This is a genomic window from Herbaspirillum sp. alder98 (genome assembly GCF_020179755.1).
GTDB lineage: Bacteria > Pseudomonadota > Gammaproteobacteria > Burkholderiales > Burkholderiaceae_D > Herbaspirillum.
Window position 1 is genome coordinate 115343 of sequence record NZ_JAIUCY010000002.1, and the last position, 57671, is coordinate 173013.

A 57671-nucleotide genomic window follows, 5' to 3' on the forward strand; every position below is an offset into this window, starting at 1 on the left:
CCCTGATAGTCCATCTTGGCGGTGCCGGCGCAGGTGGTGCCTTCACCGGCCTTGCAGTCGTTCTGGCCGGCCATCGAGACGCCATAGCACTTCTCGACGGCGGTCTTGTTCATGGGTTGCTTGTCTTGCGCCATGGCCACGCCGGAGGCGAGGGTAGCGAGGGTCAGGGCGGCGGTGGCGACGAGGCGGTGGTTCATGGTGTGCTCCTTGAAATGGAATGGAAGTGGAAGATGACACTGATCGGCGCCAACTCGGATGCTGCGGTGAGGCTGCCGATCTGTTCGTTAATTCGCCGGGGGACGCTGGCCGGTTACAGCGCCTGCCACATTTTTTCGGAAATATTTTTCGTGCTGGCTGTAACCGAAGCGGCGTCATGAACGAATACACAGGAGAGCGCGCCGATGCGCAGCCCGCCCGCAGGGGCTCACCGGGGATGTGAATGAAAACGATGGAATTGGTCAACATGCTCGCCGCCGGCACGGGCGAGCCCGCCGGCCCCGGCCAGCGCACACTGGTGCGCAACGCCGCCGCGCGCATGGCGGTGGCGCTGGCCCTGGGCCTGATGGGGGCGGCCCTGCTGCTGGCCATTCTCTATGGCGTGCGCAGTGACCTGCGCTCGCTGCTGCAGCAGCCGCTGTTCTGGATGAAGGTGTCGTTCCCGCTGGCGGCCCTGCTGGCCGGACAGCTGGCCGCATCCCGCCTGGCGCTGCCCGGCGTGCGTATCGGCCTCGGACCGGCTGTGGCCCTGCTGCTGCCGCCGGCCCTGCTATGGCTGGCCGGCGGCAGCTGGCTGGCGCTGGCGCCACCCTCGCAGCGCCTGGACCTGCTATTGGGCAGCAGCTGGGAAGTGTGCTCGGCCAACGTGGCCTTGCTGTCCTTGCCGACGCTGGCCACCATGCTGTGGTTCCTGCGCGGGCTGGCCCCGACCCGGCTGCGCGCGGCCGGCGCGGTGGCCGGACTGGTGGCGGGCGCGCAGGGCGTGCTAGTCTATTCACTTTATTGCGTGGAGATGGCGCCGCCGTTCTGGGGCGTCTGGTATGTACTGGGGGTGGCGCTGCCGACGGCGGCCGGCGCCTTGTGCGGCCCGTGGCTGCTTCGTTGGTGATCCGGCGCCATGCCCATGACTGAAAGTCCTTTCCTGTTGGCCACTGATGCGCCAGCCCTGAGCGACGCCCTGGCGGGCCTGCCCGGCAAGCCGTCGCACCCTGCCGAGGAGCGCCTGCGCATGCTGCTGCTGGCCGGTCTCGATGGGGATGCCGTGGCCTATCGCAACTTCCTGGCTGAACTGAGCGGGCGCCTGCGTGCCTTCCTGCGCAAGCGCCTGCTTAATCTGCAGGACGACGTCGAAGACGTGGTCCAGGAAACCCTGCTGGCCATCCACAACGCCCGCCATACCTATCGCCCCGATCAGCCGCTGACCGCCTGGGTGCACGCCATTGCGCGCTACAAGCTGATGGACTTCCTGCGCGCCCGGTCGCGCCGCGAAGCCTTCAACGATCCGCTGGACGAAGAGCACGACCTGCTGGCCACCTGTGACGATGAACCGGCGCAGGCCCGGCGCGATGTCGGAGCGCTGCTGGAGGAGTTGCCCGACAAGCAGCGCCTGCCGATCCTGCACGTCAAGCTGGAAGGTCTGTCGGTGGCCGAGACGGCGCAGCTGACGGGGATGTCGGAATCGGCCGTGAAAGTGGGCATCCATCGTGGCCTCAAGGCCCTGGCCCTGAAGATCCGGGAGAAATTGCAAGCATGAAGACTGAAGACCTTATTTCCATGATGGCCAGCGGCGTGGCGCCGGTGGAACGTCGCCTGCCGCGCAGGCAGATGGCCCTGGCCCTGGCGCTGGGCGGCCTGGGTTCGCTGCTGCTGATGCTGAAGATCTACGGGCTGCGGCCCGACCTGGCCGTGATGCTGGGGGTGCCGCTGTTCTGGATCAAGCTGGCTTTTCCCATCACGCTGGCCGTGGGGACCATGCTGGTGCTGCGGCGCCTGGTGCGTCCCGGCCTGCGCGTGGGGGCCCGGTGGGCCGGCATCGGTTTGCCCACCCTGGCGGTGTGGGTCGGCGGTGCGCTGGTGCTGGCCAGTGCGCCGGTGGCCCAGCGCCTGCCGCTGCTCATGGGCATCAGCTGGCGCAGTTGTCCCCTCAATATCGCGCTGCTGTCCATCCCGCTGTTCATCGGCATCTTCTGGGTCGTGCGCAACATGGCGCCGACCCGGCTGCGCCTGACCGGCACGGTGGCCGGGCTGCTGGCCGGTGCCACCGCGACCATGGTGTATTGCCTGCATTGCCCGGAAATGGCGGTTCCCTTCTGGGGCATCTGGTATTTCCTCGGCATCCTCATTCCGGCCGCGGCGGGCTCGCTGCTGGGGCCGCGCCTGCTGCGCTGGTAATGCCGGGAAAGCATGCATGAGCGTCATTGCACCGGCAGGCAGGATGCGCCGTGTGCGCTGAACCCTTGGGCTGGACCAGGTTTGCGAAACTGCTCCAGTCAGATTTGTTGGAGCAATTTCGAGCCATTCATTGCGGGTCCTGGTTTTCAGTTCAGTTACCCAGGATGAACGCCTGAGCGTTCGGATAATTCACCTCCAGCTGCTTGCTCGTGCCGCTTGCTTGCTTGAAGAGCAGTGTGAAGGTATGCGTGCCAGGGCCGACTTCAAACACCGTGGTGCCATCAAGTGCTTGACGGTCCCATTGGTAGTGCAGGGCGGATGCGACCTCGGGTGAGCCGACATTGATGCGTTTGATGATGCGCGGTTCCTGTCCATCCATGGAAATCATGGCGCGAACGGAGCAAGGACATCCCTCGGATGATTCCGCTGTGATGGCGCTGGAGAACTGGACGAGCACCTTCGAGTCCTTCGAGGTCGTCAGCGTCAACTTGGTAATCTCGGCAGTGTCCGCGCCCCGTACGAACTTCGTCACATGGGTGTTGGTATTGTTCGAGTAATCGAAGGTCTTGTTTTCGGCTTGCGCAGCCGTTGAGGCTGTCAAGGTGAGCAGGGTGAGCAGGGTGGAACGAAGAACCGCGTTAAATTTAGTCATTGAAGTCTCATCATGATTTTTAGGGCTACAGCGGTAGCCGGCGAGAGGGGCTGGTCTCGCCCATCCCAACGGATGAGCGAGTAACGCAGAACTTCTGCAGTTATACGTAGAAGCGCTGGGGACGGAATTCTTGCAGCTGGCGTGTCTCGACGCCGTCCAGCACCTCGATGGCCAGCAGCTGGCCAATTGCCGGCGCCGACGTCATGCCGCTGTGCATCGCTGCGACGTGAACGTTGCGGTACTTGCGACCGCGACCCATGATTGGATATTCGTCCTTTGGCATCACGCGGTAGCCGAGCGTCATGTAGTCAAGCTCGATTCCCTTCGTTTCAGGTAAATACTGGGTGACCACTTCCAGCAATCTGGCGCCAAGCTCCGGCGTGGCATGAGCGCTCCCGGTATCGCCGAAGTTCGAGCCGGTGACGATACGACCATCCGGGTTCTGCTTGATATCAGCACCCGCAGGCATCAGGACCTGGTGGACCAGCGGCGGCATGGGCTTGCTGTGGGCCAGAATGCCTTTCGATGTGCGCAGTGGGACCGGGATGCCAGCTTGGGCACCGAGGCGCGTGGTGTCGTTGCCCGCTGCAATGACGATATGGTCGGCGGTGAATGCTCCCTTGTCGGTTGTTACGCCCACCGCCAGGTCATTCTTGAAATCGATATGTTGGACGTCGGCCTTCTGCAGCTTCACGCCGGCCTTGATGGCAGCCTGCACGATGGCGAGTGTTGCAGCGACTGGATCGAGCGTGCCGTCGATGGTGGAATACCAGCCAGCGCCAAAGTCGCCGGTATTCACCCCGGGGACGAGTTGTTGAAGGTCGTCCTTCGAAATGTTCTCAATCGGGTAACCCCATGGTTGATGAACCGCAGTGGTGTAGTTCAGTTTGTCGATTTGCTTCTGGTCGAAGCCGCACCAGGAGATGCCGCCACCCCACTGGATTTGCAGCGACGGACCAATCTCTACCTGTAACCGTCGCCAGCCAAGGATGCCCTCGTAGTTCAGGGCGTAATAGGAGTAGGGCGTTTTATTGTTGGCGTTAATCCACGCAAATGAGTTCTTGGTGGTGCCGCTGGCCGGGGCTTCCTTCTCGATGAGGGTGACATCGGCGCCGCGCTTTGCCAGGTGATAGGCGATGGAAGCACCCATCACACCACTACCGACGACAATGACCTTGTCCCTGGTGCGGGCAGCATGGCTGATGCCCGGCACCATGCCGATGAGCGGAACTGCGAAAAAGGGGAGGAATTCACGACGTTTCATGTTCGTATCCTGGTTGATTTGGCGAATTTTGGATGTGCGTCGCCCTGCCACTGGCTTGGCGACGCCACAACTCCTGGAGTGAGCTACTGGGGGATTACTGCTGTTTCAGCGCTTCTTTGATGTCGGAAATCATGTCGTAGTCAGCGCCGACCCATTTGCGGGTGAGGCGGTCAATCGTGCCGTCAGCAATCATGTCGTTGACGGCCTTGCTCACTGCGGCCTTCAGTGCCGGCTGACCTTTAACCATGCCGGCTGCGGACAGCTGGAAGGTCAGCGGCTTGCCCACTTCTTTGATGGGAAGCTTGTTGACGTTGGCGTACTTCATGCCGCCGAAGTGGGAGCTGATGACCGCATCGACACGGCCATTGCCGAGGTCGTTGAACAGGAATCCGCCGTTGTCGTAGGTACGGATCTCTGAATCTTTCAGGTTCGCACGGGACCAGGTTTCATTGCTGGAGCCGGTGGTGACACCGACCTTTTTGCCCTTGAGGTCAGGACGGTCTTTGATATCGGCATTGGACTTGAGCACGAAGATACGGAATTCTTCGACGCCATAGGGGGCCGAGAAGTCGATTTGCTTCTCACGTTCGACCGTGGGGGTCAGGTCATTCATGACCAGGTCGTACTTGCCCACTTTCAAACCGTCCACGAAATTCTTGAAGCTGTCTGCCACAAAGACAACCTTGGCAATGCCGATCCGTCGGGCGACTTCCTTCGCTACTTCAACGTCGTAACCGGCAGGTTGCAGGTTGTCGTCCAGCAGGCTCCATGGCGGGCTGCTTTGCGTGTTGGCGATACGAATCACGCCGGTGGCGCGAGCATTCGCAAGAATGTCTGCCGGAATGATTTGTGCTCCGGCAGAATGGCTTAAACAGCAAAGTGCTGCAGCGCCCAAGATACAGCGGACAAAGTGATTGAATTTCATTGGCTCCCTCGTTTCACAGAATAATTGGAAAGTGAATCTATTCTGCAAGCTGGGGAGCCCGGCCACAATCAGAGTGGCTTTCTTACTTGATAAGTGAGGCTTATAGAAATTGGCTGTGATTTATAGGATATGCCGCAATGCCGCACCAATCAGATGCATATTTCAAACTGCTTAAAAATCCTGAAAGCCTTGCCCGCAATGCAGTTCATGGCAACCGATGTTTTATGCCTTGTTTGACTACGCTATAAGTGCCCTTGTTTTGGGCGCAACGCACAAAATGGTGCGCGGCATCATGGTGGTGATTTCTATCGTGTTTTTTGGTACAGGATCTGGCGCAGCGAACTCATGTCTGATTCCATTTGAATCCGCATGACACGCAGCAGCTCCTTGGCGTTTTCCGAGAGGGGAATGCCGGGGCGGAACACCAGCAATCCAGTGAAATTTACTTCATGTTCCATTCGTTTCAGTCTTAACCCTCGGGTCACATAATCCAGCGCAAGAATGGGATGGGCCATTCCCATTCCTACGCCGCGCAGGGCGAATTCGCAAACGGAATTTGAATAGGGGGTCTCAAGAATGGGCCGCAGAATCTTTCCCTCCAGCACTAGCGTTTGCTCAAGCCGGCGGCGACTGGCGTCCTCCGGATTGAGTGCGATAAAGGCGTGTTCTACAAGGTCCTTGGACGTAATGGTCGGCTTGTCTGCGAGAGGGTGCTGATCGTTCATCACGATGACACCCGGTACGCTCATGAACTGCGAGTGTTCAAGGCCAGATACAGAGAGCTCGTCAGCCATAAGGCCGAAATCAAGCTGACCAGAGCTCACTTGTTGGTGGACTTCACGCGAACTCATTATCTGGAATGACATCTGGATGCGCTTGGTTTCCAGCCCAAAAGCGGCAATTGCCCGGGGCATAAAGCCTGTTCCCAGCGCCGGAAATGAAGCGATTGCCAAGCGTCCAAGGCCGAACGAGCGCAGGCTGCGAATGCGGTGCTCGATCATTTCAAAACCAGCAAAGCAGCGGTCGACTTCCACAATGAGCGCTAACGCCTCCTGCGTAGGCACAAGCCTGCCCCTCGTCCGCTCGAACAGACGCAGCTCAGAAGAGGTTTCCAGTTTGCGGATAGATTGGCTTATCGCCGGCTGGGAGACGTTCAGCAGGGTGGCAGCTTTGCTCGTGGTTCCGGCCCGCATGACGGCCCGGAAAACCTGAATGTCGCGCATGTCCATATATAACTTGTACTTATAGAGTTAGTGCTGCTTGCTGTTGATGGGCTCATTGGGCAGACGGATACTTGAATCCGTCGCCTTTTTAACATTATCAAAATATTCGTATGAGCACGAACAAAGAACAGCAAGCTTTCGGTAGTTTATCCCCGGCGGTGATGCGCGCCTCCACGGTCGTCTTCGATTCCCTTGAGGATTTCGTACAACGCAAGAAACGCCAGCCCGATGGTTTCAGCTACGGTGTGACAGGTACACCGACAGCCCGCCTGCTCGAGCGACGAATCGCCGAACTCGAGGATGGTCAACACTGCGTTATTGCACCCTCTGGTGCGGCAGCATTGATGACTACGGTCATGGGCTTTGTCCGCGGCGGCGACCATATGCTGGTCTCCGCATCCTGCTACGGGACCCTCAAGACGTTCGCGGAAAAGTGGCTGGCGCGTATGAACGTGGAAGTCGAGCTCTATAAACCGGCGATTGGCGCCGAGATTGAAGCGCTCATCAAGCCGAACACTAAAATGATCTGCATGGAGTCCCCGGGGACGGTGACGATGGAAATGCAGGACATTCCCGCCATTGCCCGTGTGGCAAAGAAGCATGGTGTCCTGACGATGCTCGACAACACCTGGGCCAGCCCGCTTGGCTTCAAGCCGTTGCAGCATGGCGTGGATTTCAGCATCGAAGCAGCAACCAAGTTCTTCAGCGGCCATTCCGACGTCCTCATGGGCAGCATCACCATGAACAACCATGAGCACTATGACGTCCTGCGTGAAACCCAGAGCATCCTGGGGCAACAAGTCAGTCCTGAAGATTGCTTCCTGGTACTGCGCGGCATGGAAACCCTGGCGTTGCGCGTGAATGCGCAGGGCGAGTCCACGCTGGCGGTGGCGCGTTACCTGGAAAAACATCCGCTTGTCGAGCGCGTCATGTATCCACCGCTGGAATCCGACCCCGGTCACGCAATCTGGAAGCGGGATTTCAACACCAACGGTTGCCTGTTTTCCCTGGTGTTGAAGCCAGGCCCGGAACGTGCATTCCATGCTTTCTTCGATGCGCTGAAGCACTTCGTCATCGGCGCCAGCTGGGGCGGCGTGCACAGCCTGGCGGCCTACTATCCGGCTGCACTGCAGGCCAACCGTCCTTACCCGGCTACGGACCAACCTGTCGTTCGCCTGTCCATCGGTCTTGAGGGGGCTGAAGCGCTCCAGATGGACCTGGAGCAAGCGCTGGCGGCTTACGGGAACGCGCTATCGTCGAAGTAACTGATTGGATGAGATGCTGTGGTCAGCAACGGCTGACTGCAGCTTGAGGGGGATGAAATGTTTGAACTGTTTATGCGGGCGCTACCGTTATTGCAGACGGCGGTGCTGATCACCTTGGGGCTCGGTCTAGGCTCATTTATCCTGGGCTCCATGTTGGGCATGTTGATTGCATTGGCCCGAATCTCCAACGTCAAGCCGTTGAAGTGGCTGGCGTTTGCTTACGTATCGATTTTTCGCGGTACGCCATTGTTGATTCAGATATTGCTTATCTACTTTGGCCTGCCCAACTACGGCATTACCATGGGGCCTATTCCGGCAGCCATGCTGGCCTTGACCCTGTTCGCCGCAGCGTATCTCAGCGAGAACTTTCGCTCTGGCATCTCGGCCGTGGATAAAGGGCAATGGGAGGCCGCATGGTCGATGGGCATGAGCTATCCCAAGACGCTGGGCCGAGTCATCTTGCCGCAGGCGCTTCGCATCGCCATTCCTCCGGTAGGAAGTCGCCTCATCGCCTTGATGAAGGACACATCCCTGGCATCGACGGTCACCGTCGTCGAGCTGACACGCGTTGCCGACCAGATTGGCGCCACCACCTTCCGCTACATGGAGATGTTCCTCATCGTCGGTTTTATCTACTGGCTTATCAACCAAATCCTGACCATTCTGCAGACCTGGCTGGAAGCAAAACTGTCGAGGCGTTACCAATGAACAATTTGTCGCAATGTACCGTACGGGTGAGCGGCCTTGCCAAGGCTTTTGGCCAGAATCAGGTCCTCAAGAAAGTCAGTCTGGAGGTGTCCAAAGGCGAGGTGGTTGTCATCATGGGCCCATCGGGTTCGGGGAAGACTACCTTCATTCGCTCCCTGAACCTGCTGGAGATGCCGGACCATGGAAGTATCGAGATCTGTGGCGTTGAACTGGCCGAGCCCGCATCGATGAAAGCATCCGAGCTGCGCAGGAAGACTCAGCAGATTCGGCTGAAAACAGCCATGGTTTTCCAGTCGTTCAATCTATTTCCTCACATGACGGCTCTGGAAAACGTCATTGAAGGTCTCATCTCGGTCAAAGGTATTTCAAAGGTCGTAGCGCGCGAGCGGGGCATGACGCTATTGGGCAAGGTCGGTCTGCTGGAAAAGGCGGACGCCTATCCCGCCAAGCTGTCGGGAGGCCAGAAGCAACGTGTGGCAATCGCTCGTGCGCTGGCGATGGAACCCGAGGTGATTCTGTTCGACGAACCAACTTCGGCGCTTGATCCCGAGTTGCGCGATGATGTCCTGGGCGTCATGCGCAGCCTGGCTCAGGATGGAATGACCATGCTGGTCGTTACACACGAAACAAAGTTTGCAAGAGACGTCGCAGACCGAATCGTCTTCATGGAAGGCGGGCACGTCCTGGAGGACACGTCACCCGAGAAGTTTTTTGGCGCCGGTGCAAGTGAGCGCTGCAAGCAATTCCTGGGACGTCTTGATGAGTAACTCGTTGTAAATTTTATACCTCTCTAGTAGTACCTTCTGGTTGGCGTCTCGTTACTTCGGTAGCGGGACGTTTTTTTTCATGCCAGAGAAGTCAGGCGACGATGAGGAGTGAGCAGCTATGAAGCTACCCGCATAAAAAAAGCCGTCACGAACGTATCGTGACGGCTCTATATCAGGTTAGGAGACTTGCTCTCTATCGTTAATCCGCCGCTGGCGACAGTCTGCGCCGGAGTAGGAAGGCGATGGCCAGGAGCAGGAATGCACTCAGGTAAGCCGGTGCTGTCATGCGAGCGCGCGAGCTGTCACTGGCGCTTTGGGGCGAATAGGTCACCGAGGGGAGTGAGAGAAATTCCTTCCGCGTCAATGCTTCGAAACGCATGATCTTTGGAACAAACATCGCTCTCCACGCATCTTCATATTGATTCACCCGTGATACGTAGCCCTGATAGTCGCTCGCACTAATGCCGGCCAGGCTTTCTGCTCTGCCCAGTAGCGCGATGTTAGGTAACAACCAATACCATTTGGACATCCAGTTCCACTGATTGGTGCGAGCGATGTCGAATTGATAGGCAAGCGGTCTGTATTGATTGTCCTGCGAAAGATAGCGGGGCACTGTCGAGACCGGCCATTCGGTTGCAGGCTCCGGTAGGGAATGCTCCTTGTACCATTGCGTCAGCAACTCTTCGGCATGGTCTTCCGCGTCTTGCTGGATTGCGCGCATTTCCACCAGTGTCGCCAAACGGGACGGCATTGGATTTTCAGCTTTGGCCAGCTCGCCAACCATCGTCGGTATGATAAAGATTCCGATAATCCAGGTACCTAACATGGCCACCATGGTGGCACTCGACGAGCGGGTCAACAGTATCAGTAGCGCAGCGACCGCGCCCCAGAAAAGCGCATAGCCGAAAACGTCTGGTAGCCAGGTGGTGAGAACAGACAGCTTGCCGCCGGTATCTATGCTGAGCGCCAACGCAGCCGCAATCGCCTCAATCGCGGTGAGGGTAAGAATACGAATGAGGAGCGCGGCCGCGAGAATGCGCCATTCGTTATCCACTTGAGAGACGACAAAGCGCCAGATACCCTGTTCTCGCTCCTCATTGACCAAGCCGAAACTCAAGGAAAACAGCGCGAGAGGCAAGAGAATTGCGACCAGGACGCCATGGTCCAGTGCGCCTAGTGACGCAAGATAGGGATTGGAAAGGCCCCCGTCCCGTCGTCCATCGACATGTCGGGATTCAATGCCCACCCTGGTGTCACTGGTGAGCGAGTCGAAGCGACTGCTGCCCAGTACAAGGCCTTCTCCGAGTGCCAGTTTTACGTTGGCGCCAGCCTGTCGATTGATATTGAATGGTTGGATCTTGATGGGCTTGTCGTCAGCAATAAGCCCGCCAGTGATTCGCTCAACGAGCGCCGTATGTGCTGATTTTTGAGTATTTTCCTCGGTGCGACGTGCCTTTGCATCAAAACTCGCCATCACGCCGCTCAACAGCAAGATGACGGCCGTTACCAGAACGATGACCATATTGCCCCGGTCATGGCGGAAGCGCCGCCATTCACTTGAGATAAGTCTCATCATGGCTTCAACCTCCTGGCGGCGTACATCAGAAACAGGGTCGCAGCGACCAGCCAGGCAGCGACGGTAGAAAAATCGATCAGCAAGTTTTGGATGCTTTGAGCGAGACTCGGGGGAATGTATTTCATCTTTGGTACTGATTGCCAGACGTTGTTGCCGGCATACTTGGCGTCAAAAGAGGTGATGCCCTGGGAGTTCGCGATATCCCATTGGTCGATAAGGGTGTTCACTTCCCTGCGATATTTCTCTGCCGCGCTCTCGAAGTGGTGTTGGGTGTCCAAATCAGTGCCCGCCATTGCCATCGCGATGTTCTTGATTGCGACTGCGGGACTGAAGCCAGAACCCAGGAGTGCCAGCGACTTTTGCTGCCTATATTTCTCCCACAGGGCAGCGAAGTGAACGTCTTGAACGCGTTCCCCATATCCATCGCGCTCGAGACGTCGTAGGGCATTGACGCCAAGGGGAAGGTCGTCGAGTGACTTGACGTCGTACTTCTTCAGAAGCGACGCGTCGAATCGCTTCATGCGTTCGGTCTGGTTGCCATCTCCTGGAAGTCCCTCGTCCGTGTCAGTCTTGATGTCACTCCAGAATTCTTCGGCAGACGGAGTTTGTACGAGTTGAGCCGCAATAGAAGTGCCGACGCGCGGCATCGTCATCACCATGACGAGCCAGAACAGCAGCATGAAGATAAGGGAGGTGCGGCTGCGCTTGAACAGGGCTGATGCACCGACACACAGGGAGCCGAAAATCCATAGATAGGCAAAGTAGCTGACTGCGGTGATGCCGAGACGCGGCCACATACCTGCATGGTTTCCGGGTAAGCAGGAGAGCAAGACGCCGACCACGATCCCAACGGGAAGGAGAACCATCCAGATGGCGAATTGGGAAGCCAGGAGCTTCGCTAGCAACAGACGACCGGATGAAACACCAAGGGCATGCATCATGCGCAACGTGCCTTGTTCCCGCTCTAAGCTGACGCTATTGAAAGTGATGGCAATGAGCATCAGCGGCAGCAGTGCGTACAGCAAAAGCATCGGCGAGAGCTGAGCGAACCTTGACGCTATGGTTTCATCCGCAGCAGGCGAGAATCGAGTGACGTTGCGGATGTGCGGTTCGATATACAGCGCCTGGCCGGACACCGCGGTCAAACCAGGTTCAAGAATGGAAATAGGGTTGTCGGGGCGCAGAACGTACTGCCCAAAATGGGCGCCTCGGTGGGGATTCTTGTCGCCCTGGAATTCCCATTGTTTTCTAAGCGCTTGATCAATGGCCTGGCGTTCCTGTTCGTTAGCGCTGTATTTCTGCGTCGCTACAAACAGAAGTGATGCGGACAGCAACAGGATAATCAGTGCAAGAACGCGAAACCTCCCGTCCTTGATGATGGACGACATTTCCTTCTTCAACATGGCGGTCATCATAGCGCTGACTGGGAGAATTGAAGGTACTTCCGGGCCAATTGATCGGCACTGACCTCAGCCATCCTGAATTCATCCACCAGATAGCCATTCTGCATGATGCCCACCTGGTCAGCCACCTGACGCGCATTTTGCAGGTCATGCGTGGCCATCAATATCGCCATGCCTTTTTCTGCCGCATGGCCGATCTGCTCGGCAAAGTCATTGGCCGCAGCGAGATCCAGGCCCGACGTCGGCTCGTCGAGAAGCATGACCTTCGCGTGCTTTGCATAGGCAATAGCAAGCCCCACCTTCTGTCGCATGCCTTTGGAGTACATTCCGGCCCGGCGCGTATGGTGTTTTTGGTCCAGGCCCGCATCGGACAACATATCGTGAGCCTGGGCGTCCGACAGGCGGATGTTCGCCAGCGTGCAGAAGTACTGGAAATTCTGAATACCCGTGAGGTACGGATACAGCGCCACGTTCTCGGGGAGGTAAGCGATCAATGAGCGCAAGGAGCCGCCTTCGCTGAGTTGCACGCCGTCGATATGGATCTGTCCGGCTACAGGCTTGATGAAGCCGAGCAGCGTATTGATGGTGGTCGTCTTGCCGGCGCCGTTGCCGCCCATCAGGGCGTACACGCTGCCAGAATTGATTTCCAGGTTCAACTGGTGCAAGACAGTTTTCTTGTCTCGCTGGACGACAAGATCTTTAATTGAAATCATCAGGTTGATACTCCGAATCAGAAGAAATAGCGCAAGGTCGCGCCAAATTGGTGTTTGGGCATAGGGGAGAGCAGCAAGCCAGCGGTCGTGCCGTAGGCGATGTCGCTACCAAATTCATGTGGTTGCAAAATGTAGAAGAGGCTGGCCTGCCATTGGCGGTAGTCGTAGGTTGCCTTCAAGTCGTAGCGTGTGTAGACGGGCATATCCTTGCTGGTCGACGGCGTGCCGCTGTAGAAGGGATTGCCGTCGGTGACGTATACGTCGATGTTGGTGGTCAGCTTGCCCGGACCCATTGGCGTCTTGTATTGGCCACCCGCCTTATAGGTATGTCGCGGTACAGACAACATCGCGCCGGTGCCGGGAGTGGGGTTGTTGATCCTGGCGGTGATAATGCGGCCGTAGTTCAGATAGACGCTAGCGGCGTCATTGAATTGATAGCGCGTCTCGAGCTCGAAACCCTTGCGTGTCGTGTCGCCGACCGACTGATAGACATCGGGGGCGGTGTTGACGATTTCGTCTTCATTCAACGTGTAGTACACCGCGCCACCGAGCGTCCAGTTATTGCCTGGTGTCGACGTAAATCCTGTGTCGTAGGATTTGACCTTTGTGGGCTTGATGCTGTTGCTGATGACCCCGCCAGTGCCGTTCAGCGGCCCAAGCGAGCCACTGGAACTGATCTGCTCAGCGGCGGGCGAGCGGAAGCCTTGCGCCACGTTCGCGAATAGCTCGAATGCTGGTGACACTGTCCAGACTGCGCCGTATTTCGGGGTGAAGACAGAGCCGGTGTAGTCGGTCGATGCTGCCGGCAACTTGCGGTTGTCGATGGAATAGTCGAACCGGTCATAGCGCAGCCCGCCGGTCACCTTGAGCGAAGGCACGATCTTGTACTGGCCCTGGGCGAACAGGCCAACCGTCAGGAGCTGCAGTCCCTGGTTGTTGATGTAGTTAGACGTTGGCAGGTTGTATTGATACTGCTGGCGGAATGCATCGCCTTCGTCATAGCGCATGTCGGCGCCAAAGATTACAGCCGATTTTTCGGTCAATGAAAGATTCTGCGCCAGGCGGCCGCCGAAGATGCGACGGTCGTCTTTGCCGACCGTGTGCTGCGTTGTGCTCGTGGTGATGGCGCGTGTCCGCTTGAAATCTTCCGCATAGGCCGTTGCGTACCATCCTTCTTCCGATGCGGCTGGCACGCGGTTGAACACCAGGGAGGTTCTTTCGGCGTTGCCGAAGCCTGGCAAGTTGTACTGGACGGATTTCGGGTCTAGTCCTGCCTGAAGTGATGGCAGCAGAAGATAGCCGGCGGCGGTGAAATCGGATTCGTAATGACTGGCGCGTACGCTGTAGATGCCGTCCCCAACCTTTTTGGAGAGTTTCCAAAAAAGATTGTTTCTACGATTGTGGGCGCGGGCACGGAAGCTGTCTGATTGATACAGGTCGCCGACGAAGTAAGACTTGATGTCGTTGTATTCACCAGAGAGCGCCAGGGAAAGGCGACGGCCATTGTAGCTCTCTGCCGTCACGCCAATGCTGGAGGGCTGGTCATGACCACCCGTGCGGGTCCGGATATCCACGGCGCCGGCGCGATTCTGGTCGCCATACAGCGCCGAAATGGGGCCCTTGATGACGTCGATACGTTCAATCATGTCGGGCGTGAGCCATTCCAGGAATACGGGGCCATGGCCGGCACCACCCTGGCTGGAAGGAATGTTCTGCGGCACGCCGTCGACATACACGGCGGTATCCGCACCGTGCGTGCCTTGCGTCGCGAATCCCCGCATGCGGAATCCATTGCCGGTGTCGCCCTGGTCGATGTTGTTTGCGACCACGCCAGGCACGCGGCGGAAAACATTAGACATGTCACGACCGACGTTCAGCGTTTCCAGATCATCGTGCGAAATGGTCGTCACCGCCGAAGGAAGAGCTTTATTGTCTACGCTGACATCCGAACGCCGCTTTACCGTTGATTCCGTTTGACCAGTTACCTCGACAGTTGGCAGTGCATTGTTTGTGTCGCCCTCGCGCAGAGGGTCATTGACGTCTGCCTCGGCAAATGCGTTGCCTGAGGCGATTGCCAGACTGACCAATGCAAGTTTCGTCATCTTGAATGCGCTGGGACGTGAAGAAGGGCGTTGTGATTCGGTTGGGCTCATTGTGGGCCGCCGGTATGGCCGGCGTAAGGAGGGGAGAGAGTGCCGAATTATATGCAACTCAGTTGCAATAAGCAACTGAGTTGCATTAATCTCGATCGCTTTTCTCTTCCGTCCTTTCGCGTCATCGCTGGCATTGACGTGCGGCTTGGAACCAACCCAGGGCAGTTAGAAGTTGAAGGAAGCGGACAACGTCAACGCGCGAGCGGAACCGACCAGCAGGTAGCCGCTGGGATTGGCTTCCCAATGGTGTCGATTGAACAGGTTGGTCACATTCGCACGGATCGTGACGGGGTTCTTTGATGCCTTGAAGACGTAGCGTGCGCCGAGGTCGAAGCGCGTCCAGCTAGGCACTGATTGCGTGTTCGCTGCGTCAAGATAGGTCTGTCCCGTGTAGACGGCCCTGGCAGTCGAGGTCAGGCCGGCAATCTGCGGTACATCCCATTCGCCAGCCAGGTTTGCCTGCATATCCGGGACGCCGACAGCGCGCTTTCCGTTGTTGATGCCGCCTGCGGTCTGGGTCAGCTTGGCGTTCAGGAACGTGATCCCACCAAGCAGCCGTACGCCACTGGCGACCTCGCCGAATCCAGATACCTCCAGGCCACGGTGACGCTGTTCGCCATCCAGGCTGTAGATCCGAGTGGTCGGATTCGTTATGCCGACCGGACTTGAAATCTGGAAGATGCTGGCACTGGCACCGAAGGTACCGTAGTCAAGCTTCGCACCCATCTCGACCTGTTTGGTCTTGAATGGTGCGAACACGTCAGCAGTATTGATGGCGTTTGCTGGCGGCTGTGGCCCTTGGGTCAACGCCTCGATATAGCTTGCATAGAGCGAGAGCGTTTGAGTCGGGCGCAGGACAACGCCGACCATCGGCGTCGTAGCGCTGCTGTCATACCGGCGAGTGATTGCGGCGGTCGTTGGGGCATAGGTCTGCGATTCAACGTTCTGACGTCGAAGTCCTGCCGTCAATTGCACCAGGCCATCGGCGAAGGAGAGTGTGTCTGCCAAGGCATAGCTCTGCAGCGTCACTTCGCTTGCAGGACCTTCGCCGTAGGTGGTTGCGGCCAACGGGGTGGTTTGCTGCGGCAGTGTCACGGGATTGTAGATGTTGGTCAGATACGTGGCATAAGCGGTCTGACCCAGGCGGTACGCCTGATGCATCCGGTTGGCGCTGACCGATACTTCGTGGCGAACCGCACCGGTGGTCAACTTCGCGCGCAAACCGACCTCGCCGGTGTAGGTCTCGTAACTGCCGAACTGCGCCGTGGAGACAGTGCTGACCGTGCCGGTATTGGTGGTAATGGTCCCACCTGGTGATTCTCGCTTGTTGAAATTGAACTTGTTGCCACCGAGGGTCGCGTACGCGGTGACATCATCCGTCAGGTCATACTCGACTTTGCCGAAGCCCGTGGTGCTCTGCGTATCGGAGAAGTCGTAGACCTGGCTGACGTTGATGTTGGCGTTCGGGACCGACGGGACTCTGACGCCCGCAGCCACGTTGTAGCCACGCTCCGGGGCTCTCATCCAGTCATCCTGATAGATCAGGTCGCCTTCGATGCGAAGATGGCGGCTCTTGTAGTCGGCGCCGATGGAAAGAGAATTCGTTCGCATGGACTGGTTATCGTATGGGGTGTCACCATCGCGCACAGCCGCATTGATACGGACCCCAAACTGATTGTCATCCCCGAAACGGCGTCCCAGGTCGGCATGTATGCCTTTTCGTGATTTTGACGAATATTCCAGGGTGCCTTCGGTCAGCGGCTCATCCCCGGCACGTTTGGTCATGATGTTCACGGCGCCGCCCACGCTTCCACCCGGTGCAATGCCGTTGAGCAAGGCGCTTGGCCCTCTCAGTAAGTCGATACGCTCCACAGAATCCGAGCCGATCCGGTAGTTGGGAAGCAGGCCGTAGAGGCCGTTCAGTGCCACATCGCTGTTGGGGACCCGGAAGCCACGAATGGTGTAGGCGTCATAGCGGTTGCTGCTGCCGATGGCAGCGCGTACCGATGGGTCAAGTCCTGTCAGGATATCTGCGACGCTGGTCGCCTGCTGGTCCTGGATCAGTTTGGAGGTGAAGCTGACTGCGCTGAATGGAATGTCCAGGAAACTCTTGTTGCCCAGCAGGCCGAGTGAGCTGGTCTTGGCAACCTGGCCGCCGGCAAACGTGGGCGGCGCCGCGTCTGCATTTGACGAGACCGTAATCGCTGGAAGAGGCAGGGATGAATCTGTCGCCTGAGCGCTCTGGGCAGGCCTCAGTGCGTAGCCACCGTCAGGTTGAGGAATTGCTACGATGCCACTGCCACTCAATAACATCTGCAGCGCTTCGCCGGCCACGTAATTGCCCGACACCCCTGGTGTTTGAATGCGCTGCATGGCGGCGGTGTCATACGCGACGTTGACACCTGAGGTCCGTGCGAATTGTTCCAGAGCCGCCAGCATGGGGCCGGGCTGGATGCGAAAGCTTTTTATGGCACTGGTCTGCTGAGATGGCGCCTGGGCGTGAGCAGAGAGCTGTCCAAGCGCCATTGCCAGTGCCATGCTCAGGGCGCTGTAGTTGAGGAAGCGAAGAGATTTTGACGGCTTTCCTGCGGCCGTTCTGCAGTTGCGAGGTTTCAACGAGGTGACTGGGCGCATGACCTGATTCCTAAAGAGGTTTTTTATGTTGCTTCCTCTGTAGGACGAGCGAGATTTGAAAACACCTCAAAAAAACATAAAGAAATTGACTCTTGTGTTCAACCTGGCTGCTTACGGCTTACCTGGACCCAGTATCTCGTCATGAAGCGCAGGTCGACCGGCTGGGTAGTCGAAAGGAATCTCAGGGTTTTGTCGGTGTCCGCGATGTGATAAAGCCCGGAGACTCGCAGGTCTGATACGGATTCGTCACACGTCACCAGGCCACGCCGGTATCGCGCAATTTCCGCCACCAGGTCGGCCATGCGTGCGTTATCGGCGACAATCAAGCCGTCTTTCCAGTCATCGATGCCGATTCCTGATGGCGCAGCAAGCTCCCCTCTATCGCTATAGAGCCACCATGTCTGCCCGGGCAATACCGGGATGATCTGCGGGTTGGATGCTGGCGTCAGTTCAATGGCGCCTTCTTGCAGGCTGATACGTGCTCGACTATCTTCACGGCGAACCGTGAAGCGAGTGCCCAGCGCCTGTAGCCGGCCCACATGGGTATGGACCCAGAACGAGCGTTTTACGCCGGCGCGGCCGGTGAACTCAGCGTCTGCGCCAGTCACTACCAGGATCTCGCCGCGGTGTAGCGTAATTTCCCGGCGCGCTTCGCCGAAATGAATACTGATTGCGCTATCCGTATTGAGGGTAATGACGGTTCCATCCTCAAGCTGCAGCGAACGAATCTCTCCCACGCCAGTAGATTCAGAGGCGATAAGTCTTTGCCAAGGTGCTTCCTTGCTGACCAACCAGGCTGTGGGGCCCGCCACGGCGGCGAGCAGCAACAATTTCAGGGTTGCGCGGCGTTTCTTGTCGTTGCCGGAGCGAACCCGGTCGACACTATCCAGCACGCCTTTGGCCACTCCCGGTGGAAGATTCCGGAAGTTCTCCTGGACGCTGGATACGCGACGCCAGGCTGCAGCATTGGAGGGGTGCGCCTTGAGCCAGTGCTGGAAGGCTTGTTTTGTCGCGGCATCCGGTTTGTTGAACTGAACCTTGACGGCCCAATCTACCGCCTCGACTAGCCGCTTGTCTGCTTGGGGCAGTGCGTTTGCCATCTAATTTGTCGTTGTCAGCGCACAGCATTGCAGCAGTGCTGAAGCAATATAACGCTCCACCGTAGCGCGTGACACACCCATGTGTTCTGCAATCTGAGGGCAGGTCAGGCCATCGAGCTGCGCTAGCAAGAAGGCAGTTCGGATCTTGGGCTTGAGCGAATCAAGCATTCGGTCAATCTGGATAAGTGCTTCCAGGACTAGAAGACGGGATTCTGGAGAGGGCGCCGTTGCTTCAGGCATTGCGGCCAGAGTGTCGAGCCAGGCCCGCTCCAGCTCTCGCCGGCGCCAATGTTCTACGACGAGATTCTTGGCTACGGTGCTCAGATATGCACGCGGCTCCCGGTATTGCTGCATCGCCGGGCGGTTCAGCAGCCGGACGAATACGTCATGCGCCACATCTGCCGCTTCGAATCCATCGCCCAGCATCTTGCAGAGCCAGCGATGCAGCCAGCTGTGATGTTCTTTGTAGAGCGCTTGAATGGATTGCTCTGTGGCGGCGGAGTGGGCCATGGTGGGTTGCAGTTAGGAAATGCCAGATCAAAATATTCGAAATGAGAATTATTATATAGTAGGCGATAGCCCAAGCGAAACAAGCGGATAGCTTCTCTTCGATGAGGTATGGCAGCCTGTTGGCCCTATCGTCGAATTTCTCTTCAGCAGCCAGATAGACCTCTTCGACCTTGTGCGTCTTCAAGCAAAAGGGCGGCCCCCGGCGCCCTTGATTATTGGTGCATCAACATTGTCGCCGACCCACAACAGGTTTTTCCCGATGGGTATCGAGACCGCACCAAGCTCTTCCATTTGTGAAGAAAGTCCACGGCGGCACCCGCCAGGGCACGCATTAGAAGAGGTTGAGTCCGGCCAGGAAAAATGGAAACCATCCACGTCCCTGTCCATTGATCAGCTGCTGCACGGCGGGATACGTTGACCTTTAATCATGACGCACATTTTTAGTTTGAAACTTGCTTGACGCCAAGTAAAGCAGAATGCTCTAATGAAAAAACAATAAAAAAAAACTGCAGCCGCTGATGAAACGTCCATAAGTTTCAAGACAAGAAGATTCTGGGAGGAGGCGGTGAAATGTCAGGGTGCAATCCCTGTCTTTTGCATGTCGGTTTAGCTATTCTTGTTTGTATCAGCGTCAGTTCGCACTTGATCAGGCGTTGGGGAAGTTGTTTGCGTCAGGAAGCTTGAGCTTCGGGGAGAAGCAGCATTCCTGGATTCGTTTTTACCCTCGCCTTGACCATGTTGTCACACCATCGAACACCCATGTTTCAACGTTCCACCAGTAACTTTGTACGACGGACTGCGCCGCTTGGATTCACCTTGCTGGAGCTGCTGGTCGTTATCGTCATCATCGGCTTGCTGGCCGCGTATGTCGGGCCGAAATATTTCTCGCAGCTGGGCAAGTCGAAGACCACCATTGCCAAGACCCAGATCAACGCATTCGAGCGTGCGCTGGATGCCTATCGGCTGGATGTTGGGCGTTATCCGACTGGGGAAGAGGGGTTGTCGGCATTGCTGGTCAAGCCGGCGGCGGTCGGCCAGTGGAATGGGCCCTATCTGGGCAAGGAGATTCCGCCCGATCCCTGGGGTAATCCCTATGTCTATCGTTCGCCCGGCAGCAAGCGGGAGATCGAGATTATTTCTTATGGTGCTGATGGACGGGCCGGTGGGGATGGCGAGGCGGCCGACATCAGCAATTGAGTTCATCGCATAAATTTTCACTCCACGGAATTTTCCCATGTGGTTCAAGGTTCGAGCCTTGTCGTCGGACGACATGATCACGCACGTGACATTGGCTGCGATCGACGAAATGGACGCCCGGCGGCAGGCCGAGGCGCAGGGGCTGCGTGCGCTGTCGATCGTCAGCACGCGCCAGGGGCTGCCGGGACGTCGTTCGACCTCAGGTTTTTCCGTCCTGCTGTTCAGTCAGGAACTGCTGGCGCTGTTACGCGCCGGCCTGAGCATCGTCGAGACGCTCGAGGCGCTGCACGAGAAGGAAGAAAATGCGGGCGCACGCGCCGTGTTGGGGCGTCTGTTGCTGGCCCTGCGGGAGGGCAAGCGGTTCTCGGTCGCCCTGGGCGAGCAACCGGCAGTGTTTTCGGCACTCTATGCCGGCATCGTGCAGGCCGCCGAAGGAACTAGCAGCCTGCCGCAGTCGCTGGCGCGTTTTGTCGATTACCAGCAGCGCATCGATGGCATCCGTACCAAGATCGTCAGCGCCATGATCTATCCGCTGATCCTGTTGCTGGTGGGTGGGGGCGTCACCTTGTTCCTGGTCGGCTATGTCGTGCCGCAGTTCGCCGAGGTCTATCAAGGCGCCGGGCGCAATTTGCCCTGGCTGTCGCAGTTATTGCTGGATGCCGGACGCATGATGACGCGTCATGCGCAACTGGTCTGGGTGGGTATCCTGTTGGCGCTCCTGGTCACCGGTGTCGCAATTTACCAGGCCATCGCCAGCGGCTGGCTCATCAAATGGGCCGGACGATTGCCGGGGTTTGGCCAGCGTCTGCATGTGTATGCCTTGTCCCGCCTCTATCTGACACTGGGGATGTTGCTGGAGGGAGGCATTCCGGTGGTGACGGCGCTGCAGACCACGCGCAGTGTGGTCAACGTCACCTTGCAGAAGGACCTCGACCTGGCGATCGAGGCCATACAGTCGGGTATGCCGATGTCGACGGCGCTCAGTGAACGGCGCCTGACCACACCGGTTTCGCTGCGCATGCTGCGTGCCGGTGAGCGTTCTGGGGAGTTGGGGCAGATGCTGACGCAGGCTGCAGCATTCTACGATGGGGAGATCGCACGCTGGATCGACCGCTTTACCAAGGTGTTCGAACCAGCCTTGATGACCGCTATCGGGATCATCGTCGGCGCCATTGTCGTTTTACTTTACATACCGATCTTTGATCTGGCGGGGAGCCTCTCATGAATGCACGTGTCGATTTTTTTCCGGTGATTGATCCCGGCATGCTGGCGCGAGCGCGCGCGGTCGCGGCACAATCAGGCAAAACCATCTTGAACGAGCTGGAGGTGGCCAGCGGCCTGGATCCGCGCGCGCTGATCGCGGCCGTCGGCCTGTTGTTGCAGTTGCCGGTGGTGGAAATGGCCGCCATGTCGAAGATGCAGCCAGCCTTCGACATCCTGCCGTTGTCCAAGGCGATGCAGAAGCGCTGCCTGGTGCTGCGTTCGGCGCAGCCAGGCCTGGTCGGCATCGTTGGCGACCCGTTCGACATGGATGTGCAGCGATGGCTGCATTCGCGTGGCTGCACCAGCCTGTCGCTGGCGCTGGAGAAGGATATCCAGGCCTATTTGTCGCGGCAGGAAGAGTCGGTACGCGCCGTCGACCAGCTCGGCGCGCCCGGTGCGGACGCCCGCCGCGAACAGAAGACGACCACCGTTTTGTCGTATACCACCGTGTCGGGCGCGGCCAGTCCGGCGGTGCAGCTGGTCAATTCGACCCTCTATGACGCGCTCCGGGCGGGCGCTTCCGATATCCACCTGGAGAGCACCGCGACCGGTATGGACGTCAAATACCGGATCGATGGCGTGCTCGATCATGTCACCACCGCGCAGGGCGTGGAAGAAGCGCAGCGTGCCATCTCGCGCCTGAAGGTGATGGCAGAGCTTGATATCGCCGAGCGGCGCGTGCCTCAGGATGGCAGCTTCCGGGTCGAGTCCGGTGGACGCGATATCGATGTGCGGGTGTCGATCATGCCCAGCATCCACGGCGAAGACGCGGTGATCCGGATCCTCGACAAGCAATCGATGACCGATGACGCCGGCGCCCTGACACTGGATTCGCTGGGCTTCGATGACGCTTCCCTGGCGACGGTGCGCATGCTGGCGCACGAGCCTTACGGCATGTTGCTGGTGACTGGCCCGACCGGTTCCGGCAAGACCACTACGCTGTATGCGGCGTTGACGGAAATGCACAACGGCCAGGACAAGATCATCACCATCGAGGATCCGGTGGAATATCAATTGCCCGGCATCCTGCAGATTCCCGTCAAGGAAAAAAAGGGCCTCACCTTCGCCAAAGGCCTGCGATCGATCCTGCGCCATGACCCCGACAAGATCATGGTGGGCGAGATCCGGGACCGGGAAACAGCCGAAATTGCAGTGCAGTCCGCGCTGACCGGCCACCTGGTGCTGACCACCGTGCATGCCAACAGCGTGTTTGACGTCTTCGGCCGGTTCTCGCACATGGGCATCGATCTTTACGCGTTCCTGTCGGCCCTGAACGGAATCTGGGCACAGCGCTTGGTGCGCCTGAACTGCCCGCATTGTTCTACACCTTATCAACCGGCCGAGCTGTCGCTGGCGCGGGTCAACCTGAGGCTGGCCGATGTGGCCGGGTACCGCTTCATGCGAGGCGCCGGATGTGGCGAGTGTCGTGGAACCGGCTACAAGGGGCGCCGCGCCATCGCCGAGATACTGGTATTGAATGATGCCATTCGCGAGATGATCATCGAAAAGAAGCCGATTCGCCAAGTCAAGGAAGCGGCTCGCCTCAATGGGACGCGCACCCTGCGCGAAGCAGCGCTGGAACTGGTGAAGTCGGGTGAGACTACACTCGATGAAATCAAGCGCGTGACCTTGCATACCTGACTGGACCATGTCTGCCTTGCGCATCGGCCTATCGAAGAGCGGCGTGACCGTGCTGCAGGTCAGCCGTTGGCGCAAGCCGCGAGTGCAAGTGCTGAAGGAGGCGGAACTGGTCGGGCCGATCGATACGGCAGAGCAATTGAAGCTCGCCCTGGATGCAGTGCTGGCAGGCATCGATGTGCGTTCCCGCTGGGTTAGCATCGTGTTGGCCGATGAATGGGCGCATTATTTCAGCGTGGCCTCGCCAGCGAACGTGACGCGCCTGGAAGATTGCAAGGCTGTGGCCGATTTGCGATTCAGGCGGCTCTACGACCTGGACCCGGCGCAGTGGAAGATCGAAGCGACCTGGAGCGCCAGTCATAATTTCCTGGCCTGCGCGCTGCCACGCTGGCTCATCGAGACGCTCTTGGCATGTGGCCGGCAGCACGGATTTCATCTGACAGGCATCGTTCCCCAGTTCGTCGGCGCCTGGAATCAATGGCATAAGCGCATTGCTGCCGATAGCTGGTTCGGTCTCGTGCATCAGAACCGGATCACGTTATGCGCGCTTCAGGGAAAACGGCCGGTCGATGTGGACACGCTGTTTGCATCGGCGCACGACGCGCAGAATTCCTCCTGGCTGGAAGAGCAGTTGACGCGCAATGCGCTGGTGCAGGGAAGGGAGATGCCGACGCGATTGTACTTATGTGGCATCCTGCAACCAACGTGGGCGAGTGCATCTGGCGAAGCGTTTCAGATGATCCCCTTGAAGGAACCTGAACTCCATGGTGTCGCATCGTCACATGGGGTCTTGCTGGCCATGCAGGGACACCGATGAGCCGTCTTCATATCGAATTTGCCGCCCGTGACTGGCGCTATGCCCTGGCAGATACGCGCTGGCCGAGTTGGCTCATGGCCATTGCCGGCTTGTCATTGTGCGTGTTTCTCGCGCTGCATATACAGTCGAAGTGGAAAACGGTTCAGGCCGGGCAGCAGCGGTTGCTGAGCTTGCAGCAAAGCCTGGCACGGCAACAGGAGCGTCAGTTGCCGTCTCGGCGTGAAGATATCCCGGCTGAACGCGCCAATGCGGTCAACCAGGCGGTTTCCCAGCTCAACCTGCCGTGGCGCGACGTGCTCGATGCACTCGAGCTGGCGACCCCCGGGTCGATTGCCCTGCTGTCGATGGAGCCGGATGCCGTCAAGCGAACCTTGAAGTGCGTGGCCGAAGCCAGGGATGGCGAGGCAATGCTGGCTTATCTGGAGCAATTGAAGCGAGCGGAATTCTTTGATTCGGTCGTCTTGCTGCGCCACGAACTGGTGGAGAAAGATCCCGGCAAGCCGATCCGCTTTCAGTTCGACGCACATTGGCCGATGGCGAAACCGTGAACACGCTGATTCATTACTGCAGTCGATGGTTCTTGCGAACAAGATTGGTCGCTTTGCACCTGGGTGCGGTGAACGTGGCGGCAGCCGTGTGCTGGGGAATTGCCCTGGCCGCATGGCTGTGGGGTGTGCCCTATTGGCAGGAACGACTCAGGCTGCAGCAGAGTGCCATTTTCGATACACGACAAGCCCTGCAGGCGCCCATGTATCCGCTATCGGCGACGCCACGCATGAGCGAGCGCGATCGGCTCAAGGCTTTTTACGACGGCCTGGGCGATATCCACTATGTAGAGCAACAGGTCAAGACGATTTTCTCGCTGGCGTCGACCAGCGGCGTGGCGCTGGCGCAGGCGGATTATCGGATGACGGAAGAAAAGGCCGGCGGTTTCAGTGCCTATCGCATCAGGTTTCCGGTAAAGGGTTCGTACAAGGCGGTGCGCCAGTTCTGCATGCAGGTGCTGATGGCCATTCCCTTTGCTTCACTCGACGAATTGCAATTCAAGCGTGCCGCGGTCTCCAGCGAGGTGATCGAGGTCAACCTGCAATTGACCCTTTATCTCAACAATGAAGGCAGCGCGCCGCGCGGCGCTGGGGCAGGGCTGCCGGGCAAGGATGGTGGATCATGAAACCGCTGCATCTGGTCCTGGCAGCGGGCCTGCTGGTATCGGCCGGGCTGGCCTTCTTTGGCGACAAGACCGAGCAGGAAACGGTGGTGGACGTGCCCGCCCGCATCAACGCAGGGGGCGCTAACCGGCCGCCGGTTACGCCGCCCAGCAATCAACCGGCAAGGGCTGGCGCCAGCGATGGGGCTCGTGGCGTGATCCTGGCGGTGAAGCCACGCGCCGAGTTGATCGGCGAACAGGCCAGCGCCACCAGCGGCGACCTGTTTGCGCGCCAGAGCTGGGCAGTGCCGGTGGCAACAGCGGTCAATGCGGCATCCGTGCCGGCGGTCGATGCCTCTGCTGCAACACTGACGTATGTAGGAAAGAAACAGGAAGATGGCATTTGGGAGGTCTATCTGGCACAGCAGGATCAACTCTTTATCGTCAGGGACAAGACGGTCATCGACGGCAAGTACCGGGTGGAGTCCATCGTGCCGCCAAGGCTGGTACTGACTTATCTTCCTTCGTCGCGAAAGCAGACAGTAATGATCGGGGACGCTCAATGAGCTCATCGCTTAGGGTCGTTTCACCTCTTGCGGCAGGCCGCTCGGTACTTGGTCGGCGCGCACGCCTGGTGTGCACCGTGGTGCTGATCGCGCTGACACTACAGGCTTGCACCACCGGGAGGACGGCCTATTCCTACGGTCGCGAACTGATCGCCCAGGACAATGTGGAAGGTGGCCTGGCGCAATTGCAGCAGGCCATGATGCAGGAGCCTGAAAACCTCGAGTACCAGAAGACCTACCTGCAGGCGCGTGAGCGCGCCATCTACAACTTGCTGCAGCAGGGCGACAGGCAGGCCGTGGCCGGTAACGCCGAGGAGGCCAGGGTGCTTTACCAGCGTGTCGTCAATATCGACCGGACCAACGTGCGCGCGCGCGACGCGCTGCAACTGCTTGAGCGCAATCAGAAACACCGGACATTGCTGGCCGAGGGGCAGGCAGCCCTGGCCCGCAACGACCTCAACACCGCCAAAGAGCGGCTATCGATCCTGGCGCGGGAAAATCCCGATGGCGAGAACACGCAGCTCTTGCGTCGGGCAGTGGCCGATCGTACCGAAGCGCTCAAGGGTCAGGACACGTTGTCGATCGCCTATCGCAAGCCGATCACGATCGAATTCAAGGATGCTGCCCTGAGACAGATATTCGACGTGATCTCGCGCAGTGCGGGGTTGAATTTCATCTTCGACAAAGAAGTCCAGCTTGACCAGCGCACGTCGATCTTCCTGAGAAACAGCACGATCGAAGCGGCCATGCAATATGTGTTCCTGACCAACCAGCTGGAGTCGCGCACGCTCGATGCCAATACCCTGCTGATCTACCCCAATACCGCCGCCAAGGCAAAGGATTACCAGGAACTTGTGATCAAGAGCATTTTCCTCGGTAACGCCGAGGCCAAGGTGGTTGCCAACACCTTGAAGACGATCCTGAAGTCGCGCGATATCGTCGTCGATGACAAGCTCAACATGATCATCCTGCGCGACACGCCGGAGGTCATCAGGCTGGCCGAACGCCTGGCGGCCCTGCACGACGTGCCAGAGCCGGAGGTGATGCTGGAGGTGGCGGTACTGGAAGTGTCGCGCAGCCGCCTGCTTGAGCTGGGCGTGCGCTGGCCGGGCAGTGTCGGTCTGACGCCGCTGTCGTCGACCGCCGGCGGCACGCTGACCTTGAACGACCTGCGCCGCCTGAGCGGATCGACCATCGGTGTCGGCGTAGACGCCACCACGATCAACGCGCGCCAGGACGACATCGATACCAATCTGCTGGCCAATCCCCGTATCCGTGCCCGCAATCATGAAAAGGCCAAGATACTGATCGGGCAACGGCTGCCCAACATCACCAGCACCGCGACCTCTACTGGTTTCATTTCCGAATCCATCAACTATGTCGATGTCGGTTTGAAGCTGGACGTCGAGCCCACCATCTACCTGGATAACGACGTGGCTATCAAGGTTGCGTTGGAGGTCAGCAGCGTCAACGGCCAGGTCAAGACGCAATCCGGCACGACTGCCTATGAAATCGGCACCCGCACGGCCAGTACGGTGCTGCGCCTGAAAGATGGCGAGAACCAGATCCTGGCGGGACTGATCAATGACGAAGACCGCAACACGGCCAACAAGATACCGCTGCTGGGCGAAATTCCCATCTTGGGGAAGCTGTTCGGCAGCCAGTCCAATAACAAGGTCAAGACCGAGATCGTGCTGTCGATCACGCCCCACCTGATACGCAATATCCAGCGCCCCGATGCGGCCAATTCGGAATTTAAGTCAGGTACCGACAACAGTTTCCGCACGCGCGCCGAGTCCTCGGCACCTGCGGCAGCGAATGTTGCGGTCGCGGGCCGGGCGCCTGGCGGGAATCCGGTGCTGCAAGACAGCAGCCGGGCGGCCCCCGCCGAAAGAAATGATGCCGCGCGTATCCACTGGCGGGCGCCTGACAGCGTGAAGGCAGGAGATACCTTTGTCGCGCAGTTGATGGTGGAGTCCGGCCAGTCCATCAACGAGATGGCGATGTCCATCGGCTTCGACAGCAAGGCGCTGCAGGTGCTGAGTGTGACAGAGGGAGATTTTCTCAAGCAGGGTGGTGCTGCGACCGGCTTCAGCAGCGAGGTGGATCCGAACGGCACGATTGGCGTGAGCACTGCCCGGGCCAGCAAGATGGATGGCGCCACGTTCGCCGCGCCGGCGGTGCTGGTCAGTTTTCGCGCGTTGGCGGCCACCGACCTGACGCAACTCAAGCTGCTGTCGTTCAATGCCATGGGCGCGGGCGGCCAGTCCGTCAGTGATGCCACGACGTCCGCACTGTCGATCAAGATTACGCCATGAGAGCGCAGCAGAAAGGCTTCACGCTCATCGAGCTGATGATTACGCTAGCCATCGTCGGATTGCTGTCGAGCATGGTCGTGCCGCTGTCGCAGGTAGTGATGCAAAGGGTACGCGAGCGCGAGCTGAAAGATGCGCTGTGGAGCATCCGGCATGGAATCGATGCCTACAAGCGGGCCAGCGACGAGGGACGCGTTGCCAAGTCGCTGGGCGACAGCGGATATCCCAGGGACCTCGAGGTGCTGGTCGAGGGCGCGGTGGATCAGCGCGACCCGCAGGGCCGCAAGATTTATTTTTTGCGGCGAATTCCCCGCGACCCGATGTATTTGTCCAATGACGGGCCGGACGCGGCTACCTGGAAGAAAAGAAGCTATGCCAGCGAGGCGACCGATCCGCAAGAAGGAGACGACGTCTACGATATCTATTCAGGTTCTGAAAAAGCGGGCCTCAACGGCATCGCCTATCGTCTATGGTAACCGTGCACAAGACTGATCGCTGCGTCCGCCGCGGCTTTACGCTGATCGAATTGCTGGTGGTGATGGCCATCGTCGCGATGCTGGCGACGCTGGCGCTGCCGCGCTATTTTCATGGCGTCGATGTGGCCAAGGAAACCATCCTGATCCAGAACCTGCGACTGACGCGCGAGACGATCGACAAGTTCTACAGTGACAACGCGCGTTATCCGGCATCGCTGGAGGAATTGGTCGAGAAGAAATATCTCAAGGCCCTGCCGGTCGATCCGCTCACCAACAGCAGCGCCAGCTGGGTCATTACGCGCCCTGAAGATCCTGCCCAGGGCGGCGTCTACGACCTGCATAGCGGGGCGCCTGGCGCGCGCCAGGATGGCACGCCGTTTTCCCAGCTCTGAGGTCGCCGCCTGCCATGTCCCGACATCGATCCTTGCCTGCCAGCGGCGGCTTTACCTACATCGGGGTCATGATCCTGATCGCCGTGATCGGCCTGGCATCGACGGCAACGCTGGCCGTCGGCAAGATCCATCAGCGCCGCGCTGCCGAAGAAGAACTGCTGAACATCGGCATGGAATTTCGCAATGCATTGATTGCCTATGCCAATGCCACGCCGTTCGGCTATTCCCGAAGTCCATCCTCACTGAAGGACCTGTTGAAGGACCCGCGGTTTCCCACGCCGCATCGCTATCTGCGCAAGTTCTATATCGACCCGATGACGGGCACGGCAGAGTGGGGCACCGTTCTTACTATCGATGGCAGGGGTATTCTGGGCGTGCATAGCCTGTCCGATGCCAAGCCGATCAAGATCGGAAATTTCCCTGACGCCCTGGCAGACTTCGAGAACAAGACCTCTTATCAGGATTGGCGATTCAGCGTGCCTGCTCAATTGGTATTGGATCCTGGTCTGTAAGCATCGCCGGCTTGGGTCCGGCGATTATCGCGGTTCGTCGAAGGGGCCATGCAAATGAACTCCTGGCTAGCCTCATTGCGACCTTGGGGCGCATGTCACAGCTAAAAACCGAGCCGCTCAGTAGCATAAAGAACTCACTTATCCGGTGGCTACAACATTCGTCTCAGGTCAGGGGTACCTACGGGCATACCCAATTCAGCCTGCTTCAGAACCGCAACAATTTTTTTTGTTGAGAAACGTTTTTTTTCATGGCAAACCTCCTTTGCTATAAGGCCTAGTTTGCCGAAAACTCACTTTCGGGGTGGTCTGGATTTACCGATGCGGATCACCGATCTCAAGAAAATCAAGATATTTATGACATTTTGGTTAAATTCCTGCGGTTCGGGAGGGTTGAATTCGTCTATATAGACGAAGGTCCATTTTTCTAACTTCGGTGTTTTATTTTTGTAATTTTTCTAGGATGCAGCTAGGCCTATGCCCGTCAGACAATGCTATGCGAAAGAGCATTTCGTGAATTCGGCGGGTGGTATGAGATGTCACCAGATTGTTGAGGGGGAGTTTGTGCGTCGATTATCTAAATGCATGTCACTGCATTGTTTTTTGCCTTTAATCAAAGGGGCGTTCTTCATCTCGATTCAAGTCGGAGTGCTGGCGCAATCGTCTGCCGCAGAGCTAAAAGTTCCCAGAAAGGTAGAAAAGGTCATGAATCAACAAGAATCTGTACTTTCCGCTGAACAGTTAGAGCAGAACCTAAAGGCGTCTCCTCGGCCTCGTAATTTAATTGAGCGCCTGGAAAATCTGAAATTGGCATGGGAGCATCACTGGCTGTTACATCGAGATTTTTACTCATCTCAAGGCTTGCCTAGTTTCTTGGGGATGCGCATCGAGAGCGTTGAAACGTCAGCCGAAGATGGCCGGACATCTTTTTTTATTTCTCTAAATGCATCAGGTGACGGCATTCCTATCCATGAGTCGAGCACGTCGCGGTCATCTCGTATTTTTGGATGGATTAATGGCAGTTTCAACATCGAAGACGGGAAAAAACGGGGGTGGATTAACTTAAAAGATATCGCTTCCAGTTTTTCGTTTGAAGACGTGGAAAAAGTATTTGGAAAGCACTGGACAAAAGTCCCGGTCGGATCCGCACCAAACTGGTTGCCCCCAGCTGCGGCGTCGCGCGACGGAAATTTGGATGTAACTTTTGATTTTAATGATTTCAACGAAGTGCATAGAAGGATCGTCGTTCAAACAAATCCTGACGGTACCGTTCGTTACTTTCGTATAGAAATAGAGCGCTGAAATGACAACTAATTCCGTATCGCTTTCTAATGACGCGCTGAGAAAACTGAATGCACAATTCGGGATTCTTTCTGGTGGGGAAATTGCCTTACATGCGCCCATATCAGCTGCTGCCGCATCTCCTTATTTTGCGGGGATGTTAGATACGTTTCTTGTTAAAGGACAGTTTTCTTTCGAGCGAAATCCATCAATTGGAACAGCCTTTAACGGTAGATCGATCTGTAATGACCCAGCCACACCTGCTCACTTTATGCGGCTAATGCAGACAATCGACTCACTGCCTAACTGGCTACAAATTACCGACGCAGGTCAGACGGATATGCTTATGTCAGTCAGATTGCTTTTTCAAAGATTGAAAGCCCGACAGATCCATCAACGAGTCAGGAGTTGGCAGTCCTCCTTAATTGGCCCGACAATTCCAGCCATAGCCGAAAAAATGGAGTGATTTAGTAATGTCTCTTTATCTTCTATGCGGCCTAATCTCGGTCGGGAATATTTAAAATACTAAGAGAGTGCCCTAGAACGAAGGACTATTAGAAATAGTTTATTTAAATGACTATTTCTACAATAAGGCGATTTATGTTCAAAAGTAAGAACTTTCTTAAGGAGGCTGTATTCATGGCACTAATAATTGCAAGTGACTTTGCAGAGGGGCGTGAATTTCCCCCTGAAATGACTGGACATGAAGTCGCGAACGAATTGAGAGTTAGTGCCACCGAAAGTAGATCAGCAGAGGTGGATGAATTCTTGTCTACCATAGAAAGTCCAAGTTCATTCTATGAATTATTACGGAACATGCGGTCGGCCATGGATCGAAATCTCCTCGTCGATCCTTCCTTCTATAGTCGATCAGTGCTGAATGCATCCTTCGGAGAGGTTGTGCAATTGGACTTGTATGACGATAATTTTTTTCGAGATTTTTATGGCGATAGCGAACTTATGCAAATAAAGATCCGAGGGAATTTAGATGTCGTACTCATGGGGGATATTGGTTTCCGATTTGATGTCAGCAATGGGAACCCGGAGTGGGCACGAGCTAAATTTGGAGACGCGCCTTTTTCTCTAAAAAAAAGAGCGCCCGGAAAATTGCATGGCGAGTTTGTTGTCCCTGCCCTTGATAGCAAAGGCGCTATTCCAATTGATGAAATCAGGTCGATTTTTTCGGCGGGAGCCGAAGAGAGTTCCACATATTTCAATGCGATCGAATGGTCTCACGAGGCGAAAAGTCACGCGATGAAAAATACACCCGCGGGTGTGCCTCCTTTTATTGGTTATGCTGCACCAACGAAGCATCCTTTAGGAAACAAGAAATTTGTATTCTCCTTCCGAGATAGGGAGGTTCCGACCTCAGTTACTTGTACCACCATGCCAGATGGATCGTTGATTTCGATTGTCATTGTTCAAGGTGAGAAATAAAGATGGCTGAGAATATTTTGACACCGGACGCGGCCGGTCTTATTTTTCGTAGCTTTGAAGAACCTAAACAAAGTGCTTTACTTATTTCTTATGCAGCGATATCGCCATTATTCTCGTCGCTGTTAAACGAGTTCGTTAGACAGAATGGATCAATCATTATCGGAGAGCCTGGTAAGGGAACAGCTGCTAGACGTGGGGAGAATGGTTTCCCAGTGATTACCATAGATTCTTCGTGGCTCTTGCCGACCAGTTCTGAGCAAAGACCTCCTACAGTTTTTGCAACAACCTTGGCTCATGAATTAGCACATGCGGTGTATGCCAACGGTCTCGGTGCAGGTACGAGGAATCCCGATGAGGCAAAAAATATATCTCGTACAGCTGAGGGAATCGCGCTTACAAATGAGTATATCGTTGCCTTACAACTAAATAGTCCGATGCATTCTGATCGAGGCTCAAATTCGACGAACGGCCCTCTTGCTCCGATTCTTAAAGATTCCCTCCTTGCAAGTCAGATCGATACATCGACGGCTAAATTTTCAGATCTGGCGTCAATTGTTACGCGCGCATCCGACGTGGTCGTGAGGGCAGGAGGTTGGAATAGTACAAATAAACCGTCCGGGTTAAAGTCTCTTAACTATGATGAATATGCCGAAGCTTGGACGATTATTGCGACGTGCACTTCAATTGATCCTAAGAAAATCGATTGGGAAAATGCTACGCGCTCAGCTTTTAACTATACCGTCGTTTCTGATAACCAATGTATGGTTAATAGTCTCTCCGATATCCCTTTGCTACCAGACATGTCGTCGGGGAGACCTGGAAGCATGCGGATCAACGGTACATTGTCCACAGATGGAGCATCAGACTCGATAACGGTATCAGTATTTAATAATTCTGTTTCTGCTGAAGCTACTGTGGCGATTGATGTGATAACGAACCTGGATGGTTCAGTTATTGCAAAATCGCAGAATGGCGAATCTACCATCTCTATTGCACATGGCGGATTAAATTATTACAACGTCGACGATAACGGAAATATTGTCGTTACTGGTGATTGGGGCGGCGCTCTTAGTCATGAAGACTTGACTTTCGTATTCCATGGGGGTGGCGTTATAAGTGCTGTCCTCTACGGGAATTCATTCTTGTCCCTGCCATCAGACGCCCGAATCGTAGTGAATGAGGATGGAATGTCTACTACCTTGCATCAAGGGAGTTTGACTAACAATATTCTGTATTCTGATGGAAAGTTGACACTTGGATTTAGTAATGGAGACGGGACATTTAAGGTCGGCTATCTATCAAATCTGATTAATGATAGCGACACAATAAGCTGGGCTCAGAACGGGAAAATTTTCTCGGGTGGAGATCTTGGAAACTTTATTCTGGATGCATTCGGGCAGGCGTCTGTTGCACTAACCAATTTTGAATCCCAAAAGGTGAGTGGCAGCGATTCCTCCCTGATGGCATCACCAGCAGCTGGCGTCGCGGACGCAATTGCCAACGCCGCATCATCCCGCTATCTTGCTGCACGCCTGGCCCTTGACGCGGTGTCTGATCGCTGGGCTCCTGCATTCCTGAACGGACAGATTACGGCAGGCATGCTGCTCAGCAACAGCTTGTCGGCTGCCATCTGGCAGGCGGCTTCGGTTATCGCTCAGGCCCAATGGCAAGCACGGCAGGCGCAGCCTTCTGTCTTCACCGTCAAAGTGTTGGGTCTCGGAGGCATTGGAAATCCTTCCTATCCCCTCGTTCTCGACCTCACCGGCGCCGGCATCAAGTTGGTGGACCCGTCGCAAAGCAGTGCGACGTTTGACCTCGATGCCAACGGCACGCGCGAGGCGGCCGGTTGGGTGGGCGCCGGAAACGGGATCCTGGTGTTCGACAAGAACGGCAATGGCCGTGTGGACGACGCCAGTGAATGGTTCGGGCAATCTTTTTCGGCGAGTGGCGCTACGCCACCCGCTAACCAGAGCGGTTTCGCAGCGCTGGCAACCCTGGTGCAGGCGGGGGCGACAACTTTCTCGCGCGAGACGGCAGCAATCGACCCCGCCACCGGGAAAAGTTACTTCGACCTGGTCCAGGTATGGGTAGACGCGAACCAGGATGGTGTGACCGATAAAGGCGAGTTGCGCAGCCTGGCCGAGCTGGGCATTGCTTCCATCGATCTGACTGGCACGGTCGATGGCCGCCAGGTGGCCGGCGGAGAGATTGCACTGACCGCGGGATATACCAAGTCGGATGGTACGCGTGGAACGATCGCCGATGTAGGCCTGACCGCTGCCGGAGAGGCGGCGCCGGCAGTCGGGCAGTGGGTGCCTTCAACTGCCGCCTTGCTGTTTGCCGAATATGCTTCGAAAGGCTATGCGGCACTGAGCAAAGGGCAGGCGCAGGGGGCTGCGAATGCACTGGCAGCCAACGCTGTGAATACCGCTGGCGTGATCGGTGCCTTGCAGTCGCGGATGGCCACCCAGCGTTATCTGTCCTGGCAGGGGTATCCGAACATCCTCTTCAAGGTCCGCGACAATAGTCTTATTACTTTCTATGTCGGCGAAGATTCAAGCAAGCAGCTAGGCAGCCGGGCCGGCATCGATGTGCTGGCCTTGCTGCAGGACGGCGGAAGTCTGCAATCTAACGGCGTGGCCACCGCAACGGCGGTGGCTCGCGGCGCCGACGCGATCGTGCAGGCGTATTCAGCGGCGCAGGTCGCCAATGCGACCGGCACGGCCGACGCGCGTAATCGGGCCGATAGCCTGGCCACTACGGCTGCGATGACCTGGGGGCAGGCGATTGCCGCTTACCTGACTGCGGCGGCAACATCAACGCAGTTCACCCAGCGCACTGAAACCGCGCGCATCGAACTCAATGCATTGGTGCCGGTGGCCTATACCTATACTAATAGTTTGCCGGGCGGCTACAGTTATTTCTCTCCGGGCGATGCCAGTTTCGCCGCCGAAGCTTTTGATGGCTTTGCTACTGTTCTGCAATTGCAGAGCAATGTAAAAATTGCGTTGGACGGAGTTTTATCCGCCATCGCGCAATCCGCAGGTTACGGCACCGTCTACGTCGGCCATGCCGGCGAGACGGTGGTCGTTGGAAATGGCTTCAATCTGCTGCTGGCCGGCGGCGGCAGCGAGACCTTCTCCTTGGGTTCCAACGTAGACCACGTGGCGCTTAGCGCCGCCAGCAGCGCAGTCACCGTCAACGGCTTCCAGACGGGCGCCAGCGGCGACCAGATCCAGTTGCTGGGCATTGGCGACAAGGTCAGCGTGCGCGCTATCGCCGGCGGTATCCAGCTGCTGCTTGGCGACGGCCAGCGCTATGTCAACCTGAACGGTGTCAGCGCCAGCAACCTGAGCCTGTTCTCAAACCTGGTCGGTGTGTCGGAGATCTCGTTCGCAGAGTTCAACCAGTCCGGCACCCGCAGCATCGAAGGCCAGCGTCTGTACGACGGTCAGGTGCATATCCGTAAAATCGTCGCATCCAACTACGGCGATACGCTCATCGGTGACAGCGAAGCCTCCACGTTGGTCGGTGGACGTGGCGACGATACGTTCATCGTCAACGGCCGTGGCTATCAGATCGATGGCGGCATTGGCGAGGATCGCGTTTCTTATGACCGCCTCGCCCAGGGCGTGACAGTCAACCTGCAGGCGGGCAACGACAGCCTGGGCAGTTCGCTGTTCCAGATCGAGCAGATCCTGGGCTCCGGCTATCGGGACTACCTGACGGGCGACACACGTAACAACGTCTTCGACGGCGGCCAGGGTTACGACACCATTGCCGGCGGCGGTGGTAACGATGTCTATCTGTTCGGTCGCGGCGACGGTGTTGATACCATCATCAACGGCGTCGACGGCAATGCAGGCGCCAGCTCGGTGCTACGCCTGAAGGCCGGCATCAGCGGTGACCAGTTGTGGTTCAGCCGTGACGGCAATGACCTGGTGGTGCAGGTTCTCGGCGTCAATGATCGCGTGGTGGTGTCGGGATGGTATGCACTGGCCTATCGCAAGCTGGGTGCCATCGAACTGGCTGGCGGAGCGCGACTGAGCGTGGCGGCGGTCGAAAGCCTGGTAACTTCGCTTGCAGCCTACCAGGCCGCGCATGCCGATTTCGATCCGCGTACGGCCCAGGCGCTGCCGGCCGGCGTGTCGGTGGCGAGTTCGTTCTTGTCTGGGCTCGATGTGCCGCAAGTGTCCCAGGCGACCAATGTCAGCCTGGAAGTCCAGCGGGCCTATGCTGCCGGCCGTGCAAACCAGGGGGCGGCTACGGCCAACAACGTCGTCGCATCGATGAATGGCGCCGGTTCTGTGCTGACCAGTTACAACAGCAATGCGCGCTACTGGCGTGGGCAGGTGTCGCCGATAGGTATTCCTGGTGGATATCATCTGTATAGCTATCAAAGCAATCTGACGAGCGACACGATGATAGCTGTTACTGCCAAGAATTTTAACGATCCTAGCCCGTTTACTGGCAGGGGCGCCGACGTTGTCAGTTGGCGTGAACTGGGTGCACTGGAGACCGATCGCCTGTACTTCAACAAAGCCTCGACTGGCGGAATTCCGCCCACGACGACGACCAACATCGTCGAGTGGGCAGTGGGTGTGCCGGACGCGATCATCGCTGACGTGGATGTGGTGACCGCCAACCTCGCGGCCTATGCTTCTGCTGCGCAGAATATCAGCAGCGGCGCCAGTGCACGTCAGGCGGCACTGGCAGCGGCGGTGACGGCCAACGGCAGCAAGACCGTGGCCACGCTGCAGCAGGCGCGGCAAAGCGCGCTGGTGGCAGAGCAGGGATTGAGCAGTGCTCTGTCCGCCTATCAGGCGGTTAATTCCTATCTCGGGCAGATGTCGGCAGCCCTTGGCCGCAACGCTTCACGGCTGGGTGGACTGGTCCCTGCAAATGCCTATTGGTCCGCACCGATGCAGCGGCCCAACGGGACGTGGGTGACGGTGAACTACAGCACCGAATATTCGTTCTACAGCGGTGTCGATGCCAACAAGTATGCTTCGCTGGTGGACGCACAGTCGATGGCGCAAAACTATGTCAACGCTGCCCTGGCGAACCTGGCTTCGTTGAACGGTGTCTTTGCGACCATGGGCGACTGGAGCAATGCGCAATTGGTGAGCCCGGGTGGAACGACCTTTGCCAGCGCAGCAGGCGACCTGCTGCTGAGCATGGGCGGCGGCAGCCATGTCATGTATGGCGGGGCGGCACGCGATACGTTTGCGTTTGTCTCCAGCACCGGTGCGCTGGCCGACGCGGTCAACGGCTTCGAGGCCGGCGCTCTGGGCGACCGCCTTCTGGTCGTGCCTGCAGCTGCACGCACCGCCTATTTCAGTGAAGGCGCTGGAGGCGTTGTGCGGTTGACGTATGACACGGCCAGCGGTGCGGGTACCGGCGTGGTGCAGGTCAATAACGTGACCTATCAGCAGTTCTCGCTCTACGACAACCTGCGCGGCATCGAGACGGCAGACTTCCGCAACATCCAGCATGGCGTCGACATTACCCTGAACACCGTCACGCCACGCGATGCCGACGGCTTCACCCACGTACGCAATATCAGCGGAACAGCCTACGCCGACACCATTGCCGGCGATGCCCAGGACAACATCATCACCGGTGGTGCGGGTAACGATATCCTCATGGGCGGCATCGGCGACGATACATATATCTGGCGCAAAGGCGATGGCAGCGACATCATCCGCGAGCAGGACCAGGGTGTGACTTCCAATAACACGGACGTGCTCAAGCTGGCCGATGTCAATGCGGCGCAGGTCAGCTTCTTGCGACGCGGCAACGACCTGCTGGTGACGATCGTGCCGACCGGTGAGGTCATTACCATCGAAGGCCAGTATGCATCGCTGGAGCAACGGGTCGAAGTGCTGGAGTATGCAGACGGTTCAAGACGTGTCCTGCCGACGGTCAATACATTGCCGACGGGAAGTCTCGATATCACGCTGGGCGCTGCGCTGCTGACCGCCACCACGGCCTTGGCGCAGAACGACGTGCTGACGGCAGTCGCCAATTTTGCCGATACCGATGGCATTGGCGCGCTGCGCGTGCAGTGGTATGCGGATGACATCGCCATCGCAGGCGCTACCGCAATGACGTTTGCACCAGGGCAGGCGCAGGTGGGCAAGAAGATCAGCGTCAAGGTGGAATATACCGATGGCTTCGGCACCGTTGAAAAACTGGGCTCCGTGCAAAGCACCACCGTGGCCAATCGCAACGATGCGCCCACAGGTACGGTGCTGATCAGCGGCACCGTGCTGGAAGGCCAGGCACTCGTGGCCAGTCATACCCTGGGCGATATCGATGGCCTGGGCGCAGTGCATTACCAATGGTTCGCCGATGGCGTGGCCATCGACGGCGCCGCGACCGACACCATAGTGCTCGGCGCAGCGCAGGGTAACAAGAAAATATCGGTGCAGGCTGCTTATGTAGATGGTTTCGGCACCGCCGAAGCGGTGATGTCTGCGCAGACCGTGCAGGTGCCGCATCTGAACCGGCCGGTCACGGGCGTTGTTGCCATGCTGATGGCAGGCCAGATGGTCGATGCCGCCACCGTACTCAAGCAAGGGGATTCACTGCAAGCGCGGGCCAGTCTGGCCGACCCCGATGGCCTGGGTGTGCTGGGTTATCAGTGGTATGCCGACGGACAGGCCATCGTCGGCGCCACCGGTGACAATCTTGTGCTGGCGCAGGGGCAGGTAGGCAAGAAGATCACGGTCGAAGCACGTTACGTGGATGGCTATGGCGCCGCCGAGAAGGTGGCATCGGTAGCCTCGGCGGTTGTTGCCAACGTCAACGATGCGCCGGTGGGCAATGTCACGCTGGTCGGCCGGGCCATGCGCGGCGGCACCTTGTCGGTAAGGCTGGATTTTACCGATGCCGATGGAATCGGCAGCTTGCGCTATCGCTGGTATGCCGATGGTCAGTTGATCACGGGCGAAGCGGCGAGCAGTCTGGTGTTGTCGGGTGGCGTGGCCGGTAAAGCCATCAGCGTTGCGGTGGAATATGAGGACGGGTTCGGCACGACCGAGACCCTGGTGTCTGCGCCAAGTGCCCCGGTCAGCCCCGGTATTGTCGGGACCGAAGGCAATGACATTCTTTATGGAACACCTGGTCAGGATATCCTTGTAGGCCTGGGCGGCAACGATACTTATTACCTTGATGATCCCGATGACCTCATCGTCGAGCAAACCGGTGGTGGCCAGGATATAGCGTATGTCTCCTTCAACTATCGCGTTCCCGAGAATGTGGAAATCGTCATTGCACAGACCGGTGGTGTAACGATATACGGGGGGGCGCAGACGATCAGTTACCAGGCGCGCCATTCTGGGGGCATCATAATGATTGGCAGCCCGGCCGCCGCAATTGCTACCTATGCGCAATCCAGCAATCGGGCAGTTGCCCGCCTTTATGGCGCCAATGAAAGCTATGTATCGACGCCGCAGAACGATGTGCTTGTCGGTATGAAACTGCTCATCGGCAGTCGCTTCAATGACGAGCTGGTCGGCGATGACAACGTCAATTCAATCACCGGAGGTTTGGGCGACGACGTCTTGTGGGGGCGTGGTGGCAATGACAATCTTAGCGGCAACGCTGGCAGCGATACCTATCTCTTCGGACGCGGAGACGGTCAGGATACCGTCAACGATCTTTGGAGTGCGGTGCCTGGCGAGCGCAATGTGGTCAAGTTCCTGGAACAGGTCGCCTATGATCAGCTATGGTTCAGCAGGACAGGGGCGGACCTCGAAATCAGCATCATCGGCACCACCGAAAAGCTCAGGGTAGTCGGGTGGGCGACCACCCCTGGTCAATATCCGATACAGGAATTCCGTACCGCAAATGGCTATATCCTGAGCGCCGAGCGTGTCCAGGCATTGCTCATTGCAATGTCAGGCATGGCGCCACCGCCGCTTGGCACGCTTGATCTCCCGGCGTCTTACCGGGCCAGCCTTGGTGCCGCCATCACTTCCGGCTGGAGGCTTAATCATCAGGCTACCGGCTCCGTCAGGATCGACGGTACGCCCCAAGCTGGACGGACGCTCCTTGCACAGGCCAACGTGCAGGATGCGGACGGAATCGTGCAGGGCCAGGCGGGTAGCTTGTTTTATCAATGGTATGCAGACGGCGATGAAATCGGCGGCGCCATGGGCCAGTCCTATACCTTGACCAGTGCAGATGCGGGCCGCGACATTACCGTGCGGGTGAAGTTCGTGGATGGGATCGGTTCGGGTGAGTCGCTGACGTCGCAGGCGGTGAAAGTGCCAGCGTTCGTCGCCACGGCAGCCATGCGAGCGGCGTCCGACGCAGGCAACGCGTCGCTGGACGGCAGCAACCAGCAGATTGTGCTGCCGGCACTCTCTGTGGTCGAGCTCGGGCTGGACGCACAGGCCCTCAGCGCGGTAGCGGGATGGGACGCAGGTCAAGCCTGGAACTGGCCCGAAACGGTTGCGCGCACCGATACCTTGCCCGGGGAACTGCCGCACATGACGGACGCCGCGCAACTGATCCAGGCAATGGCGGCGTTCGCGCCGGCCGGCGCTGCCAGGAGCAAGCTGCAACTGCATACGCCGCAAGCGGAGGTCATTTCGCTGGCAGCGGCGCATTAAATAACAAAACGGGGAACGACGTGAAGACGCGCCATCGGAAGATGGCGCGTCTTCACGCATGGGGTGAGAGCAAAGAATGATTGAATACCAGGAGCCGGCGCAGCAGGGGCAGGCGGGCGCACACGGCGAGGGTGGCGGTGCCGGTCTGAAGGCACTTCTGATGATGGCCAGCTTCCACGGAATCGCGGCTGACGAGGCCAGGCTCAGGCATCAGTTCGGGCAGGAAGCATTTTCTACGCAGACTATCCTGCTCGCTGCGCGTGAGCTGGGCATGAGCGCGCGTCTGGTCAGGCAGTTGCCGCAGCGACTGGCGCAGGCGCCGCTGCCGGCAATCGGTCTCGGGCGCGACGGCGCCTGGTTTGTACTGGCCAAGGTGGACGCGGCCGATCCGGCCAATGCCCGCGTGCTGGTGCAGTATCCGGGGGAAGCACCGCGCGTGCTGGCGATGGCGCAGTTCCTGTCCGTGTGGAGCGGGGAGTTGATCTTCTTCACCAGCAAGGCCAGTTACCTGGGCGAATTGCGCAAGTTCGACTTCAGCTGGTTCATCCCGGCAGTGGTGAAATACCGTCGGCTGCTGGGAGAAGTGCTGCTGATTTCGCTGGTGCTGCAACTCATCGGGCTGATCACGCCGATGTTCTTCCAGGTGGTGATGGACAAGGTGCTGGTCAACCATGCGCTCAAGACCTTGAATGTAATCGCCATCGGACTGGTGTGCGCCATCGTGTTCGAGGCCTTGCTCACAGGTATCCGCACTTACGTGTTTTCTCGCACCAGCAGCAAGATCGACGTGGAGCTCGGAGCTCGTCTGTTTCAGCATCTTCTCGCGTTGCCTGTCGCTTATTTCCAAGCACGTCGGGTGGGCGATTCCGTTGCCCGGGTACAGGAACTGGAAAACATCAGGTCTTTCCTGACGGGCAACGCCGTCACGCTCGTCCTCGACCTTGCATTTTCGGTAGTCTTCATTGCCGTCATGCTTTGGTACAGCGTCTGGCTGACCTGCATCGTGCTGGCTTCGATTCCGGTCTACCTGCTGTTGTCGCTGACCTTCACGCCGGTGCTGCGCGCGCGCCTGGATGAGAAATTCAATCGCGGGGCGGAGAACCAGTCCTTTCTGGTGGAGACCATCGGCGGTATCGACACGGTCAAGGCGATGGCGGCGGAGCCGCGCTGGCAGCAACGCTGGGAGCGTCAACTGGCTTCCTACGTGAAGGCCGGCCTGGCCGTGAACAACGTGGCGCTGCTGGCTGGCGGAGGCGTCACTCTGGTCAGCAAGCTGGTGACGGCGTTGATCATGTGGTTCGGCGCAACCTATGTCATTGACGGCGACATGACGGTGGGAGAGCTGGTTGCCTTCAATATGCTGTCCGGGCAAGTCGCGGCGCCGATCTTGCGGCTGGCGCAGCTGTGGAATGATTTTCAACAGGTTGGTATTTCCATGAGCCGGTTAGGCGACATTCTGAATGCGCGCACTGAAACCGTCGGCCAGAAGGCCCATCTGCCGCGCGTTGTCGGGCAGATCGAATTTGATCGCGTGAGTTTTCGCTATCGTGCCGATGCAGCAGAAGTCCTGCGCGAAGTGAGCATCAAGATCATGCCCGGGGAAGTCATTGGCATCGTCGGGAGATCGGGCTCCGGCAAGAGCACGCTGACCCGGCTGGCACAGCGGCTTTATGTGCCGGAGCGCGGACGGGTGCTGGTTGATGGCCAGGATATCGCCGTTATCGACACCGCTTCGCTGCGCCGGCAGGTGGGGGTGGTATTGCAAGAAAACATGCTGTTCAACCGCTCGATCCGGGACAATATTGCGGTGAGCAATCCAGCCATGTCGCTGGAAGCCGTGATCCAGGCTGCGACGCTGGCCGGGGCCCACGAGTTCATCTGCGAATTGCCGGAGGCCTACGACACCATCGTGGGTGAACACGGCACCGGACTGTCAGGCGGACAGCGCCAGCGCGTGGCGATTGCGCGCGCCCTGGTGGGGGATCCACGAATCCTGATCTTCGACGAGGCTACCAGCGCGCTGGACTACGAGTCGGAAAAGATCGTCCAGGACAACATGCGCGCCATCTGCCGCGGGCGCACGGTGCTGATCATTGCGCACCGGCTTTCGGCGGTGCGGGACGCCAACCGGATTGTCGTCATGGATCGCGGGCAAGTTGCCGAGATAGGATCGCATGACGAGTTGGTGGCGATGCCGGCCGGCATCTATCGGCACCTGTACCAGTTGCAGCAGGGCGTGCGTACCGCGCCGCTGGACGCTGTGGGAGTTGCCGGATGAGCTTGCGATACCGTGTGGCTGCGATCGGCCATTTGCTGCGGCACTATGGCGAGGTATTCGTTCACTATTGGCGTCGGCGGCAGTCGATGGACCGTGCCCCGCTGACTTCATCCGAGGCTGAATTCTTGCCTGCGGCGCTGGCGTTGCAGGAGCAGCCGATTTCTTCCACTGCCAGGATCACCGCGCGCGTGCTCATGGCCTTGCTTGCCTGCGCGTTGCTGTGGTCCATTTTTGGCAGAATGGACATCATCGTCAACGCTGGCGGCAAGCTCATTCCTTCTGGCTATACCAAGACCATTACGTCGGTGGATGTGGCTGCGGTCAAAACTCTGCATGTCTTCGAGGGAAAACAAGTGCAACAAGGAGACTTGCTTCTTGAGCTGGATAGCAGCGCACCGGACGCCGAACACGACAGGGCAGCAGGCGAGCGCAGCGCAGCATTGATGCAGGCGGCCCGGGCTCAGGCCCTATTGCGCGCCATTGCCACACGAAGCGCGCCGCTCCTGCCGCCGACGCACGGTGTCGATAAGCTATTGCGGCAAGCTGCTCAGGCGCATGTGGAAGGACAATATGCCGATTTCAATGCGCGTCTGTCGCGTATCGATAGCGATATCGGGCGTTTCGCAGCGGCGTTGCCGCTGGCAGTACGGCGTGCTGAAGACTACAGGATTCTGGCTGCAGATCATGATGTGCCCATCCACGCATGGATGGAGAAGGAGCAGGCGCGCATGGATCTGCAGGGGCAGTTGAACAACGCCAGGGCGGAGCGGGCAGTATTGGTGGCACAGGTCAAGAAGGAAGCCTACGATGCCTTGACCGAAGGCGAGAAGGCCGCCGCATCCAGCCAGCAGGAAGCGCTGCGCGCGGGCAGTCATAGCCGCTTGCTGCAATTGCGGGCGCCCGTCAGCGGCACGGTGCAACAACTGGTGGTGCATACGCAAGGAAGTGCGGTGCCGTCGGCTCAGCCCTTGATGTTGATCGTGCCGCGCCAGGGTGGGGTGGAAGTGGAAGCCTTCCTGGAGAACAAGGACGTGGGGTTCGTACAAGAAGGGCAGGCTGCCATGATCAAGGTGGATGCTTTCGAGTACACGAAGTATGGCGTGGTGCCAGCGGTGGTCACCAATGTTTCGCGCGACGCCATTCAGGATGAAAAACGTGGCCTTATCTATGCGGTGAAGATGAAACTGGAGCGTCCCGAGATCCAGATCGGCGACAGGCTGGTGGCGCTGGCGCCGGGCATGTCGGTCAGTGCGGAAATTCGGACAGGAACGCGCCGCGTCATCGAATACGTCTTGTCTCCTTTGCTGCAGCATCAGAGGGAGGCGTTAAGTGAACGTTAGCCGTGCGATCATAAAACGTTGTTTCCCGCTTGGTGCAGTGCTGCTGATATCGTTGCTCTCTTACGCTGTTTCCGGGGCTTCCCATGCGCTGGATTTATCGTGGTCCGATCCTCTGTTATCAGAACCACCGGAAATGAAAGAAGGAGCGTTGGGCTCCTATGGCAGCTCCAGAATGTCGTGCCCGGAGAGTCGGGATGAAAAGGCCGAACTGGCGTTGATCGAGGCCATCGATCTGGCTCTTTGTCGCAACGCCAAGATAGCCGCCGCCTGGGCAGACATGAAAACCCAGGCGGCCGCGCTGGGCGAGGCGCGTGCGGCGTATCTACCGACGATGGCAGGAACCTTGAGCCGGGTGCACGACAGAACCAATTATCCGGGCTCCCGATTCGCATCGTCCGATATCCAGAGCAACACGGCGTATATCAATCTGACCTGGCGCCTGCTGGATTTCGGCGGACGTGACGCCAATCATCGGGCAGCTCGGGCGTCACTGGATGCTGCGCTGGCATCTTATGACGCCACGGTGCAAAAGACTCTTTCCAGTGTTATCGAAGTCTATTTCGAAACCCGCCGCAGCTACTTCAGCTGGAAGATGTTCGGCCAAACGGAAGAGGCTGCGCAAAAGACCTGGCTTGCAGCGCAGCGCCGGGAGGCGGGCGGATTCGGCGCCAGAAGCGATACCTTGCAAGCCAGGGCGGCGCTGGCCAAGGCCAGCCTGAGCAAAATCAGGGCGGAAGGAGAGTTCAAGAAAAGCCAGGCGACGCTTTTCTACCATACCGGCTTGCCGGCGCACTCCGGATTGATGTTTGCGCCAGAGCTGCCGTTGCACAATGTCATGCCCAGGCAGACGCTGGATCAATGGTTAGTGGAGGTGCAGGCGCACCATCCGGCCATCGTGGCGGCGCAATTGCAGCTCGATGCTGCGCGCGAGCGCATCCACGTGGCGCGCTCGGAGGGCGCTCCTACCGTTGACCTGACCGGCAGCATCTATCAGAACGGACGCCCCGGCCAAGGGGTGACGCCTACTAATACACGCGAAGTCGTGGTCGGCGTGGTGCTCAATATCCCTATCTTCGATGGATTTTCCCGTACCTACAAGATACGAGGCGCAATGGCCCAAGAAGAACTAAAGGCACAGGAACTGGTGGAGGCGGGCCGTCAGGTGACGGCCGATGCAATAAGGGCGCATGCCGATGCTACCGCCGCATGGAGTAATTTGGAAATGTCGGTCACGTTGCGAGCAGCCGCCGAGGATGCATTGGCCAGCGTGCAGCGCAAGTTCGAACGTGGCGCTGCGGATATCGTCGAGGTGCTTGCGAGTCAATCGGCCATGATCGATGCCCAGCAGGAGAGTCTGCGTTGCGTAAATGAATGGATGACAGCGCGCTTGCGCCTGCTGACATTCTCGGGTGCATGGAAAAAGCAAGAGCTTCGAGAGACGGTGAATCAGTTGAATTGATGCAGATTTGAGTGCCGAGTAACTGTCTCCTGGGATGATGCCGCCGGGGCGCCGAGCGTACCGTGCTGCTGATGGCGCGCTACGGTTTCTGAACGGTGGGCGGCGCCTTGGCGGGCGCGCCAAACCGTTCTTCATAAATCCTTGCCAGCCAGTCGATGAACACCCGTACCCGCGGCGACAGCTGGCGGTGATACGGATAGAGCGCTGCCAGCGGCATGTCCGGACTCTTCCATTGATCCAGCACCTCGACCAGGCGGCCAGCGCGCAGATGGTCTTCGACGCGGTAGCGCGGCAACTGGACCAGGCCGCATCCACGCAGTGCGCATACGCTGTAGTTCTCGGCATCATTGGTGGCCATCCAGCCCCCCGCCATGTAGCTGCGGGTTTCGCCATCCACGACCAGGTCAAGTCCGTAGTGCACCGTATTGCCGCTCGAGAAAAAGCCCACCGCCTGATGGCTCTGCAGCTCATCGGGATGCCCTGGCATGCCGAAGCGGGTCAGGTAGTCGGGACTGGCGCAGATCAGCTGCGGCATCGATGTCAGGCGGCGGGCCACCAGCGTCGAATCCTTTGGGATGCCGGCGCGGATGACGCAATCGACGCCTTCGCGCACCAGATCGATCAGGCGGTCGCCGCTGCTGACCACCAGGTTGATGCCGGGATAGCGATGGCGGAAGTCGTCGATCCTCGGCAGCACGATGTGGGCAGCATGCACGCTGGACATATCCACCCGCAGCGTGCCGCGCGGGTTGGCGGCGACATGCTGCAGCGAGCTCTCGGCGTCGTCCAGTTCGTTGAGCACCTGGACGCAGCGCTCATAGAACGCCTGCCCGTCCAGCGTCGGGCGTACCTGGCGCGTGGTGCGGTCGAGCAGCCGCGTGCTCAGCCTGGCCTCCAGTTGCTTGATGGCATGGGTGGCCGTGGCGCGGGGAATCTCCAGCGCGGCTGCGGCGCGGCTGAAGCTGCCCAGTTCGACGATGCGGGTGAAGAGTTGCAGGGAGTCGAAGCGATCCATCGAGTCGATTGTTGTGTTTGGTTGGATTTATATGACAATTTAGTATTATTTATTTCTAACCAATAAACAACAATAATGTGCTCCACGGGTACTTCGCCCTCTCTTGATAAGGAGCACAGCATGAATGCACATCACCCCTCCAAGGTCGCCATCGTCACCGGCGGCTCGCGCGGCATCGGCCAGGCCATTTCACAGCGCCTGGCGGCCGACGGGTTCGCCGTCGTCGTCAACTATGCCGGCAATGTCGCCCGGGCACACGAAACGGTCGCGGCCATCGAAGCGGCAGGCGGCCGTGCCATCGCCATCCAGGGCGATGTCGCCAGCCCGGCTGACGTGAAGGCGTTGTTCGAGGGCGCCAAGCAGGCCTATGGCCGCATCGATGTCGTCGTCAACAGCGCAGGCATCATGCCGATGACGCCGATTAACGAGGCTGGTCTGGCCGATTTCGACAAGGTCATCGCCACCAATCTGCGCGGCGCTTTCCTGGTGCTGGGCCAGGCGGCGGCGCACCTGGGCGAGGGCGGTCGCATCATCGCGCTATCCACCAGCGTGATCGCCAAGTCGTTCCCATCCTACGGCCCTTATATCGCCTCCAAGGCTGGCGTCGAGGGCCTGGTCCACGTGCTGGCCAACGAACTGCGCGGCCGCAACATCACCGTCAATGCCGTCGCCCCGGGCCCCACCGGCACCGACCTGTTCTTCGACGGCAAGACCCCGGAGCAGATCGCGCAGATCACCAACCTGGCGCCGCTGCAGCGCCTGGGTAGCCCGCAGGATATCGCCGGCGTGGTGTCTTTCCTGGCCGGTCCGGACGGCGCATGGGTCAACTCGCAGGTGGTGCGCGCCAACGGCGGCTTTGCTTGATGCTGGCGTGGGTTTAGGTGGCCTGTTGACGATGGAGTGGGATAAACTAGCGAGTTCGCTGCACGGTTCGCGGTTTGATCAAACAGTGACCACATCATTGTCAGCACCACTTCTGGAATCCCCCCATGGAAATCAAAGTCAACTTCCTCGACAAGCTGCGCCTCGAAGCCAAGTTCGATGACTTCACCGTCATTGCCGACCAGCCTATCCGTTATAAAGGCGATGGCTCGGCGCCGGGACCGTTCGATTATTTTCTGGCTTCGTCAGCCCTGTGTGCCGCTTACTTCGTGAAGTTGTACTGCAATACACGCAATATCCCGACCGAAAACATCCGCCTGTCGCAAAACAACATCGTCGATCCGGAAAACCGCTACAAGCAGATCTTCAAGATCCAGGTCGAGCTGCCGGCCGATATTGCCGAAGTGGACCGGCGCGGTATCCTGCGTTCGATCGAGCGCTGTACGGTCAAGAAGGTGGTGCAGGAGGGGCCCGACTTTGTCATCGAAGAGGTCGAGAACCTGGATGCCGACGCCCAGGCGCTGCTGGCCTTGACGCCGGCGGCCGACGCCAGCACCTTCATCGCCGGCAAGGACCTGCCGCTGGAGCAGACCATTGCCAACATGTCCGGCCTGCTGGCGGGGCTGGGCATGAAGATCGAGATCGCTTCGTGGCGCAATATCGTGCCTAATGTATGGTCGCTGCATATCCGCGATGCGCATTCGCCGATGTGCTTCACCAACGGCAAGGGAGCGACCAAGGAAAGCGCGCTGGCATCGGCCCTGGGCGAATTCATCGAACGCCTCAATTGCAATCACTTCTATGGCGGCGCGTTCTGGGGTGAGGAAATCGCCAATGCGGCCTTTGTTCATTATCCCGACGAGCGCTGGTTCAAGCCCGGCCCTGGCGACGCGTTGCCGGCTGAAATCCTGGATGAGTATTGCCGCGACATCTATAACCCCGACGGCGAGTTGTTGGCATCGCACCTGGTCGACACCAACTCCGGCAATGCCGAGCGTGGCATCTGTTCGCTGCCGTTTGTCCGGCAGTCGGATGGCGAGGTGGTGTATTTCCCCTCCAATCTGGTCGAGAACCTGTACGTCAGCAACGGCATGAGCGCCGGCAACACCCTGGCTGAGGCCCAGGTGCAATGCCTTTCCGAAATTTTCGAGCGGGCGGTAAAGCGCGAAATCCTGGAGGGTGAAATGGCATTGCCCGATGTGCCGCAGGAGGTGCTGGCGAAATATCCGGGCATCGTGGCCGGGATCAAGGCGCTGGAAGAGCAGGGCTTTCCGGTGCTGGTCAAGGATGCCTCGCTGGGCGGGACCTATCCGGTGATGTGCGTGACCCTGATGAATCCGCGCACGGGCGGCGTGTTTGCCTCGTTCGGCGCCCATCCGAGCTTCGAGGTGGCGCTCGAACGCAGCCTGACCGAATTGCTGCAGGGACGCAGCTTCGAGGGGCTCAACGATTTGCCGCAGCCGACCTTCGTCAGCAACGCCGTGACCGAACCGAATAACTTCGTCGAGCACTTCATCGACTCCAGCGGCATCGTGTCGTGGCGCTTTTTCAGTGCCAAGTCGACTGTCGAGTTTGTCGAGTGGGATTTCTCGGGCCAGGGCGAAAACTCCAACGTCGAGGAGGCCGCGACCCTGTTCGGCATTCTCGACGACATGGGCAAGCAGAGCTACATGGCCGTATATGACCAGCTAGGCGCCACCGCCTGCCGCATCCTGGTGCCGGATTATTCGGAAGTCTATCCGGTAGACGACCTGATCTGGGACAACACCAACAAGTCCCTGCTGTTCCGTTCGGACGTGCTGAACCTGCATCGCCTGGATGACGACAGCCTGGCAGCGTTGCTGGAGCGGCTGGAAAACAGCGAGCTGGACGAGTATTCCGACATTGCCACTCTGATCGGCGTCGAATTTGACGAGAATACCGACTGGGGTCAGTTGACCGTGCTCGAATTGAAGCTGCTGATCCAGTTGGCCTTGAAGCAGTTCGAAGAGGCGCATGAGTCGGTCGGCGCCTTCCTGCAATACAACGATAACTCGGTCGAGCGCGGCTTGTTCTACCAGGCCTTGAATGTGGTGCTCGAAGTGCTGCTGGATGACGATCTTGAACTGGACGACTACGAAGTCAACTTCCGGCGCATGTTCGGTAATGCCCGCATGGATGCGGCCATGGGCTCGGTGGACGGCAGCGTGCGGTTCTTCGGGTTGACGCCGACCAGCATGCAGCTGGAAGGACTCGACCGCCACCATCGGCTGATCGACAGCTACCGCAAGTTGCATGCGGCGCGGGCCAGGGCGGCGGCGTGAAGTAATTTTTTGAGATATTTCGATTAAAACCGATTAAAACTTTAACAATCGATTTCGATAGATTGATAGGCCATGATTTGCCGGTAGTATCGGCAGCCGTGAGCAAGAGATTGTAAACCCGCGATATTCGCGGGTTTTTTTTCGTCCCTACGCACGCTAGCCAGACGCCGGGATCATTGCATGAATGCAACTTGACAAGTGTCAGAAGTTTTCGCAAAATACTACCAAACAGGAGTATATCGTGACGCTAACTATTGCCAGGCAAATACTGAAGTACGCAACTGGATTGCCAGAGGGCACTCCTTTGGTTGCCAAGGAGCTGCTGCATTTCGGTGCTCGGGCTGCGGTCGACCAGGTGCTGTCACGGTTGGCGAAACGTGGCGCCCTGTTACGTGCCGCGCGAGGGATTTACCTTTTGCCGGTGAATGGGCGTTTCGGTCGGCATGCGCCTTCTGCCGACAAGACGGTGGAGGGGGTTGCCAACTTGCGGGGTGAAACCATCGTCTCTCATGGCGCTGCGGCAGCCAATTCGCTGGGGCTCACCACCCAAGTGCCCATGAAGGCCATTTATCTGACGTCCGGGCGCAATCGGCGTCTGAAGGTGGGGGCGCAGACGGTTGAATTCCGGCATGCGCCCATTTGGCAGTTGATCTTGCCGGGACGTCGCGCAGGGGAGGTGCTCCGGGCACTTGCGTGGTTGGGGCCTGAAAAAGCGGGTGAAGCATTGCATAAACTGCGCTCCAGGCTGCAGGCGAGCGAGCTTGAAGAAGTTGCGTCGACACGCGCCCGTTTGCCGACCTGGCTGGCGCAGGAAGTCAGTGTTCTGGTGGCGCATGGCTGATTTTTTCGATCTCCCGAAGAGTGAGCGGCTGGAAGCGTTGAATGCGGCGGCCAGCAGTTCTGGTCGTCTGCCTCACTTGCTAGAAAAAGATATCTGGGTGGTGTGGTCCCTGCAGCATCTGTTCAGCGGCCCGCACGCCAATCATCTGGTGTTCAAGGGCGGCACATCCCTGTCGAAGGCCTACGGCGTCATCACCCGGTTTTCGGAAGATGTGGACCTGACCTATGATATTCGCGTCATTGCGGCTGATCTGATCGGTGACGCCGACGTTCCTTTTCCCGCCAGCAAGAGCCAGGAAAAGAAATGGAGCAAAGAGATTCGTGCTCGCCTGGCGGAATGGGTTGTCCGGGAAATTGCACCGAAAATCAGGCAGGAGCTTGAAAACCGTTCCCTGCCTGCATCGGTGCGAACGGAGGACGACAAGGTCTATATCGAATACCAGCCTCTGGCCGCAGGTACCGGTTATGTCGCGCCCAGGGTCATGCTGGAGTTCGGTGCACGCTCAACAGGCGAGCCTAGCGAAGCTCGTTCCATTGTCTGCGATGCGGCCGAGTATTTGCCTATGCTGGCGTTTCCTGTGGCGACTGCACGCGTCATGCGAGCTGAGCGCACCTTCTGGGAGAAGGCCACGGCGATCCACGTCTTCTGTGCCCAAGGTGCTTTCCGGGGTGGCGAGCGTTTTGCCCGGCATTGGCATGATGTGACCCGCCTCGATGCGGCAGGATTCGTTGAACTGGCCCTGGCTGACGTAGCACTTGGCCAGGCAGTGGCTGATCATAAGAGCATTTTCTTCGCTGAGAAATCGGCGCAGGGTGAGTTGATCGATTATCACGCGGCAGTGTCAGGTCGTTTGCGACTGTTACCGGATGCCGGCGCTTTGATTACGCTTGCGGCCGATTATCAGCATATGGTCGACGATGGGCTGTTTCTCGACGATGCTGAACCGTTTGAGGCCTTATTGGAGCGTTGCCGTGCCATTGAAAGAAAGGCAAATGCCGCATAGTTGTGCTGTCATGACGCTTCTCTAATTTCAGCGCTGTCATTCATTGACGGGCTGAGCAGTTCTTGTCCGTCCAAAACTCTTCTCGAATCACCGGAAAACCCACAAAGTCCCTCTGCTCACTCCATGATCCTCGGCGCCATTTGACGCCTGCCACCTGGTCATTCGACCGGACTGGCACGATGCGCTAAACCCGCCGATACCGCTGCCAGCGGAGACGCGGCGGCGTTGACGTTGATGAAATGACAATCGTTCTGAATCGAATAATCTCGCATATAATAACGATTCTTATTTGATATCGATTGTCATTCACATCTTTACAGCATGAGCGCATACGCACTCGACAACCCGTCCAGCGACCTGCTGCACCGCATGTACAGCGGTCATCACGGCTGGCTGGTGCAATGGCTGCAGCGCAAGCTCGGCAATAGCGGCGATGCGGCCGATGTGGCCCAGGACACCTACGTCCGGGTGGCTACTGCCAGTGCCGTGCCTGATCCGGACCTGGCGCGTCCCTATCTGGTCCAGATCGCCAAGAACCTGGTGATCGACCTGGTGCGGCGTCGCAAGCTCGAGGCGGCCTATCTGGACGCGCTGGCTGCGATGCCCGAGGCAGTCGCGCCATCGCAGGAAGACAACCTGTCGGTGCTGCAGTTGCTCAACGCGCTGGATTCGGCACTGGCCGCCTTGCCCGCCAAGGTCAGTGAAACCTTCTTCATGTCGCAGTTCGACGGTATGACCTACAGCGCCATCGCCGAAACCCTCGGCATCGCCGTGGCCACGGTGCGCAAGCACATGCTCACGGCGACCCGCAGTTGCCTGGCCGTGCTGGCCGAATCCGGCATCGTGGTGGGCTGATTGCCGATGACGATGCACCGCCCGCTCCAGGCCGCCACGCCCTTGCTCTGCGTCGACGACGCCGCCAGGGAGCAAGCGCTTGACTGGTTCGTCACGCTGTCTTCGGGCGAAGTGTCTGCCAGCGAACGCGCCGACTTCGCGCGCTGGCTGGCGGCGTGTCCCAGCCATTGCCAGGCCTGGGATGGCTTGCGAGGTTTTCGCGAGATGTTGCAAGGCATGCCAGGCAGTGCCGCCGGGGCGGCGCTGCGGGGTGGTGCGACGCGGCCACGGGTGGGACGCCGTCAGGTTCTGGGCGCCTTGGCCGCGCTGGCATGCGGCGCGGTGCTTTACTCCCGACGTGACGATCTGCTGCAATTGGCGGCGGACGAACGCACGGCCGTCGGCCAGCAGCGCACGCTGCACTTGCCCGATGGCAGCCGCCTGGTGCTCGACACCGCCAGTGCCGTCGACATCCGTTTCGACGGCGAGGTGCGACGACTGATCCTGCGTCGCGGCGCGATCATGGTGCAAACCGCGCATTCGGCCCAGTGGAGCGGCCAACCCTTCGTGGTCGACACCGCAGTGGGCAGCCTGCGCGCGCTGGGTACCCGTTTTACGGTGCGGCAGCTGCCAGGCAATTGGTGGGGCAATCCCGGCCGGGTCGCTGTCGCCGTGACCGCCGGGGCCGTGCGCATCAGCCCCGCACGCGACCCCGATGCCTCCCTGGTACTGGGCGCAGGGCGTCAGGCATCGTTTGATGCCGCCGCAGTGGCGACACCGACGTCGCTGGATATCAATGCCCAGGCCTGGGCCGATGGCTTGCTGATCGTGCGCGACCGGCCGCTGGGTGAATTCATTAGTGAATTGGCGCGCTACCGTTCGGGCAGGCTCGATTGCGACGCGACGGCTGCCCGGTTGCGTGTCACCGGCGTATTCCCGCTGGATGACAGTGAGCGGATTCTTGATGCGCTCGAGAGCGCCTTGCCGATCAAGGTGCGGCGTCATACCCGTTACTGGGTCACGCTGGTGGCTGATTCAAAAAAATAATCAGCGTTGCCGTAGCACTTTTGTCTTCTCGTTCGTCATGGAGGTGAAGCACACATTCACCAAACGTCTAACGAGGACCGATAATAATGCGCCAAGCCCCTGTTGCCCGCTCTGTGCGGGCGCTTTCCACCACTTCTCATGTGCTCATGGCGGGCAGCCTGGCGCTGGCCATTGGCATCGCCACCTTGCCCGCAGCGGCGCAAGGCGCACCGGCGGGGCAGGCGCAGCAACAGCGCTACGACATCCCGGCCGGCCCCCTGGACCAGTCCCTGAACCAGTTCGCGGCGCAGTCGCGCAGCTTGCTGGTGGTCGATCCGGAAATCACCCGTGGCAAGCAGGGCCCGGCACTGAGCGGCAGTTACAGTCACGAGCGTGCGCTGGAGTTGTTGTTGTCGGGTAGCGGCTTGCAGGCCGAACGTCGCGCCGACGGCGGCATCGTGATCCAGAAGCGTGCTGCAGGCGAGAGCGTCAGCGCGCTGCCGACGGTATCTGTGGTCGCCAGCAGCGACACCGGCACCGGCCTCAAGCGCGCGGCTGCGGCCGGCGCCCTGGGCGCACGCTCGGTACTCGATACACCGTTTTCGATCAGCGTGGTCGACAAGGAAGACATCCAGGATCGCCAGGTGAGCACCATCGAACAGGCTTTTCGTTTCGATCCTTCCGTGACCTCGTCCAGTGGCGAATACGGGCGCGGCTCATCTATCCTGGTGCGTGGATTGGGCATCGATGCGACCAACGGCTTCAAGGTCGATGGCTTGGCCATTCCCGGCTGGGGCAATGAGCTGTTGCCGATGGAAATGTTCGAGCGGGTCGAGTTGCTCAAGGGCCTGACCGGATTCATGTACGGTTTCGGCTCGCCCGGCGGCATCATGAATTACGTGCAAAAGCGCGCGACCGAAGAAGATACCTTTGCCGTCGATGTCGGCTACAAGAGCGGCTCGCTGCGTTCGGAACATATCGACATCGGCGGGCGGGCCGGCGACAAGAAACTGGGATACCGGGTCAACCTGGTGCACGAGCAGGGCGGCACGTATTTCAACGGCGGCGAGCTGGTGCGCGACGCCGCGTCACTGGCGCTCGACCTGAAGATGACGCCCGACCTCACCTGGAGCTTCGATACCCTGTACGCCAAGCGTCAGTCCAAGGGCAACGCCTTCTGGGGCTATGCGCTGGGCGCCGGGCTGGCGATTCCGACGGTGCCGGATCCATCGACCAAGCAGCAGCCCGAAGGCAGCTACTACGATAATGAAAACATCATGGTGACCACCGGCTTGCAGTGGCGCATCAATGACGACTGGAAGTCCAGCATTTCCTATCGTTATTCGCGCGAAGACGTGGACTATGTCTACAGCACCGTCAACATCACCAACGCCGCCGGCGCCACCTCTTCCTCGCAGAGCGCCGGCATCTACGGCTTCCAGTTCCAGCAGTTGCAGGCCATGCTGGAGGGGCGCGCCAAGACCGGCGCCATCGGTCACCAGCTGGCATTCGGCGTAGCGCGCCAGCAGTACCAGTCATTGTCCGACCGCGCCGGCTCCACCACCGCCATCGGCACCGGCAATCTCTATCGCGATACCACGCTGTCGACCGGAGGCGTCAACAACAGCACCCATACCCAGTACCGCTCGTCAGAGATCACGCAGGATGCGATATTTGCCAGCGATACGCTAAGCCTGGGCGAGCGTTGGTCGATCATCGCCGGCTTGCGCTACACGCGCTTCAACCAGGAAGGCTATAACACCGCCGGCGCCACCACCAGCCAATACAAGCGCAATCCGCTCACGCCTACCATCGCCTTGATGTTCAAGCCGACCGCCGACACCACGCTCTACGGCAGTTATGTCGAGGCGCTCGAGCGCGGCGGCACCGCCGGCTTCAACAGCAGTGGCGCACGGACCCTCAACTACAACGAAGTGATGGGGCCGATCAAGAGCAAGCAAGTCGAACTGGGCGTCAAGACCGAGCGCGCGCAATGGATGACCAGCGCTGCCTTGTTCCGTATCCAGCGCGCAGCCGAATACGTCAACACGGCCAACTACTATGTGCAGGATGGTGAAACGCGTTACCAGGGGCTGGATGTCTCGGGTCGCTATGACCTGACGCCGGCGCTCTCGCTGTCGGGCGGCGCCATGTGGCTCGACGCCAAGTACCAGCAGACCACGGCGGCACTCGAAGGTCGTGATGTGGTCGGCACGCCGCGCTTCCAGGCCACTGCCAGCGTGCGTTATCGGGTGCCGCAGGTGGCCGGACTCAGTCTCAATGCCGGCGGTCGCTATGTCGGTATCTCGAAGTTGAACTCGACCACCAATATGGACCTGCCCGCGTACCACGTGTTTGACGCGGGCGCGATCTACCGTACTCGTCTGAGCGGCAAGGATGTCACCTTCAACGCCCAGATCCAGAACCTGACCGACCGTCGCTACTGGGTCTATAACGGCACCAACTACCTGTTTGCCGGCGCGCCGCGCACGCTCAGCCTGAACGCCCGCATCGAGTTCTGATGGCGCAGGCAATCAGCTGATTGTTTCAATGTGTTAGTACATAAGGCCACCGTTCATAGGTAAATTCGGTGGCCTGGCTCAAAAAAAGTTACGTTTTGTAGTGCATATCAAGTTCAGGTGGCGGCAACTGACGCTATAATTAGATGAGAATAATTATCATCTATATGGAGCGCGCAATCAGCTGCTCCGCTGAGGGCACATCATGAATGACCTGTACAAGAAAGATTCTGCACTGCCACCATCACACGCCAAGTCGGGCGCCACCATCTCGCGCGCCACGATGTCGGGCGCGCTGGCGGTCGGGCGCAAGCAGTTATTGTCGGCGGTGGCGTTGACCGCATCGCTGGCGCTGGCCAATCCGGCCTACGCCAACTACCTCTGGCTCGAGAAGGACAGCGCGGCCGACGCCGGCAATGCGCGCTTTAGGGTGTATTCGGGCGAGCTCGACAAGCGCGACGCCGCCATGCCCAAGATCCAGATGCCGCAAGCGATCCCGGCCGCCAACGCGGCCAGCCTGCCGTTGTCGGTCGAAGGCGATCACCTGCGCATCGACGCCGTGCAGGCCGGGCAGGACCTGCGTTTCTCGGCACGCGAAGTCACCGGCGCCAACACCGTGGTGTTCTATCAGGCCCGTTACGGCCGGCTCGACACCAAGGCCGTCAACGACCTCGAACTGGTGCCGACGACACCCGGGGGCGACACCTTCCGCCTGATGTGGAAGGGCGAGGCCGTCAGCGCCACCCAGGTCAACGTCGAGACCTCCGAGGGCTGGCGTCGCGTGCTGCGTCCCGCCAAGGATGGCAGCATCACGATGCCCACGCCGTTCCCGGGGCTGTACGTACTGCAGGTGACGGCCAAGGTCAACGGTTCGGTCACCATCGACGGCCGCGAATATACCGACGTGCGCCACGTGGCCACGCTCAGTTTCGAAGTGCCGCGTTAGTCCGCTGGCGCAGCGCACGCAATCATAATCAGGTAGTTCAGGGGAAGCATGAAGGCAGGACGCAAGCGGTGGTGGATGGCGGCAGTGCCGACGGTATTTGTTATTTCGGCGGTGGCATGGTGGGCTACGCGCCCGGGTGTGACTTATGACACGGCCGTGATCGGGCGGGGCGACATCGAATCCAGCGTCTCAGCGGTGGGCAAGTTGCAGCCGCGTCGTTTCGTCGATGTCGGCGCGCAGGTCTCGGGGCAGATATTGCGCTTGCATGTGCAGGCGGGGGATGCG

The 57671-nt window shown here is 58.7% G+C and carries 47 protein-coding genes (2 of these 47 running past the window's edge); 34 read left to right on the forward strand and 13 right to left on the reverse strand.

What is annotated here, in order from left to right:
• On the reverse strand, window positions 1-197 hold the 5' portion of the coding sequence (locus tag LBW87_RS05425) for a DUF2282 domain-containing protein (RefSeq protein WP_225200427.1). It extends 82 nt beyond the left edge of the window; only the first 197 of its 279 coding nucleotides appear in the window; its start codon is at window positions 195-197; the stop codon falls past the left edge of the window.
• A gap of 33 nt (window positions 198-230) precedes the next feature.
• Between LBW87_RS05425 and LBW87_RS05430 the strand changes: the two genes are divergently transcribed.
• The 4 genes from LBW87_RS05430 (at window position 231) to LBW87_RS05445 (ending at window position 2388) form a co-directional block, all read left to right on the forward strand.
• Window positions 231-377, forward strand: coding sequence for a hypothetical protein (locus tag LBW87_RS05430; RefSeq protein ID WP_225200428.1), 147 nt, complete (start codon window positions 231-233; stop codon window positions 375-377).
• Between the two features lie 71 nt (window positions 378-448).
• On the forward strand, window positions 449-1105 hold the full coding sequence (locus LBW87_RS05435; protein ID WP_225200429.1) for a DUF1109 domain-containing protein: 657 nt from the start codon (window positions 449-451) through the stop codon (window positions 1103-1105).
• Window positions 1106-1120: 15 nt separating this feature from the next.
• Window positions 1121-1750 carry a sigma-70 family RNA polymerase sigma factor gene (locus tag LBW87_RS05440; RefSeq protein ID WP_225200430.1) on the forward strand — a complete coding sequence of 210 codons (630 nt, stop codon included), beginning with the start codon at window positions 1121-1123 and terminating at the stop codon, window positions 1748-1750.
• Window positions 1747-2388, forward strand: a complete 642-nt coding sequence (locus LBW87_RS05445) for an NrsF family protein (protein WP_225200431.1) — start codon at window positions 1747-1749, stop codon at window positions 2386-2388. The genes LBW87_RS05440 and LBW87_RS05445 overlap by 4 nt, the downstream gene beginning before the upstream one ends.
• Before the next feature lie 151 nt (window positions 2389-2539).
• On the opposite strand, the gene LBW87_RS05450 is transcribed toward LBW87_RS05445, so the two are convergent.
• The 4 genes from LBW87_RS05450 to LBW87_RS05465 form a co-directional block, all read right to left on the reverse strand.
• On the reverse strand, window positions 2540-3040 hold the full coding sequence (locus tag LBW87_RS05450; RefSeq protein ID WP_225200432.1) for a hypothetical protein: 501 nt from the start codon (window positions 3038-3040) through the stop codon (window positions 2540-2542).
• A 100-nt stretch (window positions 3041-3140) separates the two neighbouring features.
• Complete coding sequence (locus LBW87_RS05455; protein ID WP_225200433.1) at window positions 3141-4304, reverse strand: NAD(P)/FAD-dependent oxidoreductase; 1164 nt, start codon at window positions 4302-4304, stop codon at window positions 3141-3143.
• 94 nt (window positions 4305-4398) lie between these two features.
• A complete protein-coding gene (locus LBW87_RS05460) occupies window positions 4399-5229 on the reverse strand; it encodes a transporter substrate-binding domain-containing protein (RefSeq protein WP_225200434.1) in 831 nt (276 codons plus the stop codon).
• Between the two features lie 305 nt (window positions 5230-5534).
• Window positions 5535-6458 (reverse strand): LysR substrate-binding domain-containing protein, encoded by a 924-nt coding sequence (locus LBW87_RS05465; RefSeq protein ID WP_225200435.1) that lies wholly within the window; start codon window positions 6456-6458, stop codon window positions 5535-5537.
• A 104-nt stretch (window positions 6459-6562) separates the two neighbouring features.
• On the opposite strand from LBW87_RS05465, the gene metC reads away from it, so the two are divergent.
• From metC to LBW87_RS05480, 3 genes are read left to right on the forward strand one after another with little or no spacing between them, the layout of a single operon-like run.
• The gene (gene metC / locus LBW87_RS05470; protein WP_225200436.1) at window positions 6563-7717 is read left to right on the forward strand and encodes a cystathionine beta-lyase; all 1155 of its coding nucleotides are present in this window, start codon (window positions 6563-6565) and stop codon (window positions 7715-7717) included.
• A 57-nt stretch (window positions 7718-7774) separates the two neighbouring features.
• Entirely contained in the window at window positions 7775-8425 is a 651-nt protein-coding gene (locus LBW87_RS05475) for an amino acid ABC transporter permease (RefSeq protein ID WP_225200437.1), read from the forward strand.
• A complete protein-coding gene (locus LBW87_RS05480; protein ID WP_225200438.1) occupies window positions 8422-9192 on the forward strand; it encodes an amino acid ABC transporter ATP-binding protein in 771 nt (256 codons plus the stop codon). Before LBW87_RS05475 ends, LBW87_RS05480 begins: the two co-directional genes overlap by 4 nt.
• A gap of 199 nt (window positions 9193-9391) precedes the next feature.
• Here LBW87_RS05480 and LBW87_RS05485 read toward each other — a convergent pair whose 3' ends face one another.
• The 7 genes from LBW87_RS05485 to LBW87_RS05515 form a co-directional block, all read right to left on the reverse strand.
• Window positions 9392-10768 carry a DUF3526 domain-containing protein gene (locus LBW87_RS05485; protein WP_225200439.1) on the reverse strand — a complete coding sequence of 459 codons (1377 nt, stop codon included), beginning with the start codon at window positions 10766-10768 and terminating at the stop codon, window positions 9392-9394.
• Window positions 10765-12171, reverse strand: a complete 1407-nt coding sequence (locus tag LBW87_RS05490) for a DUF3526 domain-containing protein (protein WP_265112874.1) — start codon at window positions 12169-12171, stop codon at window positions 10765-10767. Before LBW87_RS05490 ends, LBW87_RS05485 begins: the two co-directional genes overlap by 4 nt.
• An 8-nt stretch (window positions 12172-12179) precedes the next feature.
• Window positions 12180-12884, reverse strand: a complete 705-nt coding sequence (locus LBW87_RS05495; RefSeq protein WP_225200440.1) for an ABC transporter ATP-binding protein — start codon at window positions 12882-12884, stop codon at window positions 12180-12182.
• 17 nt (window positions 12885-12901) lie between these two features.
• A complete protein-coding gene (locus LBW87_RS05500) occupies window positions 12902-15037 on the reverse strand; it encodes a TonB-dependent receptor (protein ID WP_225200441.1) in 2136 nt (711 codons plus the stop codon).
• A 165-nt stretch (window positions 15038-15202) separates the two neighbouring features.
• Window positions 15203-17671: a TonB-dependent receptor gene (locus LBW87_RS05505; protein WP_225200442.1), complete on the reverse strand. Its 2469-nt coding sequence runs from the start codon at window positions 17669-17671 to the stop codon at window positions 15203-15205.
• Between the two features lie 98 nt (window positions 17672-17769).
• Window positions 17770-18771: a FecR domain-containing protein gene (locus LBW87_RS05510; RefSeq protein WP_225200443.1), complete on the reverse strand. Its 1002-nt coding sequence runs from the start codon at window positions 18769-18771 to the stop codon at window positions 17770-17772.
• On the reverse strand, window positions 18772-19281 hold the full coding sequence (locus LBW87_RS05515; protein ID WP_225200444.1) for a sigma-70 family RNA polymerase sigma factor: 510 nt from the start codon (window positions 19279-19281) through the stop codon (window positions 18772-18774). It lies immediately after the preceding gene.
• Between the two features lie 759 nt (window positions 19282-20040).
• Here LBW87_RS05515 and gspG point away from each other — a divergent pair.
• From gspG to LBW87_RS05605, 18 genes are all read left to right on the forward strand, one after another.
• On the forward strand, window positions 20041-20478 hold the full coding sequence (gene gspG / locus LBW87_RS05520; RefSeq protein ID WP_225200445.1) for a type II secretion system major pseudopilin GspG: 438 nt from the start codon (window positions 20041-20043) through the stop codon (window positions 20476-20478).
• A gap of 37 nt (window positions 20479-20515) precedes the next feature.
• Window positions 20516-21703 carry a type II secretion system F family protein gene (locus tag LBW87_RS05525; RefSeq protein ID WP_225200446.1) on the forward strand — a complete coding sequence of 396 codons (1188 nt, stop codon included), beginning with the start codon at window positions 20516-20518 and terminating at the stop codon, window positions 21701-21703.
• Window positions 21700-23382, forward strand: coding sequence for a GspE/PulE family protein (locus LBW87_RS05530; protein WP_225200447.1), 1683 nt, complete (start codon window positions 21700-21702; stop codon window positions 23380-23382). The genes LBW87_RS05525 and LBW87_RS05530 overlap by 4 nt, the downstream gene beginning before the upstream one ends.
• Before the next feature lie 7 nt (window positions 23383-23389).
• Window positions 23390-24196, forward strand: coding sequence for a hypothetical protein (locus LBW87_RS05535; protein WP_225200448.1), 807 nt, complete (start codon window positions 23390-23392; stop codon window positions 24194-24196).
• A gap of 74 nt (window positions 24197-24270) precedes the next feature.
• Complete coding sequence (locus LBW87_RS05540; protein ID WP_225200449.1) at window positions 24271-24744, forward strand: PilN domain-containing protein; 474 nt, start codon at window positions 24271-24273, stop codon at window positions 24742-24744.
• Window positions 24745-24788: 44 nt separating this feature from the next.
• Window positions 24789-25367 (forward strand): hypothetical protein, encoded by a 579-nt coding sequence (locus tag LBW87_RS05545; RefSeq protein WP_225200450.1) that lies wholly within the window; start codon window positions 24789-24791, stop codon window positions 25365-25367.
• A complete protein-coding gene (locus LBW87_RS05550) occupies window positions 25364-25909 on the forward strand; it encodes a hypothetical protein (protein WP_225200451.1) in 546 nt (181 codons plus the stop codon). Before LBW87_RS05545 ends, LBW87_RS05550 begins: the two co-directional genes overlap by 4 nt.
• Entirely contained in the window at window positions 25906-28227 is a 2322-nt protein-coding gene (locus LBW87_RS05555; RefSeq protein ID WP_225200452.1) for a secretin N-terminal domain-containing protein, read from the forward strand. The genes LBW87_RS05550 and LBW87_RS05555 overlap by 4 nt, the downstream gene beginning before the upstream one ends.
• Window positions 28224-28700, forward strand: coding sequence for a type II secretion system protein (locus LBW87_RS05560; protein ID WP_225200453.1), 477 nt, complete (start codon window positions 28224-28226; stop codon window positions 28698-28700). Before LBW87_RS05555 ends, LBW87_RS05560 begins: the two co-directional genes overlap by 4 nt.
• A 2-nt stretch (window positions 28701-28702) precedes the next feature.
• Window positions 28703-29092 carry a type II secretion system protein gene (locus LBW87_RS05565; protein ID WP_413927617.1) on the forward strand — a complete coding sequence of 130 codons (390 nt, stop codon included), beginning with the start codon at window positions 28703-28705 and terminating at the stop codon, window positions 29090-29092.
• A gap of 14 nt (window positions 29093-29106) precedes the next feature.
• Window positions 29107-29604 (forward strand): type II secretion system protein, encoded by a 498-nt coding sequence (locus LBW87_RS05570; protein WP_225200455.1) that lies wholly within the window; start codon window positions 29107-29109, stop codon window positions 29602-29604.
• A 510-nt stretch (window positions 29605-30114) separates the two neighbouring features.
• Window positions 30115-30903, forward strand: a complete 789-nt coding sequence (locus LBW87_RS05575; protein ID WP_225200456.1) for a hypothetical protein — start codon at window positions 30115-30117, stop codon at window positions 30901-30903.
• Between the two features lies 1 nt (window position 30904).
• Complete coding sequence (locus tag LBW87_RS05580; protein WP_225200457.1) at window positions 30905-31348, forward strand: hypothetical protein; 444 nt, start codon at window positions 30905-30907, stop codon at window positions 31346-31348.
• 173 nt (window positions 31349-31521) lie between these two features.
• Window positions 31522-32319, forward strand: a complete 798-nt coding sequence (locus LBW87_RS05585; protein ID WP_225200458.1) for a hypothetical protein — start codon at window positions 31522-31524, stop codon at window positions 32317-32319.
• 824 nt (window positions 32320-33143) lie between these two features.
• The gene (locus LBW87_RS05590; RefSeq protein WP_225200459.1) at window positions 33144-40940 is read left to right on the forward strand and encodes a calcium-binding protein; all 7797 of its coding nucleotides are present in this window, start codon (window positions 33144-33146) and stop codon (window positions 40938-40940) included.
• 76 nt (window positions 40941-41016) lie between these two features.
• Window positions 41017-43218 (forward strand): type I secretion system permease/ATPase, encoded by a 2202-nt coding sequence (locus LBW87_RS05595; protein ID WP_225200460.1) that lies wholly within the window; start codon window positions 41017-41019, stop codon window positions 43216-43218.
• Window positions 43215-44558, forward strand: a complete 1344-nt coding sequence (locus LBW87_RS05600) for an HlyD family type I secretion periplasmic adaptor subunit (RefSeq protein ID WP_225200461.1) — start codon at window positions 43215-43217, stop codon at window positions 44556-44558. Before LBW87_RS05595 ends, LBW87_RS05600 begins: the two co-directional genes overlap by 4 nt.
• Window positions 44548-46017, forward strand: a complete 1470-nt coding sequence (locus LBW87_RS05605; protein WP_225200462.1) for a TolC family protein — start codon at window positions 44548-44550, stop codon at window positions 46015-46017. The genes LBW87_RS05600 and LBW87_RS05605 overlap by 11 nt, the downstream gene beginning before the upstream one ends.
• A gap of 79 nt (window positions 46018-46096) precedes the next feature.
• Here LBW87_RS05605 and LBW87_RS05610 read toward each other — a convergent pair whose 3' ends face one another.
• On the reverse strand, window positions 46097-47032 hold the full coding sequence (locus tag LBW87_RS05610; protein WP_225200463.1) for a LysR family transcriptional regulator: 936 nt from the start codon (window positions 47030-47032) through the stop codon (window positions 46097-46099).
• A 120-nt stretch (window positions 47033-47152) separates the two neighbouring features.
• Between LBW87_RS05610 and LBW87_RS05615 the strand changes: the two genes are divergently transcribed.
• The 9 genes from LBW87_RS05615 to LBW87_RS05655 form a co-directional block, all read left to right on the forward strand.
• Entirely contained in the window at window positions 47153-47896 is a 744-nt protein-coding gene (locus tag LBW87_RS05615) for an SDR family oxidoreductase (protein WP_225200464.1), read from the forward strand.
• A gap of 125 nt (window positions 47897-48021) precedes the next feature.
• Complete coding sequence (locus tag LBW87_RS05620) at window positions 48022-50217, forward strand: OsmC domain/YcaO domain-containing protein (protein ID WP_225200465.1); 2196 nt, start codon at window positions 48022-48024, stop codon at window positions 50215-50217.
• Between the two features lie 184 nt (window positions 50218-50401).
• The gene (locus tag LBW87_RS05625; RefSeq protein ID WP_225200466.1) at window positions 50402-51058 is read left to right on the forward strand and encodes a DUF6088 family protein; all 657 of its coding nucleotides are present in this window, start codon (window positions 50402-50404) and stop codon (window positions 51056-51058) included.
• Window positions 51051-52061: a nucleotidyl transferase AbiEii/AbiGii toxin family protein gene (locus tag LBW87_RS05630; RefSeq protein ID WP_225200467.1), complete on the forward strand. Its 1011-nt coding sequence runs from the start codon at window positions 51051-51053 to the stop codon at window positions 52059-52061. Before LBW87_RS05625 ends, LBW87_RS05630 begins: the two co-directional genes overlap by 8 nt.
• A gap of 321 nt (window positions 52062-52382) precedes the next feature.
• Window positions 52383-52916 (forward strand): sigma-70 family RNA polymerase sigma factor, encoded by a 534-nt coding sequence (locus tag LBW87_RS05635; RefSeq protein WP_225200468.1) that lies wholly within the window; start codon window positions 52383-52385, stop codon window positions 52914-52916.
• A 12-nt stretch (window positions 52917-52928) separates the two neighbouring features.
• Complete coding sequence (locus LBW87_RS05640; RefSeq protein ID WP_225200469.1) at window positions 52929-53942, forward strand: FecR domain-containing protein; 1014 nt, start codon at window positions 52929-52931, stop codon at window positions 53940-53942.
• Window positions 53943-54028: 86 nt separating this feature from the next.
• A complete protein-coding gene (locus tag LBW87_RS05645; RefSeq protein WP_225200470.1) occupies window positions 54029-56443 on the forward strand; it encodes a TonB-dependent siderophore receptor in 2415 nt (804 codons plus the stop codon).
• Between the two features lie 202 nt (window positions 56444-56645).
• A complete protein-coding gene (locus LBW87_RS05650) occupies window positions 56646-57386 on the forward strand; it encodes a hypothetical protein (RefSeq protein WP_225200471.1) in 741 nt (246 codons plus the stop codon).
• 48 nt (window positions 57387-57434) lie between these two features.
• On the forward strand, window positions 57435-57671 hold the beginning of the coding sequence (locus LBW87_RS05655) for an efflux RND transporter periplasmic adaptor subunit (protein WP_225200472.1). 924 nt of this gene lie beyond the right edge of the window; only the first 237 of its 1161 coding nucleotides appear in the window; it begins with the start codon at window positions 57435-57437; the stop codon falls past the right edge of the window.

Coding starts and splice junctions, on each gene's coding strand:
- LBW87_RS05430 (WP_225200428.1), top strand. CDS start 231: ATGACACTGATCGGCGCCAACTCGGATGCTGCGGTGAGGCTGCCGATC.
- LBW87_RS05435 (WP_225200429.1), top strand. CDS start 449: ATGGAATTGGTCAACATGCTCGCCGCCGGCACGGGCGAGCCCGCCGGC.
- LBW87_RS05440 (WP_225200430.1), top strand. CDS start 1,121: ATGACTGAAAGTCCTTTCCTGTTGGCCACTGATGCGCCAGCCCTGAGC.
- LBW87_RS05445 (WP_225200431.1), top strand. CDS start 1,747: ATGAAGACTGAAGACCTTATTTCCATGATGGCCAGCGGCGTGGCGCCG.
- LBW87_RS05450 (WP_225200432.1), bottom strand. CDS start 3,040: ATGACTAAATTTAACGCGGTTCTTCGTTCCACCCTGCTCACCCTGCTC.
- LBW87_RS05455 (WP_225200433.1), bottom strand. CDS start 4,304: ATGAAACGTCGTGAATTCCTCCCCTTTTTCGCAGTTCCGCTCATCGGC.
- LBW87_RS05460 (WP_225200434.1), bottom strand. CDS start 5,229: ATGAAATTCAATCACTTTGTCCGCTGTATCTTGGGCGCTGCAGCACTT.
- LBW87_RS05465 (WP_225200435.1), bottom strand. CDS start 6,458: ATGGACATGCGCGACATTCAGGTTTTCCGGGCCGTCATGCGGGCCGGA.
- metC (WP_225200436.1), top strand. CDS start 6,563: ATGAGCACGAACAAAGAACAGCAAGCTTTCGGTAGTTTATCCCCGGCG.
- LBW87_RS05475 (WP_225200437.1), top strand. CDS start 7,775: ATGTTTGAACTGTTTATGCGGGCGCTACCGTTATTGCAGACGGCGGTG.
- LBW87_RS05480 (WP_225200438.1), top strand. CDS start 8,422: ATGAACAATTTGTCGCAATGTACCGTACGGGTGAGCGGCCTTGCCAAG.
- LBW87_RS05485 (WP_225200439.1), bottom strand. CDS start 10,768: ATGATGAGACTTATCTCAAGTGAATGGCGGCGCTTCCGCCATGACCGG.
- LBW87_RS05490 (WP_265112874.1), bottom strand. CDS start 12,171: ATGTTGAAGAAGGAAATGTCGTCCATCATCAAGGACGGGAGGTTTCGC.
- LBW87_RS05495 (WP_225200440.1), bottom strand. CDS start 12,884: ATGATTTCAATTAAAGATCTTGTCGTCCAGCGAGACAAGAAAACTGTC.
- LBW87_RS05500 (WP_225200441.1), bottom strand. CDS start 15,037: ATGAGCCCAACCGAATCACAACGCCCTTCTTCACGTCCCAGCGCATTC.
- LBW87_RS05505 (WP_225200442.1), bottom strand. CDS start 17,671: ATGCGCCCAGTCACCTCGTTGAAACCTCGCAACTGCAGAACGGCCGCA.
- LBW87_RS05510 (WP_225200443.1), bottom strand. CDS start 18,771: ATGGCAAACGCACTGCCCCAAGCAGACAAGCGGCTAGTCGAGGCGGTA.
- LBW87_RS05515 (WP_225200444.1), bottom strand. CDS start 19,281: ATGGCCCACTCCGCCGCCACAGAGCAATCCATTCAAGCGCTCTACAAA.
- gspG (WP_225200445.1), top strand. CDS start 20,041: ATGTTTCAACGTTCCACCAGTAACTTTGTACGACGGACTGCGCCGCTT.
- LBW87_RS05525 (WP_225200446.1), top strand. CDS start 20,516: ATGTGGTTCAAGGTTCGAGCCTTGTCGTCGGACGACATGATCACGCAC.
- LBW87_RS05530 (WP_225200447.1), top strand. CDS start 21,700: ATGAATGCACGTGTCGATTTTTTTCCGGTGATTGATCCCGGCATGCTG.
- LBW87_RS05535 (WP_225200448.1), top strand. CDS start 23,390: ATGTCTGCCTTGCGCATCGGCCTATCGAAGAGCGGCGTGACCGTGCTG.
- LBW87_RS05540 (WP_225200449.1), top strand. CDS start 24,271: ATGGCCATTGCCGGCTTGTCATTGTGCGTGTTTCTCGCGCTGCATATA.
- LBW87_RS05550 (WP_225200451.1), top strand. CDS start 25,364: ATGAAACCGCTGCATCTGGTCCTGGCAGCGGGCCTGCTGGTATCGGCC.
- LBW87_RS05555 (WP_225200452.1), top strand. CDS start 25,906: ATGAGCTCATCGCTTAGGGTCGTTTCACCTCTTGCGGCAGGCCGCTCG.
- LBW87_RS05560 (WP_225200453.1), top strand. CDS start 28,224: ATGAGAGCGCAGCAGAAAGGCTTCACGCTCATCGAGCTGATGATTACG.
- LBW87_RS05570 (WP_225200455.1), top strand. CDS start 29,107: ATGTCCCGACATCGATCCTTGCCTGCCAGCGGCGGCTTTACCTACATC.
- LBW87_RS05580 (WP_225200457.1), top strand. CDS start 30,905: ATGACAACTAATTCCGTATCGCTTTCTAATGACGCGCTGAGAAAACTG.
- LBW87_RS05585 (WP_225200458.1), top strand. CDS start 31,522: ATGGCACTAATAATTGCAAGTGACTTTGCAGAGGGGCGTGAATTTCCC.
- LBW87_RS05590 (WP_225200459.1), top strand. CDS start 33,144: ATGCGGATCAACGGTACATTGTCCACAGATGGAGCATCAGACTCGATA.
- LBW87_RS05595 (WP_225200460.1), top strand. CDS start 41,017: ATGATTGAATACCAGGAGCCGGCGCAGCAGGGGCAGGCGGGCGCACAC.
- LBW87_RS05600 (WP_225200461.1), top strand. CDS start 43,215: ATGAGCTTGCGATACCGTGTGGCTGCGATCGGCCATTTGCTGCGGCAC.
- LBW87_RS05610 (WP_225200463.1), bottom strand. CDS start 47,032: ATGGATCGCTTCGACTCCCTGCAACTCTTCACCCGCATCGTCGAACTG.
- LBW87_RS05615 (WP_225200464.1), top strand. CDS start 47,153: ATGAATGCACATCACCCCTCCAAGGTCGCCATCGTCACCGGCGGCTCG.
- LBW87_RS05620 (WP_225200465.1), top strand. CDS start 48,022: ATGGAAATCAAAGTCAACTTCCTCGACAAGCTGCGCCTCGAAGCCAAG.
- LBW87_RS05625 (WP_225200466.1), top strand. CDS start 50,402: ATGCAACTTGACAAGTGTCAGAAGTTTTCGCAAAATACTACCAAACAG.
- LBW87_RS05630 (WP_225200467.1), top strand. CDS start 51,051: ATGGCTGATTTTTTCGATCTCCCGAAGAGTGAGCGGCTGGAAGCGTTG.
- LBW87_RS05635 (WP_225200468.1), top strand. CDS start 52,383: ATGAGCGCATACGCACTCGACAACCCGTCCAGCGACCTGCTGCACCGC.
- LBW87_RS05640 (WP_225200469.1), top strand. CDS start 52,929: ATGCACCGCCCGCTCCAGGCCGCCACGCCCTTGCTCTGCGTCGACGAC.
- LBW87_RS05645 (WP_225200470.1), top strand. CDS start 54,029: ATGCGCCAAGCCCCTGTTGCCCGCTCTGTGCGGGCGCTTTCCACCACT.
- LBW87_RS05650 (WP_225200471.1), top strand. CDS start 56,646: ATGAATGACCTGTACAAGAAAGATTCTGCACTGCCACCATCACACGCC.